Annotated in this window: 43 protein-coding genes and 1 pseudogene; 38 read left to right on the top strand and 6 right to left on the bottom strand. The window is 30.6% G+C overall.

The window, feature by feature from the left end:
- A partial coding sequence (locus ACREVX_RS00635; RefSeq protein WP_431542116.1) for a cohesin domain-containing protein occupies window positions 1-1,287 on the bottom strand: 1,287 nt, incomplete at its 3' end.
- 229 nt (window positions 1,288-1,516) lie between these two features.
- On the opposite strand from ACREVX_RS00635, the gene ACREVX_RS00640 reads away from it, so the two are divergent.
- Entirely contained in the window at window positions 1,517-1,675 is a 159-nt protein-coding gene (locus ACREVX_RS00640; RefSeq protein WP_431542117.1) for a hypothetical protein, read from the top strand.
- Between the two features lie 315 nt (window positions 1,676-1,990).
- Here ACREVX_RS00640 and ACREVX_RS00645 read toward each other — a convergent pair whose 3' ends face one another.
- The 3 genes from ACREVX_RS00645 to ACREVX_RS00655 all read right to left on the bottom strand — a co-directional run bounded on the left by ACREVX_RS00645 (window position 1,991) and on the right by ACREVX_RS00655 (window position 4,993).
- Window positions 1,991-3,187: a right-handed parallel beta-helix repeat-containing protein gene (locus ACREVX_RS00645; RefSeq protein WP_431542119.1), complete on the bottom strand. Its 1,197-nt coding sequence runs from the start codon at window positions 3,185-3,187 to the stop codon at window positions 1,991-1,993.
- Window positions 3,188-3,489: 302 nt separating this feature from the next.
- Window positions 3,490-3,639: a hypothetical protein gene (locus tag ACREVX_RS00650; RefSeq protein ID WP_431542120.1), complete on the bottom strand. Its 150-nt coding sequence runs from the start codon at window positions 3,637-3,639 to the stop codon at window positions 3,490-3,492.
- Complete coding sequence (locus ACREVX_RS00655; protein WP_431542121.1) at window positions 3,614-4,993, bottom strand: right-handed parallel beta-helix repeat-containing protein; 1,380 nt, start codon at window positions 4,991-4,993, stop codon at window positions 3,614-3,616. Before ACREVX_RS00655 ends, ACREVX_RS00650 begins: the two co-directional genes overlap by 26 nt.
- 632 nt (window positions 4,994-5,625) lie before the next feature.
- On the opposite strand from ACREVX_RS00655, the gene ACREVX_RS00660 reads away from it, so the two are divergent.
- The 13 genes from ACREVX_RS00660 (at window position 5,626) to ACREVX_RS00720 (ending at window position 20,876) form a co-directional block, all read left to right on the top strand.
- Window positions 5,626-6,294, top strand: a complete 669-nt coding sequence (locus ACREVX_RS00660) for a sugar transferase (RefSeq protein ID WP_431542123.1) — start codon at window positions 5,626-5,628, stop codon at window positions 6,292-6,294.
- Between the two features lie 36 nt (window positions 6,295-6,330).
- Window positions 6,331-7,380, top strand: coding sequence for a mannose-1-phosphate guanylyltransferase (locus ACREVX_RS00665; protein WP_431542124.1), 1,050 nt, complete (start codon window positions 6,331-6,333; stop codon window positions 7,378-7,380).
- A 20-nt stretch (window positions 7,381-7,400) separates the two neighbouring features.
- A complete protein-coding gene (gene gmd, locus ACREVX_RS00670) occupies window positions 7,401-8,456 on the top strand; it encodes a GDP-mannose 4,6-dehydratase (RefSeq protein ID WP_431542126.1) in 1,056 nt (351 codons plus the stop codon).
- 11 nt (window positions 8,457-8,467) lie between these two features.
- The gene (locus tag ACREVX_RS00675) at window positions 8,468-9,412 is read left to right on the top strand and encodes a GDP-mannose 4,6-dehydratase (protein ID WP_431542127.1); all 945 of its coding nucleotides are present in this window, start codon (window positions 8,468-8,470) and stop codon (window positions 9,410-9,412) included.
- Window positions 9,413-9,541: 129 nt separating this feature from the next.
- Window positions 9,542-10,405, top strand: coding sequence for a glycosyltransferase family 2 protein (locus tag ACREVX_RS00680; protein ID WP_431542128.1), 864 nt, complete (start codon window positions 9,542-9,544; stop codon window positions 10,403-10,405).
- Between the two features lie 32 nt (window positions 10,406-10,437).
- The gene (locus ACREVX_RS00685) at window positions 10,438-11,553 is read left to right on the top strand and encodes a glycosyltransferase family 4 protein (RefSeq protein ID WP_431542130.1); all 1,116 of its coding nucleotides are present in this window, start codon (window positions 10,438-10,440) and stop codon (window positions 11,551-11,553) included.
- A gap of 662 nt (window positions 11,554-12,215) precedes the next feature.
- Window positions 12,216-13,043: an O-antigen polymerase gene (locus ACREVX_RS00690; protein WP_431542131.1), complete on the top strand. Its 828-nt coding sequence runs from the start codon at window positions 12,216-12,218 to the stop codon at window positions 13,041-13,043.
- 166 nt (window positions 13,044-13,209) lie between these two features.
- The gene (locus tag ACREVX_RS00695) at window positions 13,210-14,103 is read left to right on the top strand and encodes a glycosyltransferase family 2 protein (RefSeq protein ID WP_431542132.1); all 894 of its coding nucleotides are present in this window, start codon (window positions 13,210-13,212) and stop codon (window positions 14,101-14,103) included.
- Between the two features lie 14 nt (window positions 14,104-14,117).
- On the top strand, window positions 14,118-14,723 hold the full coding sequence (locus tag ACREVX_RS00700) for an acyltransferase (protein WP_431542133.1): 606 nt from the start codon (window positions 14,118-14,120) through the stop codon (window positions 14,721-14,723).
- A gap of 300 nt (window positions 14,724-15,023) precedes the next feature.
- The gene (locus ACREVX_RS00705) at window positions 15,024-16,319 is read left to right on the top strand and encodes a hypothetical protein (RefSeq protein ID WP_431542134.1); all 1,296 of its coding nucleotides are present in this window, start codon (window positions 15,024-15,026) and stop codon (window positions 16,317-16,319) included.
- Window positions 16,320-16,933: 614 nt separating this feature from the next.
- Window positions 16,934-18,352 (top strand): lipopolysaccharide biosynthesis protein, encoded by a 1,419-nt coding sequence (locus tag ACREVX_RS00710; RefSeq protein WP_431542135.1) that lies wholly within the window; start codon window positions 16,934-16,936, stop codon window positions 18,350-18,352.
- Window positions 18,353-18,439: 87 nt separating this feature from the next.
- A complete protein-coding gene (locus tag ACREVX_RS00715; protein ID WP_431542136.1) occupies window positions 18,440-19,144 on the top strand; it encodes an acylneuraminate cytidylyltransferase family protein in 705 nt (234 codons plus the stop codon).
- Window positions 19,145-20,033: 889 nt separating this feature from the next.
- Window positions 20,034-20,876, top strand: coding sequence for an NAD-dependent epimerase/dehydratase family protein (locus tag ACREVX_RS00720; protein ID WP_431542137.1), 843 nt, complete (start codon window positions 20,034-20,036; stop codon window positions 20,874-20,876).
- Window positions 20,877-23,147: 2,271 nt separating this feature from the next.
- On the opposite strand, the gene ACREVX_RS00725 is transcribed toward ACREVX_RS00720, so the two are convergent.
- The gene (locus ACREVX_RS00725) at window positions 23,148-23,387 is read right to left on the bottom strand and encodes a hypothetical protein (RefSeq protein WP_431542138.1); all 240 of its coding nucleotides are present in this window, start codon (window positions 23,385-23,387) and stop codon (window positions 23,148-23,150) included.
- A gap of 277 nt (window positions 23,388-23,664) precedes the next feature.
- Here ACREVX_RS00725 and ACREVX_RS00730 point away from each other — a divergent pair, with 277 nt between their 5' ends.
- The 23 genes and pseudogenes from ACREVX_RS00730 to ACREVX_RS00840 all read left to right on the top strand — a co-directional run bounded on the left by ACREVX_RS00730 (window position 23,665) and on the right by ACREVX_RS00840 (window position 43,771).
- The gene (locus tag ACREVX_RS00730) at window positions 23,665-23,994 is read left to right on the top strand and encodes a hypothetical protein (RefSeq protein ID WP_431542139.1); all 330 of its coding nucleotides are present in this window, start codon (window positions 23,665-23,667) and stop codon (window positions 23,992-23,994) included.
- Window positions 23,995-24,418: 424 nt separating this feature from the next.
- Entirely contained in the window at window positions 24,419-24,565 is a 147-nt protein-coding gene (locus ACREVX_RS00735) for a PD-(D/E)XK nuclease family transposase (RefSeq protein ID WP_431542140.1), read from the top strand.
- Between the two features lie 40 nt (window positions 24,566-24,605).
- Entirely contained in the window at window positions 24,606-25,262 is a 657-nt protein-coding gene (locus ACREVX_RS00740; RefSeq protein WP_431542166.1) for an Rpn family recombination-promoting nuclease/putative transposase, read from the top strand.
- Window positions 25,263-25,420: 158 nt separating this feature from the next.
- Window positions 25,421-26,278, top strand: a complete 858-nt coding sequence (locus tag ACREVX_RS00745; RefSeq protein WP_431542141.1) for an Rpn family recombination-promoting nuclease/putative transposase — start codon at window positions 25,421-25,423, stop codon at window positions 26,276-26,278.
- A 181-nt stretch (window positions 26,279-26,459) separates the two neighbouring features.
- Window positions 26,460-27,038, top strand: coding sequence for an Rpn family recombination-promoting nuclease/putative transposase (locus ACREVX_RS00750; RefSeq protein ID WP_431542143.1), 579 nt, complete (start codon window positions 26,460-26,462; stop codon window positions 27,036-27,038).
- Window positions 27,039-27,643: 605 nt separating this feature from the next.
- Complete coding sequence (locus ACREVX_RS00755) at window positions 27,644-29,071, top strand: RNA/DNA-binding domain-containing protein (RefSeq protein ID WP_431542144.1); 1,428 nt, start codon at window positions 27,644-27,646, stop codon at window positions 29,069-29,071.
- 518 nt (window positions 29,072-29,589) lie between these two features.
- Window positions 29,590-29,820, top strand: a complete 231-nt coding sequence (locus ACREVX_RS00760) for a hypothetical protein (RefSeq protein WP_431542145.1) — start codon at window positions 29,590-29,592, stop codon at window positions 29,818-29,820.
- Between the two features lie 478 nt (window positions 29,821-30,298).
- Window positions 30,299-31,219 (top strand): DUF4351 domain-containing protein, encoded by a 921-nt coding sequence (locus ACREVX_RS00765; protein ID WP_431542146.1) that lies wholly within the window; start codon window positions 30,299-30,301, stop codon window positions 31,217-31,219.
- A 379-nt stretch (window positions 31,220-31,598) separates the two neighbouring features.
- The gene (locus ACREVX_RS00770) at window positions 31,599-32,540 is read left to right on the top strand and encodes an Rpn family recombination-promoting nuclease/putative transposase (RefSeq protein ID WP_431542148.1); all 942 of its coding nucleotides are present in this window, start codon (window positions 31,599-31,601) and stop codon (window positions 32,538-32,540) included.
- A 393-nt stretch (window positions 32,541-32,933) separates the two neighbouring features.
- Window positions 32,934-33,200, top strand: a complete 267-nt coding sequence (locus tag ACREVX_RS00775; protein ID WP_431542149.1) for a type II toxin-antitoxin system Phd/YefM family antitoxin — start codon at window positions 32,934-32,936, stop codon at window positions 33,198-33,200.
- Window positions 33,187-33,507 (top strand): type II toxin-antitoxin system RelE/ParE family toxin, encoded by a 321-nt coding sequence (locus ACREVX_RS00780; RefSeq protein WP_431542151.1) that lies wholly within the window; start codon window positions 33,187-33,189, stop codon window positions 33,505-33,507. The genes ACREVX_RS00775 and ACREVX_RS00780 overlap by 14 nt, the downstream gene beginning before the upstream one ends.
- Window positions 33,508-33,940: 433 nt before the next feature.
- Window positions 33,941-34,165, top strand: a complete 225-nt coding sequence (locus ACREVX_RS00785; protein WP_431542153.1) for a hypothetical protein — start codon at window positions 33,941-33,943, stop codon at window positions 34,163-34,165.
- Between the two features lie 209 nt (window positions 34,166-34,374).
- Window positions 34,375-35,382, top strand: coding sequence for a hypothetical protein (locus ACREVX_RS00790; protein ID WP_431542154.1), 1,008 nt, complete (start codon window positions 34,375-34,377; stop codon window positions 35,380-35,382).
- Between the two features lie 359 nt (window positions 35,383-35,741).
- A pseudogene (locus ACREVX_RS00795) lies at window positions 35,742-36,692 on the top strand (Rpn family recombination-promoting nuclease/putative transposase).
- Between the two features lie 538 nt (window positions 36,693-37,230).
- Window positions 37,231-37,413, top strand: a complete 183-nt coding sequence (locus tag ACREVX_RS00800; protein WP_431542155.1) for a hypothetical protein — start codon at window positions 37,231-37,233, stop codon at window positions 37,411-37,413.
- 146 nt (window positions 37,414-37,559) lie between these two features.
- Window positions 37,560-37,706 carry a PD-(D/E)XK nuclease family transposase gene (locus ACREVX_RS00805; RefSeq protein ID WP_431542140.1) on the top strand — a complete coding sequence of 49 codons (147 nt, stop codon included), beginning with the start codon at window positions 37,560-37,562 and terminating at the stop codon, window positions 37,704-37,706.
- 40 nt (window positions 37,707-37,746) lie between these two features.
- Window positions 37,747-38,403 carry an Rpn family recombination-promoting nuclease/putative transposase gene (locus ACREVX_RS00810; protein ID WP_431542168.1) on the top strand — a complete coding sequence of 219 codons (657 nt, stop codon included), beginning with the start codon at window positions 37,747-37,749 and terminating at the stop codon, window positions 38,401-38,403.
- Window positions 38,404-38,555: 152 nt separating this feature from the next.
- Window positions 38,556-39,011: a DUF3990 domain-containing protein gene (locus tag ACREVX_RS00815; RefSeq protein WP_431542156.1), complete on the top strand. Its 456-nt coding sequence runs from the start codon at window positions 38,556-38,558 to the stop codon at window positions 39,009-39,011.
- On the top strand, window positions 39,004-39,450 hold the full coding sequence (locus ACREVX_RS00820) for a hypothetical protein (RefSeq protein ID WP_431542157.1): 447 nt from the start codon (window positions 39,004-39,006) through the stop codon (window positions 39,448-39,450). Before ACREVX_RS00815 ends, ACREVX_RS00820 begins: the two co-directional genes overlap by 8 nt.
- A gap of 142 nt (window positions 39,451-39,592) precedes the next feature.
- Window positions 39,593-39,736 (top strand): hypothetical protein, encoded by a 144-nt coding sequence (locus ACREVX_RS00825; RefSeq protein WP_431542158.1) that lies wholly within the window; start codon window positions 39,593-39,595, stop codon window positions 39,734-39,736.
- 200 nt (window positions 39,737-39,936) lie between these two features.
- Window positions 39,937-41,337 (top strand): YifB family Mg chelatase-like AAA ATPase, encoded by a 1,401-nt coding sequence (locus tag ACREVX_RS00830; protein WP_431542159.1) that lies wholly within the window; start codon window positions 39,937-39,939, stop codon window positions 41,335-41,337.
- Window positions 41,338-41,368: 31 nt separating this feature from the next.
- Window positions 41,369-42,274 (top strand): DNA-processing protein DprA, encoded by a 906-nt coding sequence (gene dprA / locus ACREVX_RS00835; RefSeq protein ID WP_431542160.1) that lies wholly within the window; start codon window positions 41,369-41,371, stop codon window positions 42,272-42,274.
- Between the two features lie 450 nt (window positions 42,275-42,724).
- Window positions 42,725-43,771 (top strand): acyltransferase family protein, encoded by a 1,047-nt coding sequence (locus ACREVX_RS00840; protein WP_431542162.1) that lies wholly within the window; start codon window positions 42,725-42,727, stop codon window positions 43,769-43,771.
- Window positions 43,772-43,869: 98 nt separating this feature from the next.
- Here the strand turns inward: ACREVX_RS00840 and ACREVX_RS00845 are convergent, their stop codons facing one another.
- Window positions 43,870-44,859: an LCP family protein gene (locus ACREVX_RS00845; RefSeq protein WP_431542163.1), complete on the bottom strand. Its 990-nt coding sequence runs from the start codon at window positions 44,857-44,859 to the stop codon at window positions 43,870-43,872.
- Between the two features lie 391 nt (window positions 44,860-45,250).
- On the opposite strand from ACREVX_RS00845, the gene ACREVX_RS00850 reads away from it, so the two are divergent.
- Window positions 45,251-45,668, top strand: a 418-nt coding sequence (locus ACREVX_RS00850) for a Uma2 family endonuclease (protein WP_431542164.1), incomplete at its 3' end; no start/stop codon positions are given.

The following is a 45,668-nucleotide window of genomic DNA, read 5'->3' on the forward strand; positions in this document are numbered from 1 at the left end:
AACAAAAGAATTAGGTGAACTAAAATCTCTTAACAAATAGGATTTACCATTAACAACAGCAACAAATTTATACTGTGTATTAGTAGAACCAGTAACTGAAGTAGTGTACTTAACACTATTACCTAGAGAAATAGGTGAAGATTTATCAGTTGTCACACCGGTAATATTAAATGGTGCAGATACTACAAGGGAGAGTTCCTTTGATACAATTGAACCTGTAGTAAGATTTTTAGCATAAGCAACAACTTTATAGTTTTTAGCACCAGAAGGTTTAAAAACAAAAGAATTAGGTGAACTAAAATCTCTTAATAAATATGGCACACCATTAACAACAGCAACAAATTTATACTGCGTACTAGTAGACCCAGTAACTAAAGTAGTGTACTTAACACTATTACCTAGAGAAATAGGTGAAGATTTATCAGTTGTCACACCGGTAATATTAAATGGTGGTACAGATACTACAAGGGAGAGTTCCTTTGATACAATTGAACCAGTAGTAAGATTTTTAGCATAAGCAACAACTTTATAGTTTTTAGCACCAGAAGGTTTAAAAACAAAAGAATTAGGTGAACTAAAATCTCTTAACAAATAGGATTTACCATTAACAACAGCAACAAATTTATACTGTGTATTAGTAGAACCAGTAACTGAAGTAGTGTACTTAACACTATTACCTAGATAAATAGGTGAAGATTTATCAGTTGTCACACCCGTAATAGTAAATGAAGGAGTAATACTAACTTTCTTAGTATCATAAGTATCTACAGCAATCTTCCAACCTGTAGTAGCATCTGCTAATTTAACACACATATTTAACCCGTTTGCTACAAGCTTTGATGAATCAGTAGTAGTTTGTAAATTAAATGAGCCAGCTTTAAGAGCTTTGGCTTGAATTACAAATAGTTTTCCAGAAGCTGCAAAGCCAGCTATATCACCTTTCAGAGTCAAGCCTATGCTTACAACTCCAGTAGTATCTGGTAATTCTGTTTTTACCACTTGATTGTACACTTTACCTGAGGCTTCAAAGACATTACCTTTAGTAATATTTAATATTTGTAACATGCTAGCATCGTATTTAAAATCTACAGATGCGCCATAAAGGTCAGCTATGTTTTCACAATTTACATAAATGTTAAAAGTTTGTCCAACTTTTATGGAGCTAGAATCTAGAGAATAATAAATTTTGCTTGCAGTTGCGGCATTGGCTTTTGTACTGCCAAAAGTCAAAATGAAGGTTAATAGTAAAAATGACAACATAAAAATAGTTATTTTTTTAAATTTCAAAATTCCACCCCCTGAATATAATGTATAATGAAGACTTTTTAAATATTTGATCATTTGAATTATGTAAAAATGATGCAAAGTACACAAATAAATACTTCCATAAGTAAGCTAACTATATTATAGCATGTGTATAATAAATTGTGATAGATATAATGTAAATTAGTTAATTTACATATTGATGGGAATTGAATTATAGAAAAGTAATATTTTCAAACGATTATTAAAGGGTATGTCATATATAATTATAGGTTTAATAAAAATTTACTATACTGTTAAGAACTATTTTAGTTTAGAAGATAATAAGCTTGTGCATGCAAAAACAGAAAAGCTTGGGTATACTCCTAGCGATGTTACTATTGCACCTTTTGTAGTAGTTCCATTGCCTTGAATGCCGTATTATTTTATGAAAAAAGTAATATTAGGTTTTTTATGTTTTATATTAGTTGAGGGTGATATCTATGTTCTCATGGTTCGGATGGTGGTACACAATGATACAAATGCAGATTTAATTATGTCTTAGAAAATGACATCATGCCCCTAGGCTCATGTACACAATTATCTAATTCAGGATGGATAGCTAGTTGGATTGCTAATAAACTCTAATTGCATCATAGGATTCTATGCCGCAACAACTTCAGCATTACAAAATAAAGGATAAAGCCTACAATAATTGTAGGCTTTATCCTTTATTTAATGTGTTTTGCTATTTATCACATGTCATATTAGCATACTCGTGAAGTCCATATTTGTAACCCCATGTTGAGTTATTATCTATTTTGTTATGCTGATTTTCATTACTAGTTGAATAGACACCACTCTTAGCTATAATTCCACTGCTTGAGGTGATTTTATTCGATCTTATTGTTATGTATTGAGGCTGAGATATTCCGCATGAATCAAGTAATATTGCATTACCTTTTTCCGCAGATTTAATATCATTTTTACCGTTTGTATTTGCTATATAATTATTTGTTATAAAACAATTTGAACTTCCGGATGTTATGGAAATACCACTATTTCTTGCAGATAATACTTTGTTTTCACTAGCTGTGGTTCCTGTTGTAGTAAACAGAGTTATTGCTCCCAGATTACCAGTGCCAGCTAAAGATTCTTCTACGGTATTGTTTTTAACAGTGTTGTTATCAGATTGCCATACTTCTATTTGATTAAATCTGTTGTTTTTAGAAGTATTACCTATAAGAGAATTTCCACTGCTGACCTTTTTGCTGCCACCATAAATTGTGATACCCTCTTGCCCATTACCCTGGGACAAATTATTGCTTGCTACAGAATTTGTTGTACCTTTTCCAGTTGCTGAATTGTAACCGAAGATTATACCTTGGCCACCACTGTTTTTTATAATATTGTTTGTTACAGAAACTTTAGTTCCATTCATGCAGTAAACATGACCAGCTATTTGTTCTTTTGCATAGCCGTCAAAAGCTTTAGCATTATTAAAATTGTTATTATCTATTTTAATATTAGAACTATCTTTATCGATTAAAACTCCAAATTTGTGCACATCGTAAAAATATGAATTTTTAACGGTGGAGTTACTTGCTCCATAAAGATTAACTGCAGCATAACTAATGTTACTTGTGAATCCACAATTTATTACGTTAAGTCCTTTTTTATATAATACACTTATTGCAGCGCCGCAGTACTGAAACTCTATACCTTCAAAGGAGTTATCATTACCAGACCAAAATAATGTGTTATTACCTGTGCCTTTAAATTTTACATTGTTGTTTGCACCTATTAATTTTATTCCGTCTTTTAATTCAATGGCGTTTTCGAATTTGTATGTACCTTTTGGTAGCATTATTTTTGTGCCTTTTGGCTGTGCGTCTATCATTTTTTGAAAATTACTTGATGTATCTGTTTCGCCCGTTAGATCCAAGTCATATTTCCCAGCATCTAATGTAATAGTACTATTAGTAGATGCTGTAGAATTTTTAGATGATGATAAATCAATAGCTTTTGTATTAGTTACAAAGGAACTAGCAGTTGATAAAGAAATTAATATAACTAGCGTTGTTATTCCTTTTTTAATGTTATTTTTTAAAATATCAATTCACTCCTTCATTTCGGGGGCAAGGCAATCTTGAGTGTTTTTATTTATATATGTTTCGGTAGTTCAACACTACGGCTGTCGCCAAGAGTTTTTATGGTTGTAGTCGAGCAAGTTCATTTATTGGTTGCTTATGCTGATGGATAAGAATGAACTTCTCCGAAGTGAATTGCAATAAGAGGCGAGAAAAGATTAGAAGTTCTTAATGCGATTTCACGTTTCGAGCTCGGTTGCAAGTCAGGTAGGAGAAGTGGCCTATTCGCCACATGTATCAAGAGCATACCAGTGAACTCCATATTTATAGCCTGTTACTGTGTTGCCACCTATTGTGTTATGGTGATTGGTGTTGGAAGTTGAATAGACACCACTTTTGGCTATAATTCCATTACTTGAGCTGATTTTATTATTTTCTATTGTTATGTACTCAGGATCAGCTATTCCATTCCAGTCAAGTAATATTCCGTTACCTTTCTCAGCTTTTAAATCACCACTTCTATTTGTATCAGCTATAAAATTATTTGATACGGTTGTGTTTGTAGTCCCGGCAATTATGGCAATACCATTACTTTGCGCAGATAATACGTTGTTTCCTGTAACAGTAGTTCCAGTTGTAGCAAACAGACATATTGCTCCTAAACTTCCACGACCAAATATTGATTCTTCTACTGTATTCCCGCTAACAGTGTTGTTATTTGATTGCCATATTTCTATTTGATTAAATCTGTTATTTATAGATGTATTGCCTATAACGCTATTTCCATTACTAACTTTACTACTGCCACCATAAACAGTGATACCTTCTTGACCATTTCCTACGCATTGATTATTACTTGCCACGGAACTTGTTGTGCCTTTTCCAGTTGATGAATTATAACCGAAGATTATACCTTGCCCACCGCTGTTTTTTATAATATTGTTTGATACTGTTATTCTAGTTCCATTTAAAGAATAAACATGTCCACTTATCTGCTCTGCGGCATAACCACCAAAAACAGAAGCATTATCAAAACTATTGTTGTCGATTGTAATATCTGAACTATCGTTATCAATTAAAACTCCATATTTACGTATATCCCAGAAATATGAATTTCGAACAAAAGAATTGCTGCCGCCATAAAAATTAATCGCTGAAAAATCAATATTTGTAAATCTGCAACCATCTACAGTAACTCCAGTTTTTTGAAAAACGCTTATTGCTGTATAGCAATTTTGAAAGTTTATACCCTGGAAAGTGTCATAATTACCTGTGGAAAATAAAGTGTTATTACCTGTCCCAGTAATTATAACATCATTAGAAGCAATTAAGGTCATATTATCCTTTATTTTAACAACATTCGCCAGTTTATACGTGCCATTTGGTAATTGAATAGTACTACCGCTAGGAAAAGAATCTAACATTTTCTGAAATTGCGAGGAAGTGTCGGTGGCCCCAGTTGTATCTAAATTATAAGTTACGGCATCTATTATAATAGCGCTAGTAGCAACAACAGATGTAGTAGAAGATTGACCTACTAGATCAGCAGCTTTAACTTCTAGAATAGAAGCATATGCACGGGTTATAAAGGGACTAACATTTGATAAAGAAATTAGTAGTATGATTGCGGTAATACGTTTTTTGATATTGTTTTTTAACATTTTTATTCACTCCTTTGGGTTTATTATTATGGATAAAATTTTACCAATAGTATATTACGTTATCGTTAATAATAGATTATTCTTTAGAGTTCATTTTGTCTTCTTCTAGTTTTAAAGCTTATTTCAACTATGGTGTGTTATACTAGTTGTAGAAAAATGTACTATTTAATACAATTATAAGAAAATATTAGAATAATTTAGAAGTAGATATTGAACAAGATCATTTGTATGTTGCATTTCCGCAGGAGATGATTTAATAGATTTAATACATACTTAGATTATATTAATTAAAAAAGAAAAATTTGTAAATTTATGAGAAAATTATAGAGACTAAAACATTGAAAACTATTACAGAAAGTCGATAGATGTCGAACGGTGAAACGTTGATATAAAAGGATTTAATGGCATATATGGTTATAAAAAATGGTTATAAAACCTTGAAATATTTAGTTAATTAATGCCTAAGGAAGTATATGGGTATTAATGCAATAAATTGGAGCGTTTTTAGGTTGTTATAAAATCGACAAAGCATTATAATGAAAATCATCATATTATGTAAATTTTTAAAGAACAAAATTGTTGGGGTAATGGGATTTGTGTTTTTAAAAAATATAAAATGGGGGGGCACATAAATGCAAGAATTAGAAAGAAATTCAAGAGTTTCGCAGGTTGAGATAACCAGTGAGTATGACAAAAACGTTGTATATTTTATGATTAAAAGAATAATTGATATTATAGGTGCTTTATGTGGGATTATATTAATGAGCCCGGTGCTAATTGTTGTTAGTATTTGGATTAAATTAGACTCAAAGGGACCTGTTTTTTTCGGTCAAAATAGGGTTGGTCAAGATTATAAGAGGTTTAAAATGTACAAGTTTAGATCTATGTGCACTGATGCAGAATGTCTACTAGAAAAGCTCAGATGCGATAATGAAATGTCAGGACCTATGTTTAAGATAAAGGAAGATCCAAGAGTAACTAAGATAGGAAAGTTTATAAGAAGGACAAGCATAGATGAACTGCCTCAGCTATTTAATATATTAAAAGGAGAAATGTCATTGGTTGGTCCAAGACCAAGTCTTCCTAAAGAAGTAGCACAGTTTACATCTTTTCAAAAACTAAGACTGATTGCTAAACCGGGGTTAACTTGTTATTGGCAGGTTAGGGGTAGAAGTGATATTGAATTTGAAGAGTGGATGGAGATGGATGTTGAGTACATAGAAGAAAGAAGTACATGGGTTGATATAAAACTTATCTTTAAGACGGTGGGGGTGCTGTTTGGGGATGAGGGGGCTAGGTAGGGGTTGAGTGATTGCAAAAATGATAGGGGGATTCATATGTTATGTGCTTTAATTATGGCAGGTGGAAAAGGAACTAGATTTTGGCCCTTGTCTACGGAAGAAAAACCAAAACAGTTCTTAAAACTTGTTGGTGAAGATACAATGATTCAAATGAGCGTGAAGAGACTTGTAAAACTTATACCTATAGAAAGAATATTTGTAGTAACGGGTGCGCGATATGCGGAGTTAGTTAAATTGCAGTTACCTAACTTGCCACTTGAAAATATTATCATAGAGCCAGTGGGGAAAAATACAGCACCATGCATAGCGTTATCAGCTTTTCATATTAATAAATTATATGAAGATGCTACAATAGCAGTGTTACCATCAGATCATCTGATTAAAGATGAAGTGAATTTCTTGGAAATATTAAATTCAGCTGATAATTTTGTGGGGAAAAATAATGATGCCATAGTAACTATTGGTATGAAACCAAATAGACCTGAGATAGGATATGGATATATAAATTATGGTAATATGAATTGTGATATAAATGGATGCCAAGTACGTGAAGTTGAAAGATTTGTAGAAAAACCAGATTTACATAAGGCTAAGGAGTATTTGAAAGATGGAAATTACCTTTGGAATTGTGGAATATTTATTTGGAAAGCGAGCAATATTTTGAAGCTTACAGAGAAATATCTGATAAACACTTTTGAAGTGTTAAGTGAAATAGCAGCAACTAGGGCAGAAGATTATCATAGAGTATTAGAAGAAAAATATAATGATGTTGATAGTATATCTGTAGATTTTGGTATCATGGAGAAGGCAGAATACATATATGTTATTCCAGGGGATTTTGGATGGGATGATGTGGGAAGTTGGGAAGCTATAGAAAGATATAGGCAGAAAGATAGCAATAACAATGTTTGCATGGGTAATGTAAAAAACTTTGATTGTAGCAATAATATTATTATTAGTAATGGTAAACCTATTGTTATCTCAGGACTTAAGGATATATTTGTAGTTGAGAGTGATGATATGATATTTGTGGGGAAGAAAGATGATATGGAGAGTATAGGGGAATTAAAAAATAGAATTATTTAATATAAAGGGGCGTATTATAAATGAAAAAAGCATTAATAACTGGAATAACAGGGCAAGATGGGTCTTATCTAACTGAGTTACTTTTAGAGAAAGGATATAAAGTTTATGGTATTATGAGAAGAAAAAGTAAATTAGACTATGGTAACATAGAGCATTTAATAGGGAAAGTTGAATTAATATATGCAGATATGACAGACATAGTATCGTTAATGAATGCTATAAAAGTTTCAGATGCTGATGAAATTTATAATCTAGCAGCACAGTCATTTGTTGGAACCTCATGGGAACAACCGATATCTACAGCTGATATAGATGGAATGGGTGTTTTGAATATTCTAGAAGCAATAAGAAATGTTAAACCTGGCGTTAGATTCTATCAAGCGTCTACAAGTGAAATGTATGGAAAAGTACAGGCTATTCCTCAAAATGAAGAAACACCATTTTATCCTAGAAGTCCATATGGCGTAGCAAAATTGTATGGCCATTGGATAACTAAAAACTATAAAGAGAGTTATGATATGTATGCTTGCTCTGGTATATTATTTAATCATGAATCTGAGAGACGTGGACTTGAGTTTGTTACAAGAAAAATTACAGATGCAGCGGTTAGAATTAAACTAGGAATACAAGACGTCTTAGAACTTGGGAATATTGACGCTAAACGTGATTGGGGTCATTCAAAGGACTACGTTAGAGCTATGTGGCTTATGCTTCAACAAGAGGAAGCAGACGACTACGTAATAGCAACAGGAGAAACACACAAAGTAAGAGAATTTGTAGAATTATCATTTAAACATGCAGGTGTAGATATTGTATGGAGTGGTGAAGGTGTAAATGAACTTGGTAAAAATAAAGCTACAGGTAAAGTAGTTGTAAAAATAAATCCTAAATTCTACAGACCAGCGGAGGTGGAACTACTTCTAGGTGACCCAACAAAAGCAAAGAAAAATTTGAAGTGGAAAACTGAAATAAGCTTTTCAGAATTAGTGAAAAGAATGGTAAATTCCGATTTGAAAAAAGTAGAAGAAGAAATCTTAAAGAACAAGTATTTCCAAGAGGTAGCTGCTACAAAATAGGAGGGGTATTTTTGAAAAAAGCTTTAATTATAGGGATATCTGGATTTGTAGGAGGATATCTTGCTCAGGAACTTATGGATAATGGTGTAGAAGTTTATGGAGCCGACATTAATAAAGGTAAATTAAATGACAATATAAAATTTATGCAAGTAAATCTACTGGATCAGGGGAGTATTATAAATGCTTTAAGTGATGTTAGGCCTGACTATATTATAAATTTAGCTGCAATAAGTTCAGTAAAGGTCTCTTGGGATAAACCTGATCTTACATTTGATGTGAATGTTAAGGGTGTAATAAATTTATTTGAAGCGGTTAGATCGGTAAATCTAAAACCAAGAGTTTTGCTTATAGGATCAAGTGAGCAGTACGGTAAAATTACGCAGGGTGAGAGAGTAGATGAAGAGTACGCATTAAATGCATTAAATCCATATGGTATATCAAAGATTACACAAGAGAAATTAGCAATGATGTATAAAGAAACCCATGGGATAGATGTTGTTTTGGTTAGAGCGTTTAACCATACAGGACCAAAGCAAAATTTAGGATTTGTTGTACCAGATTTTGCTAAGCAAATAGCTGAAATAGAAATGCTTGATAAGGAATCAACAATGTATGTTGGTAATTTAAAGGCTGAGCGGGATATTTCAGATGTTAGAGATATAGTTAGAGGTTATTATGCTTTACTTTTGAAAGGGAAGAGTGGAGAAATATATAATATAGGTTCTGGCACTGCACATAGTATGGAATATTTATTAAATAGCTTAGTTAAATTTTCTAGTAAAAAAATAAGTGTAGAAATTGATGAGAAGAAATTTAGACCAGTAGAGACTCCACGGATAGTTTGCAATAATGATAAGATAATTAGAGATACTGATTGGAAACCGGATATCTCAATGGATAAAACGTTGGAAGACACTTTTGAGTATTGGAGAGAAATTTTGGAAGACAGGAGTTAAATATTGTTTTAAATGTATAAAAACTGAGAAATATAGATTGTCATCATTGGATGTAATGTAAAATTATGTTAAGATTTAAGTTGATTTATAAGTGAAGGTTAAAATAAACTGAAATTTGAAGGTGTATATATGAATATATCGGTAATATGTCCATTATATAATGCGGAAGATTATATAGAAAAATTGCAAGAAAGTATACTAAAACAAAAGGGGGTAAATATTGAATCTATACATTATGTGCTAACAGAGAGTGAAGATAATACTGAGAATATATTAAAAGAGATACAGGCTAAATATTCCAAGATAAGAAAAGAAAAATTTTCACATAGTTTAACAAGGGAAGAAATAGCATTAAAATCAAAAGGAGATATTGTTGTATTTGTAACCCAAGATGTAATAATTATGGACGACAATTGGCTTTATAATCTAACTAAAGATATTATTAAAGGCGAATGTGAGGCAGCATTTAGCAGACAAATTTCAGTAAGTGATGGAATTGAGAAATATATACGACTCAAAAATTATCCCGAGGAATCAAGAATAGTTAGTAAAAATGATATAGAAAAATTAGGACTTATGACTTTCTTTTTTTCGGATGTTTCATCGGCTATTAGAAAAGATATATTTATAAGGTTAAATGGTTATTCCAATAAGGACTTAATTATTAGTGAGGATATGTATATAGCATATAAATTAGTAATGAATGATTATAGAATAAAGTATTGTGGTGATTCAGTAGTTGTTCATTCTCACGATTTCACACTAACACAACTTTATAAAAGATATTATGATACGGGTATATTTTTTAAAGAAAATAATTATCTTAATAAATATAAAGTAAATACTAGTGGAATCAAATTAGCAAAATATGTTATAGGAAGAGCTGTGGAAGAAAAGAATTACAAAGTTTTGATTAAAGTTATTCCTAATTTTGCTGCTAGGTTTGTGGGTATGAAAATGGGAAAGAGAAAAGCAAATTCAAATTCTATTTAATTATTATGAATAAGAAAGACTAGGTGATAATAATGAGGAAAATATATTTTAATGCAACAATATTAAATGATAAACCAACTGGGTTGGGAGTATACACCATAAATATTCTTAAGATATTAGATGAACTAAATGTAATTGATACAGTTATATTCAACAATAAAAAAGAAGAAGAAAGATATTCAGATATTTTGAAAAATTGTAAGATTACTAGTATACAGAATGAACATAGAAAAATGGTGCCATTTTTTAGAAATTATCTGTTAAATAAATTTGCGAAGGATAATATAAGAGAACAAGACTTGTTTTATTCTCCAACGCAGCACGGTATAAAGATTAAACGTGTAAAACAAATAATAACAATACATGATCTTATACCACTTTACTACCCTAGAGGTAGAATTCACCAATACTTATATTATAAATTAATGTTACCCAAGGTTATAAAACAAAGTAGCATTTTGGTTACCGATTCTCACAATACTAAAAAAGACTTAATGAATAAATATAATATTGACAGTAGTAAAATTGAAGTTATTTATGTTGGGTTCAATTCGCCATCATATGTAAATAAAGACAGAAGCGTAGCTTATATCTATGATAAATATAAGCTAAAGGATTATATTTTGATGGTTGGTGTAAATTATAGATATAAAAATTTACACAAAGTAATTGAAATATATTCAAAACACTATGAAGAAATAGGTGTTCCACTGGTAATTGCAGGTAATTGTGATAATAAATATGGTAAAGAATTAAAAAAAATGGTCGAAAATTTAAATATGCAAAATAATATAAGTTTCTTGGGTTATCTTAGTGATATTGAAAAGGATATTGTTTACCAGGCAGCATCTGTCTTTATTTATCCATCATTGTATGAAGGATTTGGAATTCCTCCATTGGAAGCAATGGCGAATGGTACCCATGTTATATGTTCAAATACATCTTCATTACCAGAAGTTGTTGATAATGCGGCACTACAAGTTGATCCTAAGAATGAAGAAGAAATATTAAGGGCGATAAAAAAGATGATTAATATAAATGAAAAAGATAGCGACATGTATTTAGAAATGGAACATGAGAATTTGAAAAGATTTGGATGGGATAAAACGGTAAATAGTATACTGTCGATTATTAACAAAAAAATGTAAGTAAGTTGGCTAGCATTATGAGATGATTGGTATTTAGTTTTATGTAGTAGAGTGGCAAGGGTATAAAAGTTATATTATTAATTTATTGTCAAAAATAAATAAAAAGTGATTATAACACTGATATATTATAGAATTATTAGTTTCATCTATCAATAAAGATAGAAGTTGAGATATTCACAATAAATAATATTGTGAATATGCGTTGTAAGATTAGTTAATCACAAATATACAAAGCAATTATAAAAAAAATAAATGCATGATGCAAAATTAGAAAGGCGAATATGATTATATTATTTATAATATCTATAATATTATTGATTTGGGTAGCTAAAATAAAAAAGATATCACTTATTTCAACGTATGGATTTTACATGTTTTTTACAGTTTTATATAATGGGATAACATATCTCAATATAGCACATAATGGTTTGTTTTATTTTTCTTTGGATTTTAATATAAATCTAATAAACAATCAAGTGTTTTATGCAACAACATGTAATCTGGCTTTTGCAGCAGTATACATTATATTTTATAGACAAGTAGAATACAAAAGTATAAGTAGAAATTTAATGTCCTATGATAAAAAAAATAAATATATATTTATATATATATTATTATTTTTTATTACATTATACTTCTCAACAAAATATGGATGGAACGAAGTGTCACATAATTATATAGAAGAAAATTCAACTGCGTATAGCCTTACAGCATATTTAAAATACGCATTTATATCAATGTATTTATTCTATATATATAAATATGGCTTTAATAAAATGTTAATGTTTTTATTAGTTTTACAAATTATACTTATGTTTTTTGATGGAGCTAGAACTACATTTTTTTGTATAGCAATTAGCACAATATGTATTTATAATTTAGAATATAAGCCTAGAAAATTAAAAGTGTTACTAATATTGGGATTAAGTTTATTTGTAATAATATCAGCAAGAGCAGTAATTATGAAATCAACGTTTATAGGTAATTTTGTTGATTCTATTAATATAGAAGCTCAGGTTGGATCTTATATGGTAAGACAAACCATATATATTCAGAGTGTAAATGAGAGTTATACATTTGGAAAAACGTATATTTTAGACCCTATTATGTATTTTTTAGATCCTATTACCAAAGTTCTATTTAATAAACCATTAAGAGGTGATTTATATTTTGATAGGTGGATTAACAATAATTCGATATTTCTTTTGGAAAGATATGCTCCAATGGGAGGATTTTATTACATTTCAGAAGCGATAATAACATTACCATATATAGGCGCAATGATCATAACTTTAATGTATGCAATATTTTCTGTGTATATGGAAAATAATAAGAATAAATTTAGAAGCCAATATATACTATTTTTAGCATTAGCTCCTTTGTTTATAAAATACAAGTTCAGCAATTTTTTTACGATGAGTCTTGTAATAATTATACTTTACTATATCTGGGGGTTTTTTGATAGAAAAAATAATATTAAATATAAGTAGTTATTATATATATGATAGTATTAATTACTAATAAGAAATTTTGCCCTTGTTTTTGAAGGAATAAAACAATTTGTTAAATGGTTCAAAACAAATTTTATACTAAGATAAACATTAAGAATCAATAAAAGAGATAATAAAAAGTACTATAGAATTAAGAGGTGAATTAATGGAAGCTAAAGTGGGTATTGTACTTGTGAATTACAATGGTGAAAAATTCCAAAACGATTGTATCAGAACAATAAAAGAGATGACTTATAGAAATTATGAAATATTTGTTGTTGATAATAACTCAAAGGACCAATCGATTAAAACTTTAAAAGAAAAATATTCAGATGTGAATATTATAGAAACTGGCGAAAATTGTGGGGTAGCAAAAGGCAATAATATAGGAATTAAAAAAGCTTTGGAGAATGGATGTGAATACATTTTACTACTTAATAATGATACAGAAGTAGATAAAGAAATGTTATCAAATCTAATTAAAAAATCAAATAAGAATACTTTAGTAACTTGCAAAATGTATTTTTTTAACAATAAAGAAAAAATTTGGTGTGCGGGTGGGAAAATCGACTGGAGTAAAGCTACTACGGTTCACTTTGGTGAAAATGAAATTGACGATGGTAGTAACGATAGGTCGCGATATGTTGAATATACACCTACATGTTGTTTGTTAATTCATAAAGGAGTTTTTGAAAATATTGGGTTAATGGATGAAAAATACTTTATGTATTACGATGATGCTGATTTTGTTGTTAGAGCAAATAAAGTAGGATATAAAGTATGGTATGAATCAAATGCTAAATTGTGGCATAAAGTAAGCTCTTCCAGTGGGGGTTCAGAATCTAAAATTATATTATACTATGCAAATAGAAATAGATTGTACTTCATAAACAAATTCTACAAATCAAAACTAAGAGTTTTAATTTATTATTATTTAACTAGAATTACAAAGTGCATTAAGTATAGTTTTGTTTCAAGAGAATTAGCAAAAATTATAATTAAGTCTATTTATGATTATAAAAATGATAGGATGTATTTACAAAATTTAAATAACAAATAGAGGAGAAAGAATTTATGGTATATAGATTTTTAAAAAAACCATTGTGTCATAAAATTGAGACAATTAAAAGAATTCTTTGGGTTTTTAAAATTAGGTATTATGGTAGTTATGGTAAATTTTCATTAATTGATAGGCCTTTAATGTTGTACAATAGAAAAAATATATTTATTGGCAAACATGTAATGATTAGACCTAATATCAGAATAGAACCAGTAAAAGAATGGCTAGGGGAAAAATTTTCACCGCTTATTAACATTGGTGATTATACAAGTATTGAGCAAAATTGCCACATTACATGTGCTAACAAGGTAACTATAGGAAAATATGTAACGATTTTAGGCTACTCCTGTATTACTGATATTGATCATGAATATAAAGACATCAAAAAAGGTATATTACAGCAACCAATAATTGTTAAAACAACAAGCATCGGAGACGAAAGTTTTATTGGCATGGGTAGCAGAATAATGGCTGGAGTCCATATTGGAAGGCATTGCATAATAGGAGCTAATTCAGTTGTGAATAAGGATGTACCTGATTATTCAGTTGTAGGTGGAATACCTGCTAAAGTAATAAAAAGATATAATGTTGAAACAGATATTTGGGAAAAAATAGATTAGAAGGACAATTATAGAGTTTAGACTAATGAGCAGAATTATTGTATTGACTAGTGATAATATAAAAAAACTTAAATATTAGATTAACTACTGATATAATGAAAAATTTATGGTTAAAAAATGCAAGTCGCATCTATAAGTGAAAATTATATACTTGGGTACAAAAATCTGAGATATGATCTATTTATAATAATTAGTACAAGCCATTAAAATTACAGTCAAAGGTGTAGATATTTAATTTATTATTTTAAAATCGCTTTATTTTTTAATATAAAATTAAAAATATAATTAACGAGGGTGTAAATGGGGAAATTTGAAACATATAAAAGTTATAAAGAAAAGCTTAATATAATAAATTTAAACGAACTAGGTAACATAAAGATAGGAAATGTATTGTCTAGTAATATATGGTTTATGATGGGCTATTCACATTATAAACTTATATTTAGAAATGTTAAAAATCTACTTAAAATAAGTTTTTTAAATCGTATAAAAATAACGTATACTCACAAAGAAAGTAGTAAAATCTTATTTGTAAATGTAGTTAGAAATAGAAAAGACTATGAGGATATTTATAATAAAACTAAAAATATTGTTGCTACATCTTCGGAACTAATAGTCAGTGAGGATAGGGTGATTAATATCAAAAGTTTATGTAATATATTTCATGTTATTAAGTATATGAAATATTTAAATAATATTAATAAGTTTAATGAAAGACTTTATTTTGCTATATATTTATTTGAATATAAATATTTATATGACTTTATAGAAAAGAAAGTAAACAAAAAATATAACTTAGTTGTTACGTTTTGTGATGCACATTCGTATGAAAATATAGTAGCGCAGTATTTTAACAATTTAGCAGTCAAAACTGCTACGTTACAGCATGGACAGTATATGTTCAATGATCACCCTGATATAAATAGTATAGCCTATGAAAATTTTATTAGTAATTACATATTATCTTGGGGCTTATTTACTAATTTGCAATTCAAGAAATTTGGTATAAGTGAAGACCGTTTAGTTATGACAGGAAATGCAAAATATATTAACTATGAGTTTAAAACTATTGAAGAAAAACTAAATGTGGAGAGTAAAGGCATTTTTGGATTGGTACTAGATGGACCTTCGTACTCTTCTTACTATGAATCAAATTTAAGACTAATTGAATTTGCAAATAAACTGGCAAAGACTACAGGATTGAATTATATAATTAAGCTACATCCTGTAGATTACAAAGAAAATTATTTAAGTCAAGTGAATAAAAGGTGTTTTAGTGGGTTTTGTAAAAATACATTATGCATTATGGAATATTCAAATCAGGTGGATTTTTCACTGATATATATTTCGAGTGTATATTCAGAACTAAATATGTTATTATCACCAGTATTTAGATATAAAGGAACAGCTAAGTTTAAATTAGGAATCTCTGATGGAGATGAATTTAATAGCTATGATGAATTAAAAGATAAGTATAATGATTTTTTAACTAATAGATTTATGTGGTTAAATAATGTGAAAAAAATAGGGGATTATTATATGAATACAATTGATATATATAATAATTATAAAAATTTTTTTGATTTATATAGTTAGAAATATTATTGTGATTTATAATGTTACTAGGGGTAAATAGACGATGTTAGCACCTCGTGATAGTAATATATACTTTTGAAATATTCTTGCATCTAAGAAGTAAAAGTATGTATCTCTTTTGAGTATTTGCTATATAACATACAAATTGGTATCTAGTAGTTTCATACTATGAACTCATGGTGGTATATATAGAGGTAAAGAAGCTTATAATGGTATAATTCATACGGAGAAAAAGATGCGAGTCTGGGTTAAAAGAAAAGTGAAAAAAATTAGGAAGAGCTAGGGTAAAGGTTACTAAAGAGTTTGAACACTATAAGATTGGTGGTGCATCTAGAAGTACATTTTGATGTATGATATTAAAAACGTTGAAATATACGAATAATATAGTTTTAGAGTTATATTATGGGATATAGGACAAAGGCATATTTGTTAATACTCAGTTGAAATAGTCGTAAATTATATGGCAATAAAAATATATGAAGAATTAATTGTTTATATGTTTGTTAGATTTATAATAATATGTAGGAGAGAAACAAGAATTAATAAGCAATATGTGATTATTAATAAAGAGAATGGGAGTGTATGATATTGTATTCATTTCAGACAGAAATAAAATGTTAAGGAAATCGATAAAAAATGTATCACCACCTGTTAAAGCTTCGCTTTTTTTTATGATAGGAAGTGTATTACAGCAGTCTATAAATATAATTACTACCCCAATATTCACCAGAATATTATCACAAAGTGATTATGGGATTACAAATGTTTATCAATCATGGTATGGAATATTAAGTGTAATTATTACATTATCTCTTACAGCTGGTGTATATAATAATGCTATGCTAGATTTTAAAGATGAGCTTAATGAGTTTACATCATCAATGTTAATTTTAACAACATTATCTACAAGTATATATTTTATTATATATATAATATTTAATCAACAGATAGCAAATATATTAAATTTGCCTGCTATTCTAATATATACTATGTTTCTGGCTATATTGCTTAATTCGGCCATGGGATTTTGGATGGCACAACAAAGATTTAGCTATAAGTACAAGTTATCTGTAACAATAAGTATATTTATAACTTTATTTGGAGCAATATTTTCATATTTATTAGTTATAAACATGGATGGAAATAAGGCTGTGGAAAAAATTATAGGTGGATTTATCTTCACAGGAGTGATCAGTTTAATATTATATATTAGTATAATACTAAAAGGAAAAACTGGTTTTAATTATAGATATTGGAAGTATGCGTTGGGTTTTAATATACCCTTAATACCACATTATTTAGCTAGTATTGTTTTAGCACAATCTGATAGGATAATAATATCTAAAATGGTAGGTAATGCAGAAGCAGGTTTGTATGGAGTAGCATATTCATCTGCGTCAGTTATTAGTATAGTTTGGACTTCTATAAATGCATCTTGGATTCCTTGGACGTTCAAAAAAATGAGAGATAATCAATATGGAGATATAAGAAAGATAGCAAATTATATAGTAATATTATGCCAAATAGCATGTGTTATATTCATATCATTAGCACCAGAGATAATTAGGATTTTAGCTGCACCAAGTTATTATAAGGCTGTATGGGTCGTACCGCCTGTAGTATTAGGCGTGTATTTTACTTTTTTATATACTTTGTTTGCAAATATAGAGTTTTATTATAAAAAAACAAAATTTATTATGGTAGCAAGTATAATTGGTGCAATAGTTAATGTGGTATTGAATATTTTACTAATACCTAGGTTTGGATATATTGCAGCAGCATATACTACTTTAGTTGCATATATGGTATTTAGTTTTATGCATTATTTTTTTATGACTAGGATTAATGATAAAAGGATATATGATATTAAATTTATATTTTTGAGCTCTTTTATATTAATTTTAGCATCTTTTGGAATAATGTGTTTGTATGATTATTTTATTATTAGATACATGATAATTGCGATTGTATTAATAATTATTTTAAAAAAAAGAAGGGACATTATGCTGATAGTAAAACAAATAAAAAAATAAAGAAAGGTATATAATATATTAACAATGAGGAGTATTATTAATATATTGAGTGTTTTTTTAGTGAAAAAAATTGTAGGAGGATGTATTATGAATAAGATAACAGCTATAGTTCCAGTTAGAGAAGGTAGTAGGAGATTGAAAAATAAAAATGTTGCACCTTTTGCAGGTACTAATTTACTATTGTACAAGTTGGAACAATTAAAAAAGGTAAAAGAAATAGACAATATTATCGTATCGTCAGATTCAGATAATATGCTAAAGATGGCTCAAAGTGTAGGGGTCGGGATACATAAGAGAGGTCCTGAATATTGCGATGAAAAAACTAAGACATTTGGAGAGGTAGTAAAACATATATGTGAAAGTGTAAATGGAGAACATATATTATGGGCTACATGTACAGCACCGCTTGTTTTTCCTGAAATGTATAAGGAAGCTATTAAAGCATATTTTAGAAATTTAAACGCAGGTTATGACTCATTGATTTCAGTTGAACCGTTTAAAAGATATGTTTGGAACGAAGAAGGACCCTTAAACTATGAATTAGGTTTAAAACATGTACCTTCACAACAGCTTAAGGAATTATATTTTGTAACTGATGGTATACTTTTAGCACCCAGAAAGAAAATGATAGAATGGTCGTATTTCCATGGACGAAAACCATTTAAATATATGTTAGATAAGAGGGCCTCAATAGATATTGATGATGGTTTGGATCTAGCATGTGCAAGATCTTGGCTTGACATGGATGAAAAAGTATCACAAATCGATCCTTATATGAAATACATGGAATAGGAGTAAACGGGACGGTGGATTGGCTGAACGAACTTGAAGAATGTACTCAAGTGATTAGCAAACATAAATGGATTCGCTCTGCAACATCCATTTAGCAAACAGATGTTGTTCATTGCGTTACCAATTTCTGTAACGGGGTCCGGCAACAGTCTCTTGCTAAATGGAAATAAATGATTAACTAGGCGAAGATGGGACATCTGATGCGGATTAAATAGATGAAAAGTTGGGTAGGGACAATAATGCTATGTATATGTTAAGAAGTCCAATTCATTGTCCTAAAACAAAAACAATTTATTAAGATTATATTATCTAATAGATAACAATCTTGATACAGATATACAAATTGGTTTTCATTCACATAATAATTTACAACTAACTTTCTTTAATGTACAAGAGTTGATGATGAGGGAAGTATCTAAAAATATGATACAAAATTAGTAGAAAAATGTGTATCATACTATAGATATAATGCAGGTATATCTAAGTTTTTAAAAATTAAAAATTAGGAAGTACTAAGAGATCCCAATATTGTATATATGGTATAATTTCTAATGCAAATTTAAAATAGATAGTATACAATAAAATGGAAATTAGATATTAAGCAGCGTGTGGGAAATATAACCACTGGTGAGTAGCGAAATTATTACAATAATATTTATGTGAAATAATTAATTTAAATGGTACTCTTAGGGATTGAGGTTATATCATATGGTGGAACGATAGCCTTTAAAAAATGGAATGGAGCAAAAACTTAGCGAAATTCATCTAGGTACGTTACTGATGAACATTAAAAAAGTGCCAAAGTTAATTAAGTATAAATAAAATTAGTTTTAGTCTGTAAAGTCACATTTATATATTATTTTAAACAATATAGAGGGAGTAAGGATAAATGAAAAAGATATTAGTTACAGGTGCCAATGGATATATTGGACGCCATATTGTAAAGACGTTACTAGATTGTGGGTATAATGTAGATGCTTGCGATTTTAGATTTGACGGAATCGATGAAAGAGCTAATAAAATATATACACCTATATTTAACGGAGAAAATGATATATATGATAAACTAGGAAACCCAGATATATGTATACATATGGCATGGAGAAACGGATTTATTCATAACTCAGAAACTCATATTGAAGATTTATATAATCATTATACATTTCTAAACAATATGATTAGTGGAGGACTTAAGCATTTATCTGTTATGGGTTCAATGCATGAGGTTGGATATTGGGAAGGAGCTATTGATGAAAATTCATCAACTAATCCTTCTTCATTATATGGTATAGCTAAGAATACTCTAAGGCAAGCTTTAGAACTATTGGCTAAAGAAGAGAATGTAGTGCTACAATGGTTAAGAGGATACTACATAATTGGTGACGATTTGAAAAGTAACTCTATATTTTCAAAAATAACTAAAATGGAAATGGAAGGTAAGGAAGAATTTCCATTTACTACCGGAAAAAATAAATTTGATTTTTTAAGTCTTGAGGAGTTATCCAGGCAAATAGTTGCAGCATCTACTCAAACAGAAATTCGAGGTATAATTAATTGTTGTTCGGGAAATCCAATTTCACTTGCAGAGAAGGTTGAAGAATTTATTAAAGAAAAGAATTTTAAAATAAAATTAAAATATGGTGCATTTCCAGATAGAGAATATGATTCACCAGCTGTATGGGGAGACAATAGTAAAATGCAAAGTATACTTGGAATGACATTTAAAGAGTAGAATCAAATTAAATTAAATTAGCAACCAATAAATGATGTAAGGTTGGGTTGAAAAAAGAGAAACTGGGAAAATCAGAACGAAAAAAACTTGGCGGTAGCAATAAGGGCGATCACTGAAATATATATAAATGTTTCAGTGATATTCTCGTAGTAAGCGTTTATTTTACGACATTTATAGAATATTCATTGAAATGTTAGGGAAATAGTGCATAAGGTAAGAAAAGAAGAAATACATGTGAAAAAAATTAGCAAACAGAAACTGACAGCTAGCGCTGACAATTTATGTAATGGGGTCGCATCAGCAGCCTATTTTGTGGGAATTGCAAAAATTCACATGAAGTAGGCAAGCGAAGGCTAGGCGAAGATGGGACATCAGATGCGGATTTAGAAGATGAAGCGTTGGGTAGGAAAAATGATAATTTGGGAAAAAAGAAACAAAAAAACTTGGCGGCAGCCATGGGGTGAGACCAGTGAAATATTTAAATATATATCACTGGTTTTTTCGTCGTTAAAAGAGAACACTAGCAACCAATAAACGTATTCGCTCCGCTACATACATTTATTGGAATAGGGTCGCAACAGCCGCCTATTTTGTGGGAATTAAAAAAATTCACATGAAATAGGCAAGCGTAGGCTAGGCGAAAATGGGACATTTGATGCGGATTTAGAAGATGAAAAATTAGCAAACAGAAACTGACAGCTGGCGCTGACAATTTATGTAATGGGGTCGCATCAGCCGCCTAATTTGTGGGAATTGTAAAAATTCACATGAAGTAGGCAAGCGAAGGCTAGGCGAAGATGGGACATCAGATGCGGATTTAGAAGATGAAGCGTTGGGTAGGAAAAATGATTAGCAACCAATAAACGTATTCGCTCCGCTACATACATTTATTGGAATGGGGTCGCAACAGCCGCCTATTTTGTGGGAATTGCAAAAATTTACATGAAATAGGCATGCGAAGCTAGGCTAAGCTGGGACAGCTGATGCGGATTAAAGGATGTAAAGTGGGGAAGAAAAAATGATAAATTGGAAAGAAAAGAAACGAAAAAAACTTGGCGGCAGCCATGGGGTAAAAACTACTGAAATTTATAGAGATATTAGCAACCAATAAACGTATTTGCTCCGCTACATACATTTATTGGAATGGGGTCGCATCAGCCGCCTATATTATGGGAGACGTGAAGGTGGACATGAAATAGGCATGCGGAGCTAGGCGAAAATGGGACATTTGATGCGAATTTAGAAGATGAAAAGTTGGGTAGGAAAAATGATAATTCGGAAAAAAAGAAACAAAAAAACTTGGCAGCGTCCATGGGTGGAAGAATATTGAAATTTATAGATATATATAATTTCGGTAGTTTTTTTAACGTCAAAAAAGTATGGCTAGTGATAGCATGTTAATTGCTTATATATTAGTGTGTAAAGAATAGCAAACAGAAACAGCCAGCTAGCGCTGACAATTTATGTAATGGGGTCGTATCAGCCGCCTATATTATGGGAGCCGTGAAGGTGGACATGAAATAGGCAAGCGGAGCTAGGCGAAAATGGGACATTTGATGCGGATTTAGAAGATGAAAAATTGGGTAGGAAGAGTTGAAAATTTTGAAAAATAGAAACAAAAAAACTTGGCGGTAGCCATGGGGTGGAAACTACTGAAGTAAATTTCGGTAGTTTTTTGTACGTCCAGCATGTTCGCTGAGCCGATAGGCTGAAAGAAGCCTACGTCACCTAACCAACGGGAAGACAACCTGAGAGCAAGGGCGCCACTGGCAACGGTAGGGTCTGAAGGAAGCAGCAGGGGAAATGTGGAACATAACGAAAGTAAACCGAAGATGGCTTATTAGCAAACAGAAATTGACAGCTAACGCTGACAATTTCTGTAATGGGGTCGCATCAGCAGCCTAGTTTGTGGGAATTGCAAAAATTCGCATGAAATAGGCATGCGGAGCTAGGCGAAAATGGGACATTTGATGCGGATTTAGAAGATGAAAAGTTGGGTAGGAAAAATAATTATTTGAAAAAAAAAGAAACAAAAAAACTTGGCAGCAGCCATGTGTGGAAAACTATTGAAATTTATAGATTTATATAATTTCGGTAGTTTTTTGACGTCAAAAAGGTATGGCTAAAGTTAGCATGTTAATTGCTTATATAGTAGTGGCTAAAGAAAACATTTTATAAAGTTGCAAAAACACCTAGATAAAAACACTCAATATAATAAAACTTATATTGAACCAAAATAAAAAACCATCTACAATAGATGGCTTATAAATTTTATTTAACTGCTTTTAATTTTGCTATATATTTCCAGTTGCTAGCTGTTATAATTTCAACATTGCTTAAATTATCTTTTATATCTTCTAAGTTGCTAGTTACCATAGTTCGAAATTCTGTTAAATCTGCTGTTTGATCAACAACTGAATCTAATTTCTTCTCAATCCTATCAATTTTTAAATCTGTATTTTTTTGTCCTTCTAATAATTGATTTAGTAAAGATACCATTTTTTCATCCATTACCATCACCTCATAGTTACAGTATATCATTTATCTTAAATATATACGAGTAGAATTATATGTAAATATATTATTAATATTGTAAAGAAGAGATGCAAAAAAACTTGGCGGCAGCCATGGGGTGAAAACTACTTAAGTGAATTTTGGTAGTTTTTTTGTCGTTTAGGCTAGGGTTCATGACACTAACAGAATATTGGTAAATTAAAGTAGAAAAATATTAGGTAAAAAACTATAAAAAAACGTAGAATATGATATAATGCAAAGAGAGGTGAAGAAAATGGATGATGAAATAAAAACTATTCTTCTAAAACTACTTGAAGGTCAAAATAGTGTTGAAACAGAAGTAAAAAAGAACTCAATTAAACTTGAATCCATAGAAACAAAGATAAATGTGATAGCTGAAATACAGACAGCACACAAAGATCAGAATGAAAAAGCCTTTAGAAATTCAAATTCACTAACGGAAGAAAAAGTGGACTTGTTGGGAACATCAATAAAAAGCATTTCAAAGGACGTTAAAGAAGTCAAAGAGAACATAGATGTAATGAAAGATGTAATTGGTAGAAATCAAATTGACATAGAAGTATTAAAGCGTAGACCAGTTTAGAAACAATAGCAACCAATAAACGAATTCGCTCCGATACATACATTTACTGGAATGGGTCGCAACAAACATAAACAGCCAGCTAGCGCTGACAATTTATGTAAAGGGGTCGTATCAGCCGCCTAGTTTATGGGAATTGCAAAAATTCACATGAAGTAGGCAAGCGAAGGCTAGGCGAAGATGGGACATCAGATGCGGATTTAGAAGATGAAGCGTTGGGTAGGAAAAATGATACTTTGGGAAAAAAGAAACAAAAAAACTTGGCGGCAGCCATGGGGTGAGACCAGTGAAATATTTAAATATATATCACTGGTTTTTTCGTCGTTAAAAGAGAATAGGTTTCACGACATTAATATAATATTTTAAAAGTAGTGTAGAATAAAGTGTAATTTTCTGATAAAATGAGAATATAGGAAGGAATGATTATATGGAAAGATTAAAGCCTTTAAATGACTTCATCTTCAAGAAAACTTTTGGTGAGGAAGAGACAAAAGATAATCTTATAGCACTACTTAATGCAATCCTAAGTAAAAAAGATAGAGATAAACTAGTAGGGCGAAATAATATGGAATAAAGAATTAACGCCTGAATTAATTCAAGATAAGACAGGCATAATAGATGTTAGAGCTAAAACAAAAGATGGTACGCAACTTGAAATAGAAGTGCAGTTAACAAATCAGCACAACATGGATAAAAGGACAATGTGGTATTGGGGAGAAATGTTCTCAGGAGGAATAAAAAAGGGAGAAGATTATAAGAATCTACCTAAGGTCATAACTATAAATATAGTAGATTTTGAATATATTGAAATACCTGATAAATTTCACACAACATTTCATTTATGGGAAGATGGAGTTAAAGATTACATGCTAACAGATGTTGTAGAAATTCACTTCATAGAGATGGAGAAATTTAGAAAGTTAAGAAGCAAGAACTTAAAAGAAGATAAGCTTCAAAGGTGGTTATCCTTTTTTAGAGAAGATATAAGTAAAGAAGAGTTAGAGGAGTTGATGGACATGGATGTTGATATTAAAAAAGCAGAAGAAAAAATAGAATATCTAAGCAGTGATCCAAAGACATTAGAGCTTTACAAGGCTAGAGAAAGATCACTTCATGAGCGCGCTAACATGATTAGTAGTGCTGTAGATGAGACAGCAATGAAGATAGCAAAAAAATTACTGAATATGGGATTATCAGTTGAACAAGTTGCTAAAGGTTCTGAACTATCGATAGAAAAAGTAATTGAGCTAAAAAAGAAAATAGTTCAATAAAAACAGCCGCGGGTTGGAACCACTGAAATATATATAAATATTTCAGTGGTTTTTTGTCTTGAAATGATTCTTTTCACGATATAATATAATATTTAAAAAGTAGTGTAGAATAAAGTGTAATTTTCTGATAAAATGAGAATATAGGAAGGAATGATTAAATGGAAAGATTAAAGCCTTTAAATGACTTCATTTTTAAGAAAACCTTTGGTGAGGAAGAAACGAAAGATAATCTTATAGCACTACTTAATGCAATCCTAAGTAAAAAAGATAGAGATAAACTAGTAACACTCGAGATAGTTGAAAATAAAGAATTAACGCCTGAATTAATTCAAGATAAGACAGGTATAATAGATGTTAGAGCTAAAACAAAAGATGGTACGCAACTTGAAATAGAAGTGCAGTTAACAAACCAACACAACATGGATAAAAGAACAATGTGGTATTGGGGAGAAATGTTCTCTGAAGGAATAAAAAAGGGAGAAGATTATAAGAACTTACCTAAGGTCATAACTATAAATATAGTAGATTTTGAATATATTAAAATACCTGATAAATTCCACACAACGTTCCATTTATGGGAAGATGGAGTTAAAGACTACATGCTGACGGATGTTGTAGAAATTCACTTTATAGAGATGGAAAAATTTAGAAAATTAAGAAATAAGAATTTAAAAGAAGATAAGCTTCAAAGGTGGTTATCCTTTTTTAGAGAAGATATAAGTAAAGAAGACTTAGAGGAGTTGATGGACATGGATGTTGATATTAGAAAAGCAGAAGAAAAAATAGAATATCTAAGTAGTGATCCAAAGACATTAGAACTTTACAAAGCAAGAGAAAGATCACTACACGAGAGGGCTAATATGATTAGTTCTGCTAAGGATGAAGGAATAAATGAAAAAGCAATAGAAGATGCTAAAAGTTTTCTAAGACTTGGAGTAAATGAAGAAATAGTATCAAAAGGGACAAAATTGCCAATAGAAAAGGTACTAGAACTAAAAAAGCAAATGATGAACTAGCAATAGTAGCAAACATTAGCAAACAGAAACTGACAGCTAGCGCTGACAATTTCTGTTAGCAATTATGTAATGGGGTCGTATCAGCCGCCTAATTTGTGGGAATTGAAAAAATTCACATGAAGTAGGCAAGCGAAGGCTAGGCGAAGATGGGACATCAGATGCGGATTTAGAAGATGAAGCGTTGGGTAGGAAAAATGATAATTTGGGAAAAAAGAAAAAGGGAGAAGATTATAAGAACTTACCTAAGGTCATAACTATAAATATAGTAGATTTTGAATATATTAAAATACCTGATAAATTTCACACAACGTTCCATTTATGGGAAGATGGAGTTAAAGACTACATGCTGACGGATGTTGTAGAAATTCACTTTATAGAGATGGAAAAATTTAGAAAATTAAGAAATAAGAATTTAAAAGAAGATAAGCTTCAAAGGTGGTTATCATTTTTTAGAGAAGATATAACTGAAAAAGAGTTAGAGGAGTTGATGGACATGGATGTTGATATTAAAAAAGCAGAAGAAAAAATAGAATATCTAAGCAGTGATCCAAAGACATTAGAGCTTTACAAGGCTAGAGAAAGATCACTTCATGAGCGCGCTAACATGATAAGTTCCGCTAAGGGTGAAGGAGCAACCGAGAATGCAATAAAGGTAGCAGAGAATTTTTTAAATATGGGATTGTCGGTTGAACAAGTGGCTAAGGGATCGGAACTACCGATAGAAAAAGTAATTGAACTAAAAAGGAAACTGGTTCAATAAAAACAGCCAGTAGCAACCAATAAACGTATTCGCTCCGCTACATACATTTACTGTAAAGGGGTCGCATCAGCCGCCTAATTTGTGGGAATTGCAAAAATTCACATGAAATAGGCAAGCGAAGGCTAGGCGAAGATGGGACATCAGATGCGGATTAAAGGTGAAAAAGTTTGGATGAAAAATTGAGAGACAATGGAAAAAAATAAAACAAAAAAACTTGGCGGCAGCCAGAGGGAACTACTGAAATTTATAGAGATATAATTTTAGTAGTTTTCTTGCATTAAAAGTCTTTGTACTGAATTATGAAAATTATTGATGTGAAATGAATTAGCATCCAGTATAATTTCTATTATATTGAATGGAAGTGAAAAGCTAACCTGGGATATAGAAGGAATTTCAAAAGTTTGAAGTTTTTCAAAATCAATTATATATCAAAGATATGTATTCTAATTGTTACTAGGGAATTTCTTATCATAGTATTATCAAATATGCACGAAGTTATTTTTCACTTTTTAAAATATGAATGGTTTGTTTGAAATTACATAAAATATAATATATGATATAGATACAGGATTAAATAAATTTGAAGATGGAGTGAAAATTGATATATGGAAATTCAACAGATAAAAGAATATCTCAATGGCGGTGAAAGTCTAACAGTTGAGTTTAAGCAGAGTAAGAACAAATTAAATAAAGACGTTTTTGAATCTGTATGTGCATTTTTGAATCGTAATGGAGGGCACTTATTTCTTGGTGTAAATGATGAAGGAAATGCGGTAGGAATTGATGATGAAGCTATTAACAAGGTTAAAAAGGAATTTGTGACATCTATAAACAATATTCAAAAGTTAAGTCCGACATTTTATTTGTCAGTTGAAGATATTAAAGTTAATGGGAAAACGATTCTATATATTTATGTCCCAGAGAGTTCACAAGTCCATAGGTGTAATGGAAAAATATATGATCGAAATGAAGATGGAGATATGGATATTACTGATAATACAAATCTAGTTTCAGAAATGTATATGAGAAAGCAAGGAACTTATACTGAAAATAGAATTTATCCGTTTGCTCTACTGTCAGACTTACGAAGCGATCTCTTTACTAAGGTAAGAAAATTGGCGGAAAATCAAAGGACTAATCATCCATGGCTTCTAATGGATGATATGGAAATTTTAAAGAGTGCCGGATTATATCTTAAAGATTTACAAAGTGGTAAAGAAGGAATCACCTTAGCAGGAATATTGTTGCTTGGTAAAGATGAACTTATTTTAAATGCTATGCCTCACTTTAAAACAGATGCTATTTTAAGGAGAGAAGATACTGATAGATACGATGACAGGGATGATATTAGAACCAATTTAATTGATAGCTATGAAAGACTTATGCAATTTATTGCGAAGCACTTGAATGATAAGTTTTATTTAGAAAAGGACCAAAGAATAAGTTTGAGAGATAAGGTATTTAGGGAAGTGGTTTCAAATATTGTAATTCATAGAGAATTTTTAAACCCATTTCCTGCGAAGCTTGTAATTGAGAGTGGCAGGGTTTTTACTGAAAATAGTAATAAGCCACATGGCAACGGAATTATTGATATAAATAATTTCTCTCCATATCCTAAAAATCCAAAAATTGCAAAATTTTTCAAAGAAATAGGGAGAGTTGAAGAACTTGGTTCTGGTGTTAGGAATATATATAAATATAATAAAATATATTCTGGAGCAGAACCTATATTTATAGAAGGTGATGTTTTTAGAACGATAATTCCATTGACTACCCAAGCTAGTGCTCAAGCTAGTGCTCAAGCTAGTGCTCAAGCTGAATTAAAAGAGCAGGATAGAACTAGAGAAATATTAGAGCTTTGTAAAATTGCAAGGACTCGGAGTGAAATACAAGATTTTTTAGAGATTCAAAGTAGAAGATATCTTGGAGCAAAGATATTAGGTCCTCTAATAAAAGGTGGTTTATTAAAGCTAACCATACCTACTAAACCTACAAGTCCAAATCAAAAATATTATTGTGATAAAGACTTATAGATAAGCTCGTCACTCAGTTCATCGCAAAGCCGCCTATTTTGTGGTAGCAAACATAAACAGCCAGCTAGCGCTGACAATTTATGTAAAGGGGTCGTATCAGCCGCCTAATTTGTGGGAATTGCAAAAATTCACATGAAATAGGTATGCGGAGCTAGGCGAAGATGGAACATCTGATGCGAATTAAGTATAAGAGAAGTTAGGTAGAGTAATTGAGAGTTTGGAAAGAGAAGCAACAAAAAACTTGGCGGCAGCCATGGGGTTGAAACTACTAAAATTTATACAGATATAATTTTAGTAGTTTTTTTGCGTTAAAAGTCTTTGTACTGGATTATGAAAATTATTGGTGTAAATGAATTAGCATCCAATATAATAAATGTTATGTGGAATGGTTTTATCTTATTTAAAAATGATATGATGCAATTAATTGAATGTTTACTTTAAGGGTAAAGTTATAAATCTTAAAAGTTTTACATATGTAAATTTAAAGTATGATATAATATTTTTAGGTGGTGAATTAAATGGAAGAGATTAAAAATATGCTTATTCAGTTGATGGAGGGTCAAGAAGCAATGAAAATCGACATTGGAAGTGTAAAAAATGATATTAAAAAAATAGATTTTAAAATAGAAGAACTTGATAAAAAAGTGGATTTTTCACTAGAAGGTCATAAGACTAACACTGAACAATTGAATAGGATAGAAAATGAAGTCACTAAACAACAAGAAATTATTCTAAGAAAGGTAAAATAAGAAAAATAGAATTAAATTATTTTAAAATAAGTAGCAAACAGAAACTGGCATCTAACGTCTGAATTAATTGGTAGCAAACAGAAACAGCCAGCTAACGCAGACAATTTCTGTAAAGGGGTCGCAACAGCCGCCTATATTATGGGATCCGTGAAGGTGGACATGAAATAGGCAAGCGGAGCTAGGCGAAAATGGGACATTTGATGCGGATTTAGAAGATGAGAAATTGGGTAGGAAAAGTTGGAAATTTTGAACAATAGAAACAAAAAAACTTGGCGGGAGCCATGGGGTGGAAACTACTGAAGTGAATTTTGGTAGTTTTTTGTCGTGAAGGCCAGGTTTCACGACATTTCAGAAGTAAAAAGCCTTCAATTTTTTAAAATAAATATAGGCTAATAGCACCATTTTTGTTTTTGTCATATTAAAATAAAAAACATTATAGTGTAAAAGCTATGGTGATTTGATATAATAAGAGGAGAAGGTGAGTGATAAAATGTCCTATGAAACAAGACCACAAACTTATGATGAAACTATAAAAATTTTAGAGAAAAAAGATTATCGTGGTATTGCGGAATTTATTCTACCATCTGTAAAAGAAGCAGATGAAATAAGTTTAGAACATACAAAACTATCTGTACCTGATATGAGAGAAATGGATTTTTTAGCAAAAATCAATATGAATAATGAAAGTTTTATCCTTCACATAGAATTTGAAACAGTATATAAAAGTAATACACAAATGATGAAAAGAATGCTGAGGTATTACACATACATTAAATGGCATAACGACTTACCAATATATCAGGTACTTATGGTACTAAAGAAGCCTGAAAATGTTAAGAATATTAAAAGTAGTTTTGAAAGTACGGTTCAAGATTTGGAAGTAATGAAATACAACTATAAGGTTATAAAGGCTTACGAAATTGATAAGAAGCAAATACTAAGCGAAAAGACTATAGTATTTTATCCACTTAGAGTATTTATGAAACATGACGGAGAAACTGAAAAAGAACACATATTAGAATGCTTATCGGTAGTAGAAAAAATAGAAGATACGGATTATTATTTTTTAACAGTTGAATGTTTGAAAAGGATTTATCAAACAAGTGAATATGAAGATTTCGTAGAGGAGGAGATTTATATGTCATCTGCATTATATAAAGAGCCTTATGAAAAAGGTAGAGAAGAAGGAATAGCGAAAGGGCTACAAGAAGGTGAATTGAAAGGTGAAACAAAAACTCTCGCGAGGACTACAATAAAGTTTTTAATTAAAAAATTTGGTATTATACCAGATGATTTGAAGGAAAGTATACAAAAATTAGATGCACCAACATTAGAAATCATAATAGATAACATCTTAGAATATGAAAGTTTAGATGAGATAAAAAAATATATTAATTAGCAACCAATAAATGAATTCGTTCCGCTACATACATTTATTGGAAAAGGGTTGCATCAGCAGCCTAATTTGTGGGAATTGCAAAAATTCACATGAAATAGGCATGCGGAGCTAGGCGAAAATGGGACATTTGATGCGGATTTAGAAGATGAAAAATTGGGTGGGAAAAGTTGAAAATTTTGAAAAATAGAAACAAAAAAACTTGGCGGGAGCCATGGGGTGGAAACTACTGAAGTAAATTTCGGTAGTTTTTTGTCGTGGAGGCTAGGTTTCATGACATTATTCTAATAGCTAAAATTAGTGTAAAGTAAAAATTAATGTAAAGTAAAAATCAATGTGATATAATGAAATTAATTATGAATTACAATGAGGTGGATAAATTTTGACGAAAAAACATGATTATGATGCAGCTTGGAAATCAATTCTAGAAGTATTTGAAGTGGAAGTAGTAGAATTACTTTTTCCAGAGATTTTTAACAAAATAGTATGGGAGTTAGGCACAGAATCCTTAGATAAGGAGCTACTGGAAATACAGAAGGACATATTTGATAAAGATAGCGCTGAAAAAGTAATATCGGATAAAATAATAAAGGTGACATTAAAAGATAAAGGAAGCAAGATCTTATTTATTCATGTAGAAGTACAAAGTTACAGTAGCGGAAATGAAGTTTTTGGAGAAAGAATGTTCAGATACTTTTATAGGATATGGGATAAATTTAGGTATAAAAATAATGATGAGTCAGAAATAGTGGCTGCAGCAATATATACTTATAAGGGTGACCGTGGAAAGGATAAAAGATATGTTTATAAATTACCAGAGTTAGAAAATGAAATACTAATATATAATTTTAAAACTATTGATGTAGAAAAAATAAAGCTTGAAAAAATCAATGATGATAACCCACTCAAATTAGTTTTTAAAATGGCAAAAAGTTTACTAGAGACAGGAGTAAGAGATGAAGATATAATAAGGGCAAAAATAAAGTTAGCAGCAGAATTAAGAGGGTATGATAAAGTTAAAAACAACGATCAAATAAAAGCATTAGTAGATTTTTTAGAATATTTGTTTTTAATTGAAAATCCAGAGATAGAAAAGGAATATGAAGAATATAAAAAAGAAAATGGAGGTGCATTTAAATTGAGTATAGACGAGATTAGAAAGTTGCACTACAAGGAAGAAGGAAGAGAAGAAGGTGAAATTAAAAAAGCTATAGAAATAGCTAAGAAGCTTTTACGAAAAGGTGTATCTATTGATATAATTGTAGAGAGTACTGACTTAACAGTAGAAGAAGTAGAAGATATTAAGAAAGAATTTGTAAATTAGCAAACAGAAACAGCCAGCTAACGCTGACAGTTTATGTAAAGGGGTCGCAACAGCCGCCTATTTTGTGGGAATTGGGAAAATTCACATGAAATAGGCATGCGAAGCTGGGACAGCTGATGCGGATTAAAGGATGTAAAGATGGGTAGAAAAAATGATAATTTGAGAAAAAAATAAAACAAAAAAACTTGGCGGCAGGCATGGGAGGAAACCACACAATATAGATACATATTGTGTGGTTTTTTCAATTTGAAGCTCAGGGTTCACGACATTGATAGAAAATCTATTGTTACGATTAGGTAAAGAGTGAATAAGTTTAAAAAATGATATGTATTTTGTACATAATTATGCTATAATAATGAAAACTATTATAATTTAAAAAAGAGGTGATGTTCTATGCCGCTAATAAGACCAATAACAGATTTGAGAAATACAAATGAAATATCCGAGATGTGTCATAAAAGACAAGAACCTATTTTTATCACTAAAAATGGTTATGGAGATTTAGTTGTGATGAGTATGGAAACTTATGAATCTCAACTTGCAATGGTGGGAGTTTACAAAAAACTTGCAGAAGCTGAGGCGCAGATTTCAGAGGGCGCTATATTACTAGATGGTGAAGAAGTTTTTAAGAAGTTGAGGAATAAATATGCCCATAAATGAATACAAAATTAAATTTACGCCAGTTGCTGAAGAAGACTTAGATGAAATTTATGAGTATATTTTTAATAAATTATTTGCAAAACCTGCGGCAAATAATCTGATGGAAAAGATAGAAACGGGAATAATGAGGTTAAAACAATTTCCTTTTTCTTGTAGTTATGTTTTAGATGAAGCATTAAAAATAAGAGGTTATCGTAGATTCATAGTAGATAATTATATTGTATTTTATTTAGTAAATGAAACTGAACAACAGGTGGTAATAATGCGAATTCTTTATGGTGCTAGAGATTATGAGAAGTTAATGTAAGTAAATCAAATCCCACACAAGGCTAGGCGAAGATGGGACATCAGATGCGGATTAAAGGTGAAAAAGTTTGGATGGAAAATTGAGAGATAAGGAAAAAAATAAAACAAAAAAACTTGGCGGCAGCCATGGGGAGGGAACTACTGAAATTTATAGAGATATAATTTCAGTAGTTTTTTTGCATTAAAAGTCTTTGTACTGGATTATGAAATGTATTTTGCAAGTTAAATTTCCTCACTTTTGCAAATATTTTTCCTCACCCCTAGGTGGGGAATTTTCAAGTTAACCAAAGCAGGATTACTGAAATTTTTAATGAACAGTGTAGCTTTTTTAACTCGTTTGAAATATGAAAATTGTAAGGTGTTATGAGTTGATAAAAAAAATTGAAAGCGTTATAATTATTCTACTTTAAGATTAAATTAATGGTGGTGTTAAAATGAATAATGATATCAAAGAAATGTTTGAAATGATATTAACAAAATTAGGTGGGTTAGAAGAAAATCAAAAGAGTATGGAACAAAAAAATGATAAAAACCATAATGAAGTTATAAATAAATTGAAAATATTAGAAAACAATCAGGATGCAATCAAAAATTATATTTTCAATTCGGATGATACGTTTAAAAAGGTAGAAGATGAAAAATTGGGTAGGAAAAGTTGAAAATTTTGAAAAATAGAAACGAAAAAACTTGGCGTGAGCCATGGGGTGAAAACTACTGAAGTGAATTTCGGTAGTTTTTTGTCGTGGGGGCTAGGTTTCACGACATTTATAGAATATCCATTATATTAAATGCACAAATAGTGTATAATGGAATTGTAAACTATATATAAAAATGCTAAAATGAAAGTATAAGGTATAATAGAAAGTAGGTGAGATGGCTTATAAATACTGAAAATGAACAACGAGTAAAATTAGATCAGATACTAAAATCACTGTTTGCAGTATCAAAGAAAGTGCTAATTACAATGATGAATAGCCTATTTAAAGAAGATTTTGATGAAAAAATGGTAGAAGTAACATTTGAAAATAGTGAATTTGTTTCAGATGATTATGATATAATACGTGGTGATTTATTTTTAAAGATTTGTAAGGAAAATAAACCATATCATTATCATATAGAGCTGCAAACAAAAAATGATTCAACAATGGTAATAAGAATGTTTGAATACGGTTTTAATAAAGCAAAGGAATTAGCAAAGGGTCAGGTCGATAATACAGAAGAAATAGTATTATTTATTCCAAAGCAATTAGTCATATTCATTGAGCAAAATAGGAATATTAAAGATGAATTAAAAATGAATTTAATTTTTCCAGATGGACAGGAAGTAAAATATACTGTACCAACAATGAAATATTGGGAGTATAGTGACATAGATATTATGGAAGATAAAATGTACCCATTGCTTCCATTGCAAGTATTTAAACTTAGATATAAAATGGAGCAAATTAAAAAGAAACATGGCGAAGGAAGTTTTGAACTTATAGAAACAATTATAGAAGCAAAAAATATATCAGAAACAATATCTAAAGAAGGAAGTCAATTATTTGATAATGGGGAAATAGACGGTGATGATTTTCATAGAATATTATTAGCTGTGGCAAATTTATTCGAATATCTGAATACAAGATATGGTGAGGATGAAAAATTAAATGAGGAGGTACGCGCTATGACTAAGACTTTGTATGATCCAGCTGTAGAACAAAGGGGAAGAGAAAAAGGAAGAGAAGAAGGAAGAGAAGAAGGAGTGGAAAAAGAAAGAAAAGAAATAGCAACAGAAATGCTATTAGCTGAAGAACCAATTGAAAAAATTAAAAAATACTCTAAGTTAAGTGAAGAAGAAATAACAGAACTAAAGAATAAACTATTTTTGAATTAGCAAACAGAAACTGACAGCTAGCGCTGACAATATCTGTAAAGGAGTCGCATCAGCCGCCTATATTATGGGAGACATGAAGGTGGAGATGAAATAGGCAAGCGGAGCTAGGCGAAAATGGGACATTTGATGCGGATTTAGAAGATGAAAAATTGGGTAGGAAAAGTTGAAAATTTTGAAAAATAGAAACGAAAAAACTTGGCGTGAGCCATGGGGTGAAAACTACTGAAGTGAATTTCGGTAGTTTTTTGTCGTGGAGGCTAGGTTTGACGACATTAATATAATATTTTAAAATTACTGTAATGTAAAAATCAATGTTATATAATGAAATTAATTATGAATTACAATGAGGTGGATAAATTTTGACGAAAAAACATGATTATGATGCAGCCTGGAAGTCAATTCTAGAAGCATTTGAAGTGGAAGTAGTAGAATTACTTTTTCCAGAGATATTTAACAAAATAGCATGGGAGTTAGGCACAGAATCCTTAGATAAGGAGCTATTGGAAATACAGAAGGATATATTTGATAAAGATAGTACTGAAAAAGTAATATCGGATAAAATAATAAAGGTGAGATTAAAAGATAAAGAAAGCAAGATCTTATTTATTCATGTAGAGGTACAAAGCTATAGTAGAGGTAATGAAGTTTTTGGAGAAAGAATGTTCAGATACTTTTATAGGATATGGGATAAATTTAGATATAAGTGCGAAGATAGGTCAGAAATAGTGGCTGCAGCAATATATACTTATAAAGGTGATAGTTGAAAAGATAAAAGCTATGTATATAAATTACCAGAGATAGAAAGTGAAATACTAATATATAACTTCAAAACTATTGATGTAGAGAAAATGAAGCTTGAAAAAATCAGTGATGATAACCCATTGAAATTAGTGTTTAAAATGGCAAAAATTCTATTAGAAACAAATGCAATAGATGAAGATATATATGAAGCAAAAATAAAATTAGCAGAAGAATTAAAAAAATATGCTAAAGTTAAAAATACTGATCAAATAAAGGCATTAGTAGATTTTTTAGAATACTTATTTTTAATTAAAAATCCAGAGTTAGAAAAGAAATATGAAGAATATAAAAAGGAAAATGGAGGTGTATTTAAAGTGAGTATAGAGGAGATTAGAAAATTGCACTACAAAGAAGAAGGAAGAGAAGAAGAAAGAGAAAAAGCGAAAAAAGAAAAGATAGGAATAGCTAAGAAACTTTTACGTAAAGGTGTATCTATAGACATAATTGTAGAGAGTACTGAATTATCAATAGAAGAAGTGGAAAATATCAAAAATGAAATAGCTAATTAGATAATGAGCAAGCTCTCACTCAGTTCCTCGCAAAGCCCGCCTGGGGTCGTGAACAAAGAGTAGAAACCAATAAACGTATTCACTTCGCTACATACATTTATTAGAAACCAATTATTGGAATGAGGTCACATCGGCCACCTATTTTGTGGGAATTGTAAAAATTCACATGAAATAGGCATGCGGAGGCTAGGGGATGATGGAACAGCTGATGCGGATTAAATGTGAAAAGGGTTGGATGGAAAGTTGAGAGATAAGAATAAGATAAAACAGAAAAACTTGGCTGTAGCCATGGGGTGGAAAACTATTGAAATTTATAGATGCATATAATTTCGGTAGTTTTTTTGACGTCAAAAAAGTATGGTTAATGATAGTATTTTAATTTCTTATATATTAGTGTGTAAAGAGAATATTTTAAAAAGTTGCAAAAACACCTAGAGAGGGCACCAGCAAAAAAACTACTTAAATGCAATAGTTATGCATTTAGGTAATTTTTGTTAAAAGCAACCAATAAACGTATTCGTTCCGCTGCATACATTTATTGGAATGGGGTCGCATCAGCCGCCTAGTTTATGGGAATTGCAAAAATTCACATGAAGTAGGCAAGCAAAGGCTAGGCGAAGATGGGACATCAGATGCGGATTTAGAAGATGAAGCGTTGGGTAGGAAAAATGATAAATTGGGAAAAAAGAAACAAAAAAACTTGGCGGCAGCCATGGGGTGAGACTAGTGAAATATTTAAATATATATCACTGGTTTTTTCGTCGTTAAAAGAGAATAGGTTTCACGACATTAATATAATATTTAAAAAGTAGTGTAGAATAAAGTGTAATTTTCTGATAAAATGAGAATATAGGAAGGAATGATTATATGGAAAGATTAAAGCCTTTAAATGACTTTATTTTTAAGAAAACTTTTGGTGAGGAAGAGACAAAAGATAATCTTATAGCACTACTTAATGCAATCCTAAGTAAAAAAGATAGAGATAAACTAGTAGGGCGAAATAATATGGAATAAAGAATTAACGCCTGAATTAATTCAAGATAAGACAGGTATAATAGATGTTAGAGCTAAAACAAAAGATAGTACGCAACTTGAAATAGAAGTGCAGTTAACAAACCAGCACAACATGGATAAAAGGACAATGTGGTATTGGGGAGAAATGTTCTCACAAGGTATAAAAAAGGGAGAAGATTATAAGAACCTACCTAAGGTCATAACCATAAATATATTAGACTTTGAATATATAAAAATACCTGATAAATTTCACACAACGTTCCATTTATGGGAAGATGGAGTTAAAGACTATATGCTGACAGATGTTGTAGAAATTCATTTTATAGAGATGGAGAAATTGAGAAAGTTAAGAAGCAAGAACTTAAAAGAAGATAAACTTCAAAGGTGGTTATCCTTTTTTAGGGAAGATATAAGTAAAGAAGAGTTAAAGGAGCTGATGGAAATGGACGTTGATATTAGAAAAGCAGAAGAGAAAATAGAATATCTAAGTAGTGATCCAAAGACATTAGAACTTTACAAAGCAAGAGAAAGATCACTTCATGAGAGGGCTAATATGATAAGCACAGCTAAGGATGAAGGTGTAATAGAAGTTGCAAAAAATCTGTTAAAACTAGGAGTTAGTATAGATATAATAATTAAAGCTACAGGTCTTTCAGAGGAAAAGGTCATACAAATAAAGAAAGAGTTAGAAAGTTAGTAGCAAGGCGAACCTGCAGTCCGCCAAAGCCCCAGAGGGTCCGGCCAAGGACCCCCGGGGGACGTGAACTTTATGTGAACGACCTATATGTTGTATGTAATTAATATTAAAATAAATAAATAAATTAATATGTAAAAAGGGGTGAGTATTTTATGTTGTATCATGCATCAGGAGAAGTTGTTGAATTTCCAGAGATAAGAAAAAGTAGATATACAAAAGGTTTTTCGTGGGGGTTTTATTGTATTAATAATTTTGAACAAGCAAAAAGGTGGACTAAAAGAAATAGAGAATATGCTACAGTTAATTATTATACTTACACAGAAAATAAAGAGTTGAAAATATTAAAATTTGAAAATATGTCTGATGAATGGTTAGATTTTATTGCAACTTGTAGAAATGGATTAGTACATGGGTATGATATAGTAGAAGGACCAATGGCAGATGATACTGTTTGGAACTATGTAAATGATTTTTTAACTGGAGAAATTAATAGAAATATTTTTTGGGAGTTAGCAAAATTTAAACATCCTACTCATCAAATAAGTTTTCATACATTAAAAGCAATAGACTGCCTTAAATTTGAGAGGAGCGAAATTATAAATGAATGATGCTCAAAAAAATAATTTATTTTATCTTTGTTCACTCATAGAATTTATAGGAAGAAAGACGAAAAATAGGAGAACAATTATTGTAAAAATACTTGGAAAGAAGGAGTTAGATAGGCAGCTAGGACTTGCTGATGTTAATCATTGTTTGTCATTTGAGCAAGTATCAGATGAGATAATAGAGTATTTTAATATACAAGAAGGTGATTTTGATTCAGTAGGGTTATGTAAATATAATGTACCAAGTTTTCAAGCAATAGGCAAAGAATATCAAAGATTAATATTAGATGTATGTTTAGAACAAGATAATACAGTAGATGTTCTATACGCAGTATTTCAATCATTCATTAGCGATGAGATTTCAGATTTTAATTCATCGGTATATTATAGTACTCCAGAATATTTAAAGTATTCTTATTTAGAAGGAAAACTATTAGCATAAAGTGAGAAAGCTCAGACGAGGCCTCGCAAGGGTCTCCGGGGGTCGTCAACTTTGCGTGAACGACAATGCGGAAAGCTAGGCGAAGCTGGGAAAGCTGATGCGGATTAAAGGCGGAAAAGTTCGAATAGAAAGTTGAGAGATAATGGAAAAAATAAAACAAAAAAACTTGGCGGCAGCCATGGAAGAGGGAACTACAAAATATATAGAGGTATATATTTTGTGGTTTTTTCGTCGTGAAGCTCAAGTTTCAAGCCATTTATATAACATTCAGCATAGTGTTTATTAATTATTTAGCTCCCACTCGATTATTTAAAAAAAATTGGACATAATTTAGAAAAAAATAATAGTAAATGAAGTAAAGTAAGTAATGGGGAAAATAGGACTGAAATTAAAATAAGGAAGTACATTAGATATAGTTAGGAGTTGAAGAATATAAGTTTTGTAGAAAGTGCTATAAAAACAAATGTTGATGAGGGGGTAGTATAAATGGCAGCAGTAGTTAATAGTTTCGCATTGAGTGGGGTAGATGGGTATGTGGTAAAAATTGAAACAGATACTATATATGGTCAGCCGTCTGTATCCATAGTCGGACTAGGAGATGCCTCAGTGAAGGAAGCAAAAGAGAGACTCGAAGCTTCCATCATACATATTAAATATGAGTTCCCAAGAATGAAAATTGTTATAAATCTTTCACCAGGAGATATCAAAAAGAGTGGGTCCCATTTTGATTTAGCTATGGCTATAGGGCTTTTGATACAATCAAAACAAATTTGTGCAGAAGATATGCAAAACTTTGGGTTTATAGGAGAACTCTCTTTAAATGCTGATATAAGAGCGTGTTCAGGAATTTTACCTATGGCAATAGAAGCCAAGAAAAGGGGAATCAATAATTTAATTGTTCCTAAAGAGAATATACGTGAAGCATCTTTAGTAAAAGGTATAAACATATTTGGATTTGAAAAACTCACAGAGGTAATTTCTTTTTTAGAAGGGGTAACTCCTTATAGCACGCTAGAAGATTTAAAATGTGAGCATATAATCCAAAGACTATACTTATTTGACTTTCAGGATGTTCAAGGTCAGGATGCTATTATAGAATTTATTGTAGCAACAGCAGCAGGCGGGCATAATTTAATTATGTCTGGAGCTCCTGGATGTGGCAAGTCAATGATAGCCAAAAGAATACCATCAATTCTTCCATCTATGACTGAGAGGGAAGCTTTAGAAGTAACAAAAATATACAGTGTATCTGGCGTTCTAAAAAACAGGGGCACACTAATTACAGAACGGCCGTTTAGAGCACCACATCACAATGCGTCCATGAATTCTCTAATAGGTGGGGGAAACAATGCTATGCCAGGAGAAATTTCTCTCGCTCACAATGGTGTGTTATTTTTGGATGAAATAGCAGAGTTTAATAAGAAAACTTTAGATGCGTTAAGGCAACCCATGGAAGATAATAACGTCACTATTGCTAGAGTTAGATATACTAATGTTTATCCTTCAAGTTTTATGCTTATAGCAGCTATGAACCCTTGTTCATGTGGTTATTATGGGCAGCAAAGATGCCATTGCACTGATTATGAAGTTTTGAAATATAGGCAAAAAATATCAGGGCCTATGCTCGATAGAATAGACATTCAAAAGTATGTTCTACCTGTAGATTTCATAAAGCTTTCTGGCGAATCTAAAGGTACTAGTTCAAGTGAATTAAGACAAATAGTGGAGTTTACTAGAAATATAGAATGGAAAAGATATAAAAATATAGAAGGGGTAAATTCAAATGCAGAAATGACACCTGCATTAATAAAAGAGTTTTGCGTGTTAGAGGACGAAAGTAAGAAACTTCTACAGATGGCTTTCGATAGATTTAATTACAATATATAATTCTAAATCCCTAGCTTGTTCACAGGAAATTTTGACTAAATGTGAAAAACTAAATATAAAAGTATTAACTTATGGAGATTCTTTATATCCAACTCAGGTAAAAGATATTAAAAAATCTCCAGTGATTTTATATTATAGAGGGAATCTTATAGAAGAAAGTATGGGAGTAGCCATTGTAGGGAGTCGTAGATGCACTGAATATGGTAAAAGATTGACTGTGGATGCTGGTAAGTTTTTAGCCCAAAATAATATACCAGTTATTAGTGGAATGGCTAAAGGTATAGACGGATATGCACACACAGCTTGTTTAAAAGTAGGTGGATATACCATAGCTATCCTGGGCTGTGGTCTGGATATATGTTATCCCAAGGAGCATATAGAACTTATGCAGGAAATTATAGAAAGAGGCGCAGTTGTTTCAGAATATCCACCAGGAACAAGTCCAGATGCTAATCATTTTCCAATGAGAAACAGGCTAATTAGTGCTTGGTGTAAAAAACTTTTAGTAGTGGAAGCAGGAGAAAAAAGTGGCTCTCTTTTGACAGCTGCTTACGCAAAGGAGCAAAATAGAGAAGTGTTTGCAGCACCCAATAGTATTTATATTAGAGAAAGTGTAGGCACTAATAAGCTAATTGAAGAAGGCTCTAAAATATATTTAAATCCTTCGCAACTATTGGATCAGACGCGTCGACCGCTGGTGAATAATACATTGCAAAATTCAGAGCTAATAGGTGATGATTTAACAGCACCGGCAGGTGATGATTTAACAGCACTTGAAAAAGCTATACTTATAAAAATAAAAGACAATCCTATGACACTAGGACAAGTATTACTCTATATAAAAGAGGATAAGTCGGATGTTTTAGAAACTATATCAATAATGGAGCTAGAAGGAAAATTAATTAATAATAGAGGTATTATAAGAGTAAATATTTAACAACAGGGGTAGAGCCTTCTATTGTGCTTGAATATGAGTAATTGAGAGTTTTCAAAGGTGAATAATTTATTATAAGCAAGCTTGTCACTACTAAAATTTATAGAAGCCAGGCAAAGGGAATATAGAGTAACAGTAACAAGACAAGAGACATATTATAATATAATATGTCTCTTGTCTTCTTTTTTAAATGGTTCAATAAACATAGAAAAGTACTATTAAAAAAATAAAGGAGATTTTTATATGGGTTAAATATACCTTTATTATCATCTTATAAAAATCTTATAAAAGTTAAATGGGTAAAATAATAAATGTATGTGAAAACTTAAGGAAAAGCGCAAATATTGTCGCATAATAAGTAATATAATGAGCGAATCGGTTTTAACTATTGGTTAGTCCTCTCTGTTATATGATAATATGTGGATTATACTGTTATAAGAGGGAGGAATAAATATGGAAAAGAAAAGAATGGATTGGGTTGATATGGCAAAGGGATTCGCAATGATTTTAGTTATGTTTGGACATGCGCCCATTTCATTGCGTATTCAGGCTGAGATATACACGTTTCATGTACCGTTATTTTTCTTTATGTCAGGATATTTATTTTCAAATGTAAAATATAATAATTTTTCATCTTTTTTTAAAAAAAGAATTATAAGCATAGGTATACCATACTTTTGTTTTTCTTTTATTGAGTATATCTATTTTTTTGTGGCCAATAATAAAGAAAACGTCAGTCCTCTAACATCATTTATTGGTACGCTCATACCATTAAGATATAATAATGGTACTTTACACAATGGAACATTGTGGTTTATAGTATGTTTGTTTATGTGTGAAATGATATTTTTCTTAATAGTGAAATATACTAAAAATGATAAAAGAAAAATCATTGCATGTTTAGTAATTAGCGCTATTATTGGAGGAATATATAACAAGTATATTGGGAAGCCATTACCTTGGAGTATTGATGTGGCGTTTATTGCTGTAGTATTTTATGGCATAGGTTATTTATTAAAAGGTATAGAAAACAAAGTAAGCAAGCTTGTAAATATAAAATACTTAATTATATTTTTGATTGTTAATGTAATTATAGGACATTTAAATATTCGCTATATAAATGCTCGCTCAGATATGTCATCAAGCGAATATGGTAATTTTCTCTTTTTCTATGTGTCAGCCATTAGTGGAATTATGGCATCCTTAATTTTTTGTAGATTATTACGAAAATCAAAAACATTAATATATATAGGTAAAAACAGTATAATATTTTTCGCGTTCCATCAAATGATAATATATCCAATCTTAGATAAATTAATTTCACATATTAGTTTTTTTACTAGTCAAAAATTATACATAATATCGCTAAATGGCATAATACATGTTTGCGTAACTTTGATAGTTATGATCCCGATAATTTATGTAATTAACAATTATATGCCATTTATATTAGGAAAAGGATTTTCAAAGAAGGTGGCTAAGGACACTAGAAGTATATGAACTTTATGAAAGCAAAAACCACAAAATATATAGAGATATATATTTTGTGGTTTTTTCATTGTAATTATTTGAGCAAATTACATGATCATACTGCTGCCTTATTTCTTTGGCGTTATGTCTTCATAAATGTATTTATGAAGCTGATCTACAGTAGCTTTCATATCAGCTACTAAATACCATATTCCATCTATCGTTTTGCCATGGGAGTAGTCTTCCCTTGGAAATCTTTCTTGATTTAAGGTCTTAATATTTGAAGAAAACATTTTTGAGCCTAGCTTTATTATATCTAGGTTATTCATGCTTGTCTCTGTCAAAGGTAAAAGTTTAGAAACAACAGATGGAAATTCCGTTGGCCCTAGTGACTGAATATTTGTGAATATAGCAGATAATATAGTTCTTTGCCTTTCAGTTCTCACAAAATCCCCACCAGCAGTATAACGTATTCGTGTATATGCAACAGACTGCATTCCGTTTAAAGTCTGTGATCCGGAATTAGAAATTCTCGATATTGATTCATTCTCAAGAGTAGCAGTTTCACTCATATAGCTGTTTATTAGACCAACCTCATTATCTTTAACATCTACAGTTACTCCACCAATAGCATCTATAATTTTCTCAAGATTGAAAAAATCAACAGTTGCATAATCTCTAATATTTAAATCAAAATTTTCATTAAGAGTTCTTATTGCAAGCTGGGGACCACCATAAGCGTATGCATGGTTAATCTTTGTTTCACCATGACCATTTACTTTTACATACGTGTCTCTCATAATAGAGGAAATTTTAATTTTTTTGTTATTCTCATCTATAGAAAGTATCATTATAGAATCCGACCTAGCTGGTTCATCCTTATTTCTCCTATCTACACCGAATAAAGCGATATTTGTTACTTTGGTATCTTCTTTTTTTTCTTGGATTTTTTTAGGCTTAACACCTAAATCATCATCAGTTTTAGATATTGTTTTAGTTTTAATTTTGTTAAGTTGATATAGGGAGGAACCAAAGGCAGTCCCAGCAATTAATACAATGATAAAAAACAAACTTAAAATAATTTTCTTCCAATGGTTCTTTTTTTTCTTTCTGTTCATGTTTTAACCTTCCCATCATAAGTAACATTCACGCTACCAAATTATAATCTATGTATTTTGCTTTATCTTACATCCTGTAATCTTTTATATTTTTATAAAAAAAGAGAATTTTCACCTCCAATTACGTTAATAGTAGTAAGTATAACATAATTAGTAGCCAATAAATGATTTCACTAGGTTTATTCATAGAATGGAAATAAGTCGTGTCAGCAATCTCTACTGGAATTTATACAAGTTTAGATTTTATGATATTGTTAGAATATTCAATATAATGTTTAGGTAAATATATGTTTAAAAATATAAAAGATGATATAATTAAAGAAGGATAAAAACTTAAAGAAGATACTAAATTTATATAAAACAGAATGATGTTAGAAAGAGGTGAAGTTATATGCTATTACCACAAGAAAATAAGAGTTATACTTATGAAGATTATTTAAAGTGGCCAGATGATGAAAGATGTGAATTGATTGAGGGTACACCATATATGCAAGCAGCACCAGCATGGCAACATCAAGCAATTACTTTTGAGTTAGGTAGGCAATTTGGAAACTATTTAATAGGAAAGTCTTGCAGAGCGTTTACTGCTCCATTTGATTTAATAATATTGGATGATGTAACCGAAGAAAGTAAATCGAAAAATGTAGTTCAACCAGATCTTATAGTTATATGTGATAAGAGTAGATTAAAAGGTACTGGATACGTTGGAGTGCCAGATTTAATTATTGAAGTATGTTCGCCATCTACAATAAGAAATGATAAAGTTTTAAAGTTTAATAAATATGAAACAATTGGAGTAAAAGAATATT

Origin of the sequence: Clostridium sp. (assembly GCF_050717545.1) — a bacterium.
Taxonomy (GTDB): domain Bacteria; phylum Bacillota; class Clostridia; order Clostridiales; family Clostridiaceae; genus Clostridium_AD.

Excerpts from the sequence above, each read along its gene's own strand:
- ACREVX_RS00640 (WP_431542117.1), top strand. The coding sequence starts at position 1,517 with ATGTCATATATAATTATAGGTTTAATAAAAATTTACTATACTGTTAAG.
- ACREVX_RS00650 (WP_431542120.1), bottom strand. The coding sequence starts at position 3,639 with ATGCTCTTGATACATGTGGCGAATAGGCCACTTCTCCTACCTGACTTG.
- ACREVX_RS00655 (WP_431542121.1), bottom strand. The coding sequence starts at position 4,993 with ATGTTAAAAAACAATATCAAAAAACGTATTACCGCAATCATACTACTA.
- ACREVX_RS00660 (WP_431542123.1), top strand. The coding sequence starts at position 5,626 with ATGCAAGAATTAGAAAGAAATTCAAGAGTTTCGCAGGTTGAGATAACC.
- ACREVX_RS00665 (WP_431542124.1), top strand. The coding sequence starts at position 6,331 with ATGTTATGTGCTTTAATTATGGCAGGTGGAAAAGGAACTAGATTTTGG.
- gmd (WP_431542126.1), top strand. The coding sequence starts at position 7,401 with ATGAAAAAAGCATTAATAACTGGAATAACAGGGCAAGATGGGTCTTAT.
- ACREVX_RS00680 (WP_431542128.1), top strand. The coding sequence starts at position 9,542 with ATGAATATATCGGTAATATGTCCATTATATAATGCGGAAGATTATATA.
- ACREVX_RS00685 (WP_431542130.1), top strand. The coding sequence starts at position 10,438 with ATGAGGAAAATATATTTTAATGCAACAATATTAAATGATAAACCAACT.
- ACREVX_RS00695 (WP_431542132.1), top strand. The coding sequence starts at position 13,210 with ATGGAAGCTAAAGTGGGTATTGTACTTGTGAATTACAATGGTGAAAAA.
- ACREVX_RS00700 (WP_431542133.1), top strand. The coding sequence starts at position 14,118 with ATGGTATATAGATTTTTAAAAAAACCATTGTGTCATAAAATTGAGACA.
- ACREVX_RS00705 (WP_431542134.1), top strand. The coding sequence starts at position 15,024 with ATGGGGAAATTTGAAACATATAAAAGTTATAAAGAAAAGCTTAATATA.
- ACREVX_RS00710 (WP_431542135.1), top strand. The coding sequence starts at position 16,934 with ATGTTAAGGAAATCGATAAAAAATGTATCACCACCTGTTAAAGCTTCG.
- ACREVX_RS00715 (WP_431542136.1), top strand. The coding sequence starts at position 18,440 with ATGAATAAGATAACAGCTATAGTTCCAGTTAGAGAAGGTAGTAGGAGA.
- ACREVX_RS00720 (WP_431542137.1), top strand. The coding sequence starts at position 20,034 with ATGAAAAAGATATTAGTTACAGGTGCCAATGGATATATTGGACGCCAT.
- ACREVX_RS00725 (WP_431542138.1), bottom strand. The coding sequence starts at position 23,387 with ATGGATGAAAAAATGGTATCTTTACTAAATCAATTATTAGAAGGACAA.
- ACREVX_RS00730 (WP_431542139.1), top strand. The coding sequence starts at position 23,665 with ATGGATGATGAAATAAAAACTATTCTTCTAAAACTACTTGAAGGTCAA.
- ACREVX_RS00735 (WP_431542140.1), top strand. The coding sequence starts at position 24,419 with ATGGAAAGATTAAAGCCTTTAAATGACTTCATCTTCAAGAAAACTTTT.
- ACREVX_RS00745 (WP_431542141.1), top strand. The coding sequence starts at position 25,421 with ATGGAAAGATTAAAGCCTTTAAATGACTTCATTTTTAAGAAAACCTTT.
- ACREVX_RS00755 (WP_431542144.1), top strand. The coding sequence starts at position 27,644 with ATGGAAATTCAACAGATAAAAGAATATCTCAATGGCGGTGAAAGTCTA.
- ACREVX_RS00760 (WP_431542145.1), top strand. The coding sequence starts at position 29,590 with ATGGAAGAGATTAAAAATATGCTTATTCAGTTGATGGAGGGTCAAGAA.
- ACREVX_RS00775 (WP_431542149.1), top strand. The coding sequence starts at position 32,934 with ATGCCGCTAATAAGACCAATAACAGATTTGAGAAATACAAATGAAATA.
- ACREVX_RS00780 (WP_431542151.1), top strand. The coding sequence starts at position 33,187 with ATGCCCATAAATGAATACAAAATTAAATTTACGCCAGTTGCTGAAGAA.
- ACREVX_RS00785 (WP_431542153.1), top strand. The coding sequence starts at position 33,941 with ATGAATAATGATATCAAAGAAATGTTTGAAATGATATTAACAAAATTA.
- ACREVX_RS00805 (WP_431542140.1), top strand. The coding sequence starts at position 37,560 with ATGGAAAGATTAAAGCCTTTAAATGACTTTATTTTTAAGAAAACTTTT.
- ACREVX_RS00815 (WP_431542156.1), top strand. The coding sequence starts at position 38,556 with ATGTTGTATCATGCATCAGGAGAAGTTGTTGAATTTCCAGAGATAAGA.
- ACREVX_RS00820 (WP_431542157.1), top strand. The coding sequence starts at position 39,004 with ATGAATGATGCTCAAAAAAATAATTTATTTTATCTTTGTTCACTCATA.
- ACREVX_RS00825 (WP_431542158.1), top strand. The coding sequence starts at position 39,593 with ATGGAAAAAATAAAACAAAAAAACTTGGCGGCAGCCATGGAAGAGGGA.
- ACREVX_RS00830 (WP_431542159.1), top strand. The coding sequence starts at position 39,937 with ATGGCAGCAGTAGTTAATAGTTTCGCATTGAGTGGGGTAGATGGGTAT.
- ACREVX_RS00840 (WP_431542162.1), top strand. The coding sequence starts at position 42,725 with ATGGAAAAGAAAAGAATGGATTGGGTTGATATGGCAAAGGGATTCGCA.
- ACREVX_RS00845 (WP_431542163.1), bottom strand. The coding sequence starts at position 44,859 with ATGAACAGAAAGAAAAAAAAGAACCATTGGAAGAAAATTATTTTAAGT.